49 protein-coding genes and 1 pseudogene (1 of these 50 cut by a window edge) are annotated in these 57,383 nt (G+C 68.7%); 39 read left to right on the top strand and 11 right to left on the bottom strand.

Annotated features, from left to right (window positions below):
- Both ACJMK0_RS13955 and dusA read left to right on the top strand, forming a co-directional pair.
- A partial coding sequence (locus ACJMK0_RS13955) for an AMP-binding enzyme (protein ID WP_405238532.1) occupies positions 1 to 677 on the top strand: 677 nt, incomplete at its 5' end.
- A 358-nt stretch (positions 678 to 1,035) separates the two neighbouring features.
- Positions 1,036 to 2,019: a tRNA dihydrouridine(20/20a) synthase DusA gene (dusA, locus tag ACJMK0_RS13950; RefSeq protein WP_405239036.1), complete on the top strand. Its 984-nt coding sequence runs from the start codon at positions 1,036 to 1,038 to the stop codon at positions 2,017 to 2,019.
- 9 nt (positions 2,020 to 2,028) lie between these two features.
- Here dusA and ACJMK0_RS13945 read toward each other — a convergent pair whose 3' ends face one another.
- The gene (locus ACJMK0_RS13945) at positions 2,029 to 5,295 is read right to left on the bottom strand and encodes a S41 family peptidase (RefSeq protein WP_405239035.1); all 3,267 of its coding nucleotides are present in this window, start codon (positions 5,293 to 5,295) and stop codon (positions 2,029 to 2,031) included.
- 56 nt (positions 5,296 to 5,351) lie between these two features.
- Complete coding sequence (locus ACJMK0_RS13940; RefSeq protein WP_405239033.1) at positions 5,352 to 6,803, bottom strand: M28 family peptidase; 1,452 nt, start codon at positions 6,801 to 6,803, stop codon at positions 5,352 to 5,354.
- Between the two features lie 163 nt (positions 6,804 to 6,966).
- Here ACJMK0_RS13940 and ACJMK0_RS13935 point away from each other — a divergent pair, with 163 nt between their 5' ends.
- Both ACJMK0_RS13935 and ACJMK0_RS13930 read left to right on the top strand, forming a co-directional pair.
- Positions 6,967 to 7,779, top strand: a complete 813-nt coding sequence (locus tag ACJMK0_RS13935; protein ID WP_405239031.1) for a class I SAM-dependent methyltransferase — start codon at positions 6,967 to 6,969, stop codon at positions 7,777 to 7,779.
- A 147-nt stretch (positions 7,780 to 7,926) separates the two neighbouring features.
- Positions 7,927 to 8,829 (top strand): adenylate/guanylate cyclase domain-containing protein, encoded by a 903-nt coding sequence (locus ACJMK0_RS13930; protein ID WP_405239030.1) that lies wholly within the window; start codon positions 7,927 to 7,929, stop codon positions 8,827 to 8,829.
- 24 nt (positions 8,830 to 8,853) lie between these two features.
- On the opposite strand, the gene ACJMK0_RS13925 is transcribed toward ACJMK0_RS13930, so the two are convergent.
- Entirely contained in the window at positions 8,854 to 10,605 is a 1,752-nt protein-coding gene (locus ACJMK0_RS13925; protein WP_405239028.1) for a phosphoenolpyruvate carboxykinase (GTP), read from the bottom strand.
- 186 nt (positions 10,606 to 10,791) lie between these two features.
- A complete protein-coding gene (locus ACJMK0_RS13920) occupies positions 10,792 to 11,373 on the bottom strand; it encodes a phasin family protein (protein WP_405239026.1) in 582 nt (193 codons plus the stop codon).
- Positions 11,374 to 11,692: 319 nt separating this feature from the next.
- Here ACJMK0_RS13920 and ACJMK0_RS13915 point away from each other — a divergent pair, with 319 nt between their 5' ends.
- The 6 genes from ACJMK0_RS13915 (at position 11,693) to ACJMK0_RS13890 (ending at position 17,823) form a co-directional block, all read left to right on the top strand.
- Positions 11,693 to 13,624 carry an ATP-dependent DNA helicase gene (locus ACJMK0_RS13915; RefSeq protein WP_405239024.1) on the top strand — a complete coding sequence of 644 codons (1,932 nt, stop codon included), beginning with the start codon at positions 11,693 to 11,695 and terminating at the stop codon, positions 13,622 to 13,624.
- On the top strand, positions 13,621 to 14,277 hold the full coding sequence (tsaB, locus tag ACJMK0_RS13910; protein ID WP_405239022.1) for a tRNA (adenosine(37)-N6)-threonylcarbamoyltransferase complex dimerization subunit type 1 TsaB: 657 nt from the start codon (positions 13,621 to 13,623) through the stop codon (positions 14,275 to 14,277). Before ACJMK0_RS13915 ends, tsaB begins: the two co-directional genes overlap by 4 nt.
- A 47-nt stretch (positions 14,278 to 14,324) precedes the next feature.
- Entirely contained in the window at positions 14,325 to 15,020 is a 696-nt protein-coding gene (gene phoB, locus ACJMK0_RS13905; RefSeq protein ID WP_405239020.1) for a phosphate regulon transcriptional regulator PhoB, read from the top strand.
- Complete coding sequence (phoR, locus tag ACJMK0_RS13900; protein WP_405239019.1) at positions 15,020 to 16,360, top strand: phosphate regulon sensor histidine kinase PhoR; 1,341 nt, start codon at positions 15,020 to 15,022, stop codon at positions 16,358 to 16,360. The genes phoB and phoR overlap by 1 nt, the downstream gene beginning before the upstream one ends.
- Before the next feature lie 208 nt (positions 16,361 to 16,568).
- Complete coding sequence (gene phoU / locus ACJMK0_RS13895) at positions 16,569 to 17,282, top strand: phosphate signaling complex protein PhoU (RefSeq protein WP_405239017.1); 714 nt, start codon at positions 16,569 to 16,571, stop codon at positions 17,280 to 17,282.
- A 40-nt stretch (positions 17,283 to 17,322) separates the two neighbouring features.
- The gene (locus ACJMK0_RS13890; RefSeq protein ID WP_405239015.1) at positions 17,323 to 17,823 is read left to right on the top strand and encodes a disulfide bond formation protein B; all 501 of its coding nucleotides are present in this window, start codon (positions 17,323 to 17,325) and stop codon (positions 17,821 to 17,823) included.
- Between the two features lie 4 nt (positions 17,824 to 17,827).
- On the opposite strand, the gene dapE is transcribed toward ACJMK0_RS13890, so the two are convergent.
- The gene (dapE, locus tag ACJMK0_RS13885; RefSeq protein ID WP_405239013.1) at positions 17,828 to 19,000 is read right to left on the bottom strand and encodes a succinyl-diaminopimelate desuccinylase; all 1,173 of its coding nucleotides are present in this window, start codon (positions 18,998 to 19,000) and stop codon (positions 17,828 to 17,830) included.
- 191 nt (positions 19,001 to 19,191) lie between these two features.
- Here dapE and ACJMK0_RS13880 point away from each other — a divergent pair, with 191 nt between their 5' ends.
- The 4 genes from ACJMK0_RS13880 (at position 19,192) to pstB (ending at position 23,988) form a co-directional block, all read left to right on the top strand.
- Positions 19,192 to 20,235 (top strand): substrate-binding domain-containing protein, encoded by a 1,044-nt coding sequence (locus tag ACJMK0_RS13880; protein ID WP_405239077.1) that lies wholly within the window; start codon positions 19,192 to 19,194, stop codon positions 20,233 to 20,235.
- A gap of 98 nt (positions 20,236 to 20,333) precedes the next feature.
- On the top strand, positions 20,334 to 21,722 hold the full coding sequence (gene pstC, locus ACJMK0_RS13875) for a phosphate ABC transporter permease subunit PstC (protein ID WP_405239011.1): 1,389 nt from the start codon (positions 20,334 to 20,336) through the stop codon (positions 21,720 to 21,722).
- Positions 21,719 to 23,008: a phosphate ABC transporter permease PstA gene (gene pstA, locus ACJMK0_RS13870; RefSeq protein WP_405239009.1), complete on the top strand. Its 1,290-nt coding sequence runs from the start codon at positions 21,719 to 21,721 to the stop codon at positions 23,006 to 23,008. Before pstC ends, pstA begins: the two co-directional genes overlap by 4 nt.
- Before the next feature lie 38 nt (positions 23,009 to 23,046).
- Positions 23,047 to 23,988, top strand: coding sequence for a phosphate ABC transporter ATP-binding protein PstB (pstB, locus tag ACJMK0_RS13865; protein WP_405239007.1), 942 nt, complete (start codon positions 23,047 to 23,049; stop codon positions 23,986 to 23,988).
- 21 nt (positions 23,989 to 24,009) lie between these two features.
- On the opposite strand, the gene ACJMK0_RS13860 is transcribed toward pstB, so the two are convergent.
- The 5 genes from ACJMK0_RS13860 to map are packed head-to-tail and all read right to left on the bottom strand — an operon-like array spanning position 24,010 to position 29,911.
- Positions 24,010 to 24,369 (bottom strand): arsenate reductase, encoded by a 360-nt coding sequence (locus ACJMK0_RS13860; RefSeq protein WP_405239005.1) that lies wholly within the window; start codon positions 24,367 to 24,369, stop codon positions 24,010 to 24,012.
- A 31-nt stretch (positions 24,370 to 24,400) separates the two neighbouring features.
- Positions 24,401 to 25,219 carry a 2,3,4,5-tetrahydropyridine-2,6-dicarboxylate N-succinyltransferase gene (gene dapD, locus ACJMK0_RS13855; RefSeq protein ID WP_405239003.1) on the bottom strand — a complete coding sequence of 273 codons (819 nt, stop codon included), beginning with the start codon at positions 25,217 to 25,219 and terminating at the stop codon, positions 24,401 to 24,403.
- A gap of 29 nt (positions 25,220 to 25,248) precedes the next feature.
- On the bottom strand, positions 25,249 to 26,439 hold the full coding sequence (gene dapC, locus ACJMK0_RS13850) for a succinyldiaminopimelate transaminase (RefSeq protein WP_405239001.1): 1,191 nt from the start codon (positions 26,437 to 26,439) through the stop codon (positions 25,249 to 25,251).
- A gap of 2 nt (positions 26,440 to 26,441) precedes the next feature.
- The gene (glnD, locus tag ACJMK0_RS13845; RefSeq protein ID WP_405238999.1) at positions 26,442 to 29,114 is read right to left on the bottom strand and encodes a [protein-PII] uridylyltransferase; all 2,673 of its coding nucleotides are present in this window, start codon (positions 29,112 to 29,114) and stop codon (positions 26,442 to 26,444) included.
- A gap of 11 nt (positions 29,115 to 29,125) precedes the next feature.
- Complete coding sequence (gene map / locus ACJMK0_RS13840) at positions 29,126 to 29,911, bottom strand: type I methionyl aminopeptidase (RefSeq protein ID WP_405238997.1); 786 nt, start codon at positions 29,909 to 29,911, stop codon at positions 29,126 to 29,128.
- Positions 29,912 to 30,149: 238 nt separating this feature from the next.
- Here map and rpsB point away from each other — a divergent pair.
- From rpsB to truD, 21 genes and pseudogenes are all read left to right on the top strand, one after another.
- Positions 30,150 to 31,007, top strand: a pseudogene (rpsB, locus tag ACJMK0_RS13835) (30S ribosomal protein S2); the annotation flags it as partial.
- Between the two features lie 328 nt (positions 31,008 to 31,335).
- A complete protein-coding gene (tsf, locus tag ACJMK0_RS13830) occupies positions 31,336 to 32,205 on the top strand; it encodes a translation elongation factor Ts (protein WP_405238996.1) in 870 nt (289 codons plus the stop codon).
- A 163-nt stretch (positions 32,206 to 32,368) separates the two neighbouring features.
- Complete coding sequence (gene pyrH / locus ACJMK0_RS13825; protein WP_405238994.1) at positions 32,369 to 33,097, top strand: UMP kinase; 729 nt, start codon at positions 32,369 to 32,371, stop codon at positions 33,095 to 33,097.
- Between the two features lie 19 nt (positions 33,098 to 33,116).
- Entirely contained in the window at positions 33,117 to 33,674 is a 558-nt protein-coding gene (gene frr / locus ACJMK0_RS13820; protein WP_405238992.1) for a ribosome recycling factor, read from the top strand.
- Positions 33,675 to 33,708: 34 nt separating this feature from the next.
- Positions 33,709 to 34,455 (top strand): polyprenyl diphosphate synthase, encoded by a 747-nt coding sequence (gene uppS / locus ACJMK0_RS13815; protein WP_405238990.1) that lies wholly within the window; start codon positions 33,709 to 33,711, stop codon positions 34,453 to 34,455.
- Positions 34,452 to 35,252 (top strand): phosphatidate cytidylyltransferase, encoded by an 801-nt coding sequence (locus ACJMK0_RS13810; RefSeq protein ID WP_405238989.1) that lies wholly within the window; start codon positions 34,452 to 34,454, stop codon positions 35,250 to 35,252. The genes uppS and ACJMK0_RS13810 overlap by 4 nt, the downstream gene beginning before the upstream one ends.
- 145 nt (positions 35,253 to 35,397) lie before the next feature.
- A complete protein-coding gene (rseP, locus tag ACJMK0_RS13805; RefSeq protein WP_405238988.1) occupies positions 35,398 to 36,756 on the top strand; it encodes an RIP metalloprotease RseP in 1,359 nt (452 codons plus the stop codon).
- 11 nt (positions 36,757 to 36,767) lie between these two features.
- Positions 36,768 to 39,200, top strand: a complete 2,433-nt coding sequence (gene bamA, locus ACJMK0_RS13800; protein WP_405238987.1) for an outer membrane protein assembly factor BamA — start codon at positions 36,768 to 36,770, stop codon at positions 39,198 to 39,200.
- A 26-nt stretch (positions 39,201 to 39,226) separates the two neighbouring features.
- Positions 39,227 to 39,784, top strand: a complete 558-nt coding sequence (locus ACJMK0_RS13795) for an OmpH family outer membrane protein (RefSeq protein ID WP_405238986.1) — start codon at positions 39,227 to 39,229, stop codon at positions 39,782 to 39,784.
- 34 nt (positions 39,785 to 39,818) lie between these two features.
- A complete protein-coding gene (lpxD, locus tag ACJMK0_RS13790; protein ID WP_405238985.1) occupies positions 39,819 to 40,865 on the top strand; it encodes a UDP-3-O-(3-hydroxymyristoyl)glucosamine N-acyltransferase in 1,047 nt (348 codons plus the stop codon).
- A 28-nt stretch (positions 40,866 to 40,893) separates the two neighbouring features.
- Positions 40,894 to 41,304, top strand: coding sequence for a 3-hydroxyacyl-ACP dehydratase FabZ (fabZ, locus tag ACJMK0_RS13785; protein ID WP_405239075.1), 411 nt, complete (start codon positions 40,894 to 40,896; stop codon positions 41,302 to 41,304).
- A gap of 11 nt (positions 41,305 to 41,315) precedes the next feature.
- Positions 41,316 to 42,089: an acyl-ACP--UDP-N-acetylglucosamine O-acyltransferase gene (gene lpxA, locus ACJMK0_RS13780; protein ID WP_405239073.1), complete on the top strand. Its 774-nt coding sequence runs from the start codon at positions 41,316 to 41,318 to the stop codon at positions 42,087 to 42,089.
- A 7-nt stretch (positions 42,090 to 42,096) separates the two neighbouring features.
- Positions 42,097 to 43,359, top strand: a complete 1,263-nt coding sequence (lpxB, locus tag ACJMK0_RS13775; protein ID WP_405238984.1) for a lipid-A-disaccharide synthase — start codon at positions 42,097 to 42,099, stop codon at positions 43,357 to 43,359.
- On the top strand, positions 43,356 to 46,934 hold the full coding sequence (gene dnaE, locus ACJMK0_RS13770) for a DNA polymerase III subunit alpha (RefSeq protein WP_405238983.1): 3,579 nt from the start codon (positions 43,356 to 43,358) through the stop codon (positions 46,932 to 46,934). Before lpxB ends, dnaE begins: the two co-directional genes overlap by 4 nt.
- A 65-nt stretch (positions 46,935 to 46,999) precedes the next feature.
- The gene (locus ACJMK0_RS13765) at positions 47,000 to 47,959 is read left to right on the top strand and encodes an acetyl-CoA carboxylase carboxyltransferase subunit alpha (protein WP_405238982.1); all 960 of its coding nucleotides are present in this window, start codon (positions 47,000 to 47,002) and stop codon (positions 47,957 to 47,959) included.
- On the top strand, positions 47,937 to 49,301 hold the full coding sequence (gene tilS, locus ACJMK0_RS13760) for a tRNA lysidine(34) synthetase TilS (protein WP_405238981.1): 1,365 nt from the start codon (positions 47,937 to 47,939) through the stop codon (positions 49,299 to 49,301). Before ACJMK0_RS13765 ends, tilS begins: the two co-directional genes overlap by 23 nt.
- 190 nt (positions 49,302 to 49,491) lie before the next feature.
- Positions 49,492 to 51,138, top strand: coding sequence for a CTP synthase (locus tag ACJMK0_RS13755; protein ID WP_405238980.1), 1,647 nt, complete (start codon positions 49,492 to 49,494; stop codon positions 51,136 to 51,138).
- Complete coding sequence (gene kdsA / locus ACJMK0_RS13750) at positions 51,135 to 51,983, top strand: 3-deoxy-8-phosphooctulonate synthase (RefSeq protein WP_405238979.1); 849 nt, start codon at positions 51,135 to 51,137, stop codon at positions 51,981 to 51,983. The genes ACJMK0_RS13755 and kdsA overlap by 4 nt, the downstream gene beginning before the upstream one ends.
- Before the next feature lie 35 nt (positions 51,984 to 52,018).
- Positions 52,019 to 53,308, top strand: a complete 1,290-nt coding sequence (gene eno / locus ACJMK0_RS13745; RefSeq protein WP_405238978.1) for a phosphopyruvate hydratase — start codon at positions 52,019 to 52,021, stop codon at positions 53,306 to 53,308.
- An 8-nt stretch (positions 53,309 to 53,316) separates the two neighbouring features.
- Positions 53,317 to 53,592: a septum formation initiator family protein gene (locus tag ACJMK0_RS13740; RefSeq protein ID WP_405238977.1), complete on the top strand. Its 276-nt coding sequence runs from the start codon at positions 53,317 to 53,319 to the stop codon at positions 53,590 to 53,592.
- Between the two features lie 5 nt (positions 53,593 to 53,597).
- On the top strand, positions 53,598 to 54,614 hold the full coding sequence (gene truD, locus ACJMK0_RS13735) for a tRNA pseudouridine(13) synthase TruD (protein WP_405238976.1): 1,017 nt from the start codon (positions 53,598 to 53,600) through the stop codon (positions 54,612 to 54,614).
- Positions 54,615 to 54,618: 4 nt separating this feature from the next.
- Here truD and ACJMK0_RS13730 read toward each other — a convergent pair whose 3' ends face one another.
- Positions 54,619 to 55,179 (bottom strand): Smr/MutS family protein, encoded by a 561-nt coding sequence (locus ACJMK0_RS13730; RefSeq protein WP_405238975.1) that lies wholly within the window; start codon positions 55,177 to 55,179, stop codon positions 54,619 to 54,621.
- A 132-nt stretch (positions 55,180 to 55,311) separates the two neighbouring features.
- Here ACJMK0_RS13730 and surE point away from each other — a divergent pair, with 132 nt between their 5' ends.
- The 4 genes in view from surE to ACJMK0_RS13710 are tightly spaced (each overlapping or abutting the next) and all read left to right on the top strand, a layout consistent with a single transcriptional unit that may run on beyond the window.
- Complete coding sequence (gene surE, locus ACJMK0_RS13725; RefSeq protein ID WP_405238974.1) at positions 55,312 to 56,058, top strand: 5'/3'-nucleotidase SurE; 747 nt, start codon at positions 55,312 to 55,314, stop codon at positions 56,056 to 56,058.
- Positions 56,051 to 56,719 carry a protein-L-isoaspartate(D-aspartate) O-methyltransferase gene (locus ACJMK0_RS13720; protein ID WP_405238973.1) on the top strand — a complete coding sequence of 223 codons (669 nt, stop codon included), beginning with the start codon at positions 56,051 to 56,053 and terminating at the stop codon, positions 56,717 to 56,719. The genes surE and ACJMK0_RS13720 overlap by 8 nt, the downstream gene beginning before the upstream one ends.
- The gene (locus ACJMK0_RS13715) at positions 56,716 to 57,297 is read left to right on the top strand and encodes a YqaA family protein (RefSeq protein ID WP_405238972.1); all 582 of its coding nucleotides are present in this window, start codon (positions 56,716 to 56,718) and stop codon (positions 57,295 to 57,297) included. Before ACJMK0_RS13720 ends, ACJMK0_RS13715 begins: the two co-directional genes overlap by 4 nt.
- Positions 57,297 to 57,383: the beginning of a peptidoglycan DD-metalloendopeptidase family protein gene (locus ACJMK0_RS13710; protein ID WP_405238971.1), read on the top strand. 630 nt of this gene lie beyond the right edge of the window; 87 of the gene's 717 nt are visible here — the first part of the coding sequence; it begins with the start codon at positions 57,297 to 57,299; its stop codon lies beyond the right edge, outside the window. The genes ACJMK0_RS13715 and ACJMK0_RS13710 overlap by 1 nt, the downstream gene beginning before the upstream one ends.

Below are 57,383 nucleotides of genomic sequence, written 5' to 3'. Positions count from 1 at the left end.
ACGTGACCGGCTTCAACATGACCGAGGTATCCACGCCGCTCATCAGTGACGTCAACTCCGAGGTCCAGTACGCCTGCGGCCGGCCCCGTACCGGCGTGGAATGCCGGCTGGTGGACGAGAACGACATCGAGGTGCCGCGAGGCGAGCCCGGCGAACTGATCGTCCGTTCCGACCTGCCGTGGACCATGAACGCCGGCTACATCAACATGCCGGAGGCGACGGCCCGGGCCTGGCGCAACGGCTGGTTCCACACCGGCGACGTGTTCCGCCAGGACGAGAACGGCGAGTATTTCTTCGTCGACCGGCGCAAGGACACCATCCGGCGGCGCGGCGAGAACATCTCCTCGCTCGAGGTCGAGGCCGAGGTGATCCGCCACCCCGAGGTCGACGAGGTGGTCGCCGTCGGCGTGCCGAGCGAGTACACGGAGGAGGAGGTGCTGATCGTCGTCGTGCCGAAGGCCGGCGCGAGCCTCGATCCGGTGGCGCTCACGGAGTTCCTGGTGGAGCGCCTGGCTTATTTCATGGTGCCGCGCTACGTGCGCATCGTCGACGAGATACCGAAGACGGAGACCAACAAGCCCCGCAAGGTGCTGTTCCGCGAAGCCGGCGTCACCGACGACACCTGGGACCGCGAGGCGGCGGGCATACGCCTGAAGCGCGAGCGGCTCGGCTCGTGAAGCCGGACGACGAGACTGCCGACCGACTGCGCCTCATTGCATGACGGATATTATTCAGACGGCCGGGGCTGTGACACGAGACTGCAGGTTATAGGCCAGCGCTACCGGAAACAGAACTGGGTGTGCAGATCGTGACATCCATGCCACCGATCGGCTTCTTCTTCCTCCTCCCGAGGCACGAGGGCGTGATCTCGAAAAGGTTCGGTCAGTAGGACTACCTGTCTGCCCACTAGGCAAATCAAACTGCGATATTGCCAGTGCGACTATTGCGGGTCTTGGCCTGGGACAGGCGATAAACAATATTGGCTGATAGCCCCTCGGCTACGCATCCCTATGACATTCCTGCCAAAATAGCGACGTGAATAATTGCCCACATCGCCGAGAAATCCAGGTTGCGCCGATGATGGATTGGACAGACCGTCATTGCCGCTACTTCCATCGCCTGTTGTCGCCATCAGCTCTACTATACACCGAGATGGTGACGGCCGAAGCCCTCGCCCACGGCGACTTCAACCGCCTCCTGGATTTCGATGCGGCGGAGAAACCGGTCGTTCTCCAGGTCGGCGGCTGCGATCCGATGAAGATGGCACGTGCGGCCCGCCTCGGCGCCGACGCAGGCTACGACGCCGTCAATATCAACGTGGGCTGCCCGAGCGACCGCGTACAGGACGGGCAGTTCGGCGCCTGCCTGATGGACTGTCCGGAGTTAGTGGCCGACTGTTGGCGTGCGATGTCCCAAGCGGTGGATGTGCCCGTGACGGTGAAGACCCGCCTCGGCATCGACGACAAGGACAGCGACGAATTCTTCCTGCGCTTCGTCGATACCGTGGCGGAGGCCGGTTGCACGACGTTCATCGTGCATGCGCGCATCGCGATCCTGGCCGGTCTCAGCCCGAAGGAAAACCGCACGGTACCGCCGCTGAACTACGAGCGGGTGTATCGGCTGAAGGAGCGCTACCCGGAGTTCGAGATCGTGATCAACGGCGGCATTACCTCGGTGGAAGAAGCCCGCGCACAGCTCGATCGCGTGGACGGGGTGATGCTCGGCCGCGCGGCCTACCACACGCCCTGGGTCCTGGAGGAACTCGAGCGCGCACTGGGCGACCCGGCCGCGGCACCCGCCAGCCGTCACGCCGTGGTGGAGCGGATGCTGCCTTACATCGAGGCGCATCTGGCCGCCGGCGGCCGCCTTCACCACGTGACCCGGCACATGATCGGGTTGTTCGCCGGCTGCCCCGGCGCGAAGCAGTGGCGGCGGACGCTCAGCGAGAACGCCCACCGCCACGATGCCGGCGTGGAAGTGGTGGAGGAGGCCCTGACGGCGCTGCCGCGGGCCGCCTGACCGCGCCAATCAGTCGGTACGCACCGGGTCCGCCGGGCGCTGCGGGATGCGCGGCGGATCGGCCTGGATGCGCTGCATTACCTCGGCGATACCGCGCGCGAGCTGCGGGTCGCGGCCCTCGAGCAGCGCGACCGGGTCGTTGTCCACGACGATGTCCGGGCTGACGCCCTCGCCCTCGACGTCCCACTCGCCCTGCGCGTTGGCGTAGCCGAACTGGGGCACGTAGACCTCGCCGCCATCCAGCACCGGGCCGTGGTTGGTGATGCCGATGACGCCGCCCCAGGTGCGCTTGCCGATGAGCGGGCCGAGGCCCGCCTCCCGGAACATCCAGGGGAAGATGTCGCCGTCCGATGCCGAGGTCTCGTTGATGAGGCAGACGAGGTGCCCGGGGAAGACGGTGTAGGGATAGGTGTTCGGACGCTCGTTGTGACGGCCGTACGATAGTCCCAGGATGTTGCGGCGCAGGCGTTCGATCAGCATCTGCGAGACGTTGCCGCCGCCGTTGGAGCGCACGTCTACCACGATGCCGTCCTTGCGGATCTGCGGGTAGTACCACTTGATGAACTCGCGGATGCCGTTCGCGCCCATGTCCGGGATGTGGATGTAGCCCACGCGGCCGTCGGTGGCCTCGGCCACCTTGTGCCGGTTCTCCGCCACCCAGTTCAGGTAGACGAGACTCGACTCGCTCGCGAGCGGCTCCACCAGCACCGTGCGTGCGTCCTCGAGGTCGGGCGTCGCGCCGACGGTGAGCTGCAGGGGCTGGCCGGCCGGGACGGTCAGCAGCGCGTACGGGTTCATGGCCGCCGTCAGCTCGCGGCCGTTCACGGCCAGCAGGTAGTCGCCCTCGCGCACGTCTACACCGGTCTCGGTGAGAGGTGACCGGTAACGCTCGCTGTCGTTCTCGCCAGGGAAGATGTCGGCGATGCGGTAGCGCCCGGCATCGGCATCCAGCGCGAAGCGCGCGCCGAGCAGCGCCACGTTCGGCCGGGCGGGCAGGCCCTCGTCGCCGCCGGCGATGTAGGCGTGGGAGGCGTTGAGTTCCGCGATCATCTCGCCGATGAGGTAGTTGAGATCGGAGCGGTGGGAGACGTGCTCGAGCAGCGGTTCGTATTGCTCGCGCACGGCCTGCCAGTCGAGGCCATGCATGTTCTCCACGTAGAAGTAGTCGCGGAAGCGGCGCCAGACCTCCTCGAAGATGGTGCGCCACTCGGCGCGCGGGTCGATGTCGGCCACCAGTTTGTCGGTGGCGACGGCCTTCGTCTCCTGTTCCGCGCCTTTGGCGATGTCGTAGACCTTGTAGCCGTCCTGGCCCTGCACCATCACGAAGCCGCCGTCCGGCGACAGGCTCAGGCCCTGGATGCCGGCCGCCAGTTCCTTCGCTTCCCGGTCCTCGATGCTGTAGGTCATGAGCCGCGGCTGCTGCAGCGGTTCGCGGCCGTAATAGAAGGAGTCGGTAACCACGTACAGAAGATGCTTGCCGGTGACGGCGAGACCCTGGATGTTGGTGGGGGTGACGCCGGGTACCCGGAAGTAGCGGCCGGCAAGGCCGTCGAAGTCGATGCGGACCTTCGGCGCTTCGGCCTCATTGTCCTCGTCGTCCTTCTTCTCCTCTCCTTCTTCGATGACCGGGTCGGCGTTCTCCGGCGCGAAGGGGTTGCCGGCATCGGCGGTCAGGGCGAGGCCGAGGATGCCCACCTGGTCGACCAGGGTGTAGTTGAACTCCCGGGTGCCGATCTGTGGCTGGAACATGCGGTCGCCGAGGAAGTACAGCGCCTTGCCGTCCGGCGACCAGGCGGGCGAGCGGTCGTTGAAGAACTCGTCGGTGACGCGGTGCAGCTTCTCGCGCCCGGCGTCCCAGACGTGGATGGAGCGCAGGCCCGAGGGCTCGCTCAGGCTCAGGGCGAGCCAGCGGCTGTCCGGCGACCAGGCGTAGTCCGCCGTGTCGCCCTGGGCCTCGTCGGCCGCGATCACCGGTTCGCCGCCGCCGTCGGTGCGCGCCACGAAAATGCGGCCCGTGGCGTCGTGCCAGGCCAGGCGCTCGCCGTCCGGTGAGAAGGCGGGCGCGGAGTAGCGCGTCCGGTAGCCTTCCGAGAGCTGCACCGGATCGCCGCCGGAGGAGTCCTCCACGTACACCTCTTCCTCGCCGGAGAAGTCGGAGACATAGGCGATGTGGCTGCCGTCAGGCGACCAGGCCACCTCGCGCTCGTGGGCGTTCGAGGTGCCGGTCAGGTTGATGGCCAGGCCTTTTTCCACCGGCACGCTGAACAGATCGCCACGGGCGACGAACAGCGCCCGGCGTGCCTGCGGCGACAGCGCGAAGTCCTCGATCTGGCCGGCAACGCTGACCTGGCGCGGCCGTGCCGGCAGGAGGTCGGAGGGCACGGTGATGGTGAGGCGCCGGTCTTCGCCGGTGGCCGTGTCGTAGACGTAGATGGCGCCGTTCAGCTCGTAGGCGATGCGGCCCGCGCCATCGGTGCCGGGCCAGCGCACGTCCCAGTCGGTGTAGCGAGTGAGCTGGGTGGTCTCGCCGGTGGCGGGGTCGTGGCGGTAGAGGTTGAAGCGGCCGTCCCGGTCGGAGGCGAAGTAGGCGGCGCCGTCGATCCACATGGGATCGCGGTCCGAGCGCTCGTGGGTCGTTACCGGCGTGGCCTTGCGGCCGGGGATATCCAGCAGATACAGGTCCTGGGCCCAGCCGCCCTGGTAGCGCTTCCAGGTGCGGAAGTCGCGCATCAGCGGTGAATAGAACAGCCGGTCGGCACTGCCCGCGAAGGTGGCGGCGCCGGCTCTGGGCAGCGGCAGCGGTTCCGGCAGTCCGCCCTCGCGGCTCACGGTGAACAGGCGCCCGTCGCCCAGACCCCAGGCATCGCGCAGGGAGCGGAACAGCACCCGCTGGCCGTCCGGCGTCCAGCCCTGCACCAGGTGGTCGTAGCCCCAGCGGGCGGGCAGGGGACCCTGGGACGGATACCAGGTCAGCTGGCGCGGTTCGCCGCCTTCCGCCGGGATGACGTAGACCTGCTCGGCGCCGTCGTACTGGCCGGTGAAGGCGATCTCGCTGCCGTCCGGCGAGAACTCGGCGAAGATCTCCAGCCCCGGATGGCTGGTGAGCTGGCGCGCGCGGCCGCCGTCGGCCGACACGGTCCAGAGGTTGCCGGCGTAGGTGAACACCACCCGGTCGCCGTGGATGTCCGGGTAGCGCAGCATCAGTGTCTCCGCCGCCACGCCGGTGCCGGCGAGGAAGGCGAGGGCGGTCAGGGAGAGTGTCAGTGTCTTTCTCATGGTTTCGTCCGTGATGATGACTCTGGTCGTGAGTGGGGTAAGCCGTATCGGCCCGATCAGCGGGACTCGCGGGGCTCGACGGCCAGCCGGCCGAAGTCGCGCTCGATGTTCGCTGAGATCCAGGCGAAGGCGGCGTAGGCGGCCACGTTCTGGTCGATGGCCTCGCGGTCGATGCGGTCGATCGTGTCGTTGGCCGTGTGGTGGTAGTCGAAATAGTACGTGCCATCCTGGGTCAGGGAAAACACCGGCATGCCGCCGGTGCGCAGCGGCCTCAGATCCGCGCCGCCGCCGGCGTCGTTGCCGCCGCGCTCGATGCCGAGCGGCGCCAGCACCTCGTGGATGCCGGCCACCAGGTCCATCGCTTCCGGCGCCACGTTGGAGGAGATGCGCCAGACCCGGCCGGCGCCGAAGTCGGCCTCGGTGCCCACGATGTGATTGGCGAATTCCTCGTCGCTCATCTGCCGGTATTTGCGCGCGCCGGACAGGCCGAATTCCTCGTTGGCGAACAGCACCACGCGGACGGTGCGGCGGGGCGCGGCGTCCAGCTGACCGATGAGGTGGGCTGCCGCCGTGACGATGCCGACGCCGGCGCCGTCGTCCAGCGCGCCGGTGCCGAGGTCCCAGGAGTCGAGGTGCGCGCCCAGCAGCACAATCTCCTCCGGTGCCTCGCGCCCGGGGATCTCGCCGATGACATTCGCCGAGGTGGTGGGCGGCAGCTGGCGGGCGGTGGAATGGATGCGCAGCACCGGCTCGGCGCCGGCGGCGATGCGGTAGGCCAGCAGATCGGCGTCCGGTGCGGACAGCGCGATGGCGGGGATGCGCCGGATGGAAAGATCGTAGAGCTGGGTGCCGGTGTGAGGCGCGCGGTTGTCGCTGGTGCCGACACTGCGGATGACGACGGCCTCGGCGCCGAGCTTCGCCGCCTCCCGCGCGCCGTACAGCCGGATGGGTACGGTCTCGCCATAGCCCTGGCCGTCGCGGGAGCGCTCCATGCGCTGGTCGATGAAGACGATGCGGCCGCGGATGTCCTCTGCGTCGCGGTCCCGCAGGTCCTCGAGGCCGGTCACGCGGATCACGCCCGCCTCGATGCCGGCTTCGCCGGTGCCGACGCTGCCGCCGAGCGAGGTCGCGGCCAGCGGAACCGGGTTTTCACCGAGCAGCGTCACGGAGAGCGTGCCTCGATCCCAGTGGGGCACTTCCACTTCCTGGGTGCGCACGTTCTCCAGACCGAGCGCGCGAAGCTTGTCGACCGCCCAGCGCACCGCGGCGCGGTCGCCCGGTGAGCCCGCCATGCGCGGTCCTACCTCCATGGTGAGGGACTCGACGATGTCGTAAGCCGGCGTGCCCGCGAGCGCGGCGTCGCGCAATGCGGCGGCGCTCTCCTTCAGGTCGTCGGACAGCGGCTGTGCGGCGGCTGCCGCGGCTACCGCGAACAGAGTCAGGGCGAACAGGGGAATGGCGGCGAGTGCCGGCAGGCCGGCACGCCGCGTCGGCGTGAATGGCGACATGGATGGCTCCGAGACAGTTTGCAGAAATGGTTTGCGATGCGGTTTGCGCCGGATTGTACCGAAAGCTGCCGGGCAGTACGCATAGCCGCCCACGGCGGCAGCCTATACAATTCAGCGGCGGCAGGACCGCGTCCTCTCCTTATAAGAAAGGTACAGTCACCCTATGGGCAAGGCACAGCGCAAGCAGACAATGGCCGAGCTCGCCGACAGGCACGAGCTCTACGAGGAATCCGTCCAGGACGTCGAGGTGGAAGTGGACTTCCTCCTCGATACTTTCAGCGAACTCCGCGGACGCACGCCGCAGATCTTCCGCGAGGACTTCTGCGGCACGGCCAGCGCCTGCTGCGAGTGGGTGCGGCGTGGCAGCGACTGCCGCGCGGTCGGGGTGGACCTGGATCCGGAGGTGCTCGACTGGGGACGCCGGAATCGGCTCTCCCGCCTGACCCACGACGAGCGCGACCGGGTCAATCTCATCGAGGACAACGTGCTCACCGCCAACACGGGCATCGTGGACCTGATCGGCGCGTTCAACTTCAGCTACTTCATCTTCGATACCCGGGACGAGATGCGCCGCTACTTCGAGCGCTGCCGGGAGTGCCTGGCGGACGACGGCATCCTGTTCCTGGACGCTTTCGGCGGCTCCGAGACCATGGACGTGGTGAAGGAGGAGACCGAGCACGACGACTTCACCTACGTGTGGCACCAGGCCGAGTACCACCCGGTGACGGGGTACATGAAGTGCCACATCCACTTCAAGTTCCCGGACGGCTCGAAGATGAAGAAGGCCTTCAGCTACGAGTGGCGCCTGTGGACGCTGCCCGAGATCCGCGAGCTGCTGCTGGAGGCCGGTTTCAGCAAGGCGACCGTCTACTGGGAGGGCGAGGACGAGGACGGCGAGGGCAACGGGGAGTTCACGCCGGAGTCGGAAGGCGAGCCGGACCCCGCCTGGATCGTCTACATCGTCGCCGAGAAGTAGGGCGGCGGATTGCCGGTGTCGGTGGATTGGCCGCACGGATTAGACATAATGGGTGTCAGTCGGCGCCCGGGTCTGCGTATAATCGAACGGGAAACCGGGTAAGGTTCCTCGCGTATCCCGCCGGCAGCAAAGGCTTTCGGACATCGCATGACCACAGACGCTGAAGTCGCAATACTCTTCGCCGACGTCGTCGGCAGCACCCAGCTCTACGAGACGCTGGGCGACGACCGCGCCCGCGAGACGGTGGCCGAGTGCCTCGAGATCATGAAAGCCGCCACCGAGGAGACCGGCGGCACGGTCATCAAGACCATGGGCGACGAGGTGATGGCCACCTTCCCCACGGCCAACGCCGCCATCGGCGCGGCCGCGGCCATGCAGAAGCGCATCAGCGACAACGAGGAGCTGATCGGCGAGGGCCACAAGGTCTCCATCCGCATCGGCTGTCATTACGGCCCCGTGGTGCAGGAAAACCGGGACATCTTCGGCTCCGCAGTGCACACCGCGAATCGCATGACCTCCCAGGCGAAGGCGCGCCAGATCATCACCACCGACACGATGGTGCAGCAGCTGGACGAGGACTGGCAGGCGCTGGTCCGCCAGATCGACATCGCCACCGTGAAGGGCAAGCGCGACGAGGTGGCGCTCTACGAGGTGCTGTGGCAGCCGGAGGAGGCCACCAGCATGCTGCCGACCATCGGCTTCGAGGAGCAGGGCGCCGACAAGCCGGCGAAGCTCGTCCTCTCCTACAACGGCAAGGAGGTGGAGATGGACGCGAAGCGCACCAGCATCTCCATGGGCCGCGCCGACGAGAACGACCTGGTGGTGAAGGGCAATCTGATCTCGCGCATCCACGCCCGGGTGGAGAAGCGCCGGCACCGGTATTTCCTGGTGGACGAGAGCACCAACGGCACCTTCATCCAGACCATGCAGGGCGAGGAGATCTTCGTGCGCCGTGACTCCGCCGAACTGGCCGGCGAGGGCATCATCGGCCTGGGACGGGTTGCCAAGCCAGGCAGCCCGCTGGCCATCCACTACATGCTGGTGCGCTGAGTCCGGCGGCGCGGCCGGCGCCGCTCAGGAAGCCTTCGCCAGCTTCTCCATCACGGCGCCGTGTTCGGCCAGCAGACGCTCGGGCGTGCGCTCGCCGAACGAGCGCAGATACTCGCCGACCGCCTCCATCTCCGTCTGCCACTGCGCCGGATCGACGGCGAGCAGCGCCTCCATGACGGCCGGATCGATCTCGAGTCCTTCGGTGTCGATGTCGCCTTTCTTCGGCAGCAGACCCACCGGCGTCTCGACGGCATCGGCGCGGCCCTCGCAGCGGTCGATGATCCAGCGCAGCACCCGCAGGTTCTCGCCGAAACCCGGCCACAGGAAGCGGCCATCGCCGTCGCGGCGGAACCAGTTCACGTGGAAGATGCGGGGCAGCGCGAGCGGCCGGTCGGCGAGCGACAGCCAGTGCGCCCAGTAGTCGGCGAAGTTGTAGCCGCAGAAGGGCTTCATCGCCATCGGATCCCGGCGCACCACGCCCACCTTGCCGGTGGCCGCCGCGGTGGTCTCCGACGCCACGCTCGCGCCCACCAGCACGCCGTGGGTCCAGTCCTTCGCCTCGTAGACCAGCGGCGCCAGTTCCCGGCGTCGGCCGCCGAAGACGATGGCCGAGATGGGCACGCCCTCGGGCGCCTCCGCCAGTGACGAGTAGCTCGGGTTCTGTTTCGCCGACACCGTGAAGCGGGAATTGGGGTGGGCGGCGGGACCGTGTTCAGGGTCGTAGTCGCGGCCGCGCCAGTCGACGGCGGGCTCGCCCTGCTTCTTCTCTTCCCACCACGGCTCGTTGTCGGCCGTCACCGCGACATTGGTATAGATGGTGTCGCTGCGGATCATGTCGTAGGCGTTCTTGTTGGTCTTCGCGTTGGTGCCCGGCACCACGCCGAAGTAGCCCGCCTCCGGGTTGATGGCCCGCAGCCGGCCGTCCTCGTCCGGGTGCAGCCAGGCGATGTCGTCGCCCAGGGTCCAGATCTTCCAGCCCGGCTGGGAGGCGGGCGGGATGAGCATGGCGAGGTTGGTCTTGCCGCAGGCCGACGGGAAGGCGCAGGCCAGGTAATGGACCTCGCCTTCCGGGCTCTCGACGCCGACGATGAGCATGTGCTCGGCCAGCCAGCCCTCCTGGCGCGCCTGCCAGCTGGCGATGCGCAGCGCATGGCACTTCTTGCCGAGCAGCGCGTTGCCGCCGTAACCGGAGCCGATGCTGCGGATGGCGAGCTCCTCCGGGAAATGCATGATGTAGCGGTTGTCCGGGTCCAGATCGCCGGTGGAGTGCATGCCCTTGACGAAGGTGCCATCGCGCTCGATGCGCTCGAGCGCGGCGTCGCCCATGCGGGTCATGAGCTTCATGTTGGCGACCACGTAGGGGCTGTCGGTGATCTCCACACCGCAGCGCGAGTAGGGTGAGTTCACCGGTCCCATGCAGTAGGGGATGACGTACATCGTGCGGCCCTGCATGCAGCCGTCGAACAGCGCGTCGAGCTTCGCGTGCGCCTCGGCCGGATCCATCCAGTTGTTGTTGGGGCCGGCATCGGCCTCGCGGCGGGTGCAGACGAAGGTGAGGTGTTCCACCCGCGCGACGTCCGAGGGGTCGGAGCGGTGCAGGTAGCAGTTGGGGTAGGAGTCCTGGTTCAGTTCCACGAGATCACCGGACTCCAGCATCTTCTGGATGAAGTTCTCGTATTCGCTATCGCTGCCGGTACACCAGAAAATGTCGTCCGGCCGGGTCAGACGGGCCACCTCGTCGACCCAGTCACTGAGGCTCTTCAACGTCGTACTCATCGTGCTCTCTTGCGCTGGCGGCTGGGGGAATTCCCGGAGTCCTTTCCCGGAGAGGGCCGGTATTATACCCACGAGACCGCGGAGTGCATTCCCTCTCCGTGCGCAATGCGCAACTCCCGCTGCAGAAACAAAAACGCCGCCGGATCGGTGAATCCGGCGGCGTAAGAGACTTATGTCAGACGGGGATCACGCGGCGGCTGCCGAGCTGGTCCCTCCCGTCTCGACCTGCCGTGCCTTCTTGGCAACCTTGGTTGCCGTCCGGCGGGTCTTCTTGGCGGCTTTCTTCTTGGTCTTGGCCGCTTTCTTCTTGGCCGTCTTCTTGGCGGGCTTCACTGCCTTCTGGCGGAAGTCCGTGACGGTGCTTTTCACGACCTCGCCCACGTCCTCGGCGGCGTCGCCGAAGATGGTCACGGTGCCGCGCACGTTATCGACGACGCGCGACGTGGTGGCCGGGATGAGGTTGGCCTGGGTCTTCACCAGCGCGCCCAGGCTCTCGGCACGGGCGGCGGCCTTCAGTCGGGCACCGGCGGCGTCCAGCGTGGACTCGACCGTCTTCGTCTGGTGCTTGACCAGCTTCTCGGTCGTCTTGTGAGAGATGGTGGCCAGACGCAGGGTCATGTCGGAGATCCGACGGACCGGGGTCTTGCCCTTCGTGACCCAGTCACCGGCGCGCTCGACGCCGTCCTGAGCTGCGGAAATCACGGACTCGACGCGACCACGGGCGTCTTCCGCGGCACGATTGAAAATGTTCTCGACACTGATGTTCATTGGGCACCTCCTCGGTTGCTGCGCTGCATCATTGTTGCATTGCACAATAAGCCATGTCAGCGGGCTTGTCAAGCACCCGGAAGGCCTGAAGCGAGGGCATTGGGAGGCATTTTTCCGGCTTCGTAAACCATTGAATGGCCGTGGAATAATTCCACTGTAAAGAGGCCCGGCCGCGGGTTGCCCCGGGCTCCGGTCTCGCGGCGGCCGCGCCCGGCGGGAGTTGCGCATGCGCGGCCCGGCCGTCCGGCCTATTATCGAGTCCCGCGGCTCGGAAGTGAGCAGTGCAGGCGGCGCGCGGCAGCGAGTATAGTCTGCGCCCATGCAGAGCTTCCGCGACCTCTTCGGGGACGACAGTCCGCTCGCCGCGACGGTGCCGGGCTTCCGGCCGCGCGCCGCCCAGGCGATGATGGCGGAGGCCGTGGCCGACGCGCTGGCGGCGCAGGAACCCCTGGTGGTGGAGGCCGGCACCGGCATCGGCAAGACCTTCGCCTACCTCATCCCGACGCTGGGGAGCGGCCGGCGCACGATCATCTCCACCGGCACCCGGGCGCTGCAGGATCAGCTGTTCCATCGGGACCTGCCCACGGTGACCCGGGCCATCGGCCAGCCGCTGTCCACGGCGCTCCTGAAGGGCCGGGCCAATTATCTCTGCCTGCACCGGCTGGATCAGGCGGCGGGCACGCCGGCGGCCGCGCGCTTCCGGCGCGAGCTGGCCCTCCTCGAGCGCTGGAAGCACGAGACCCGCAGCGGCGACCGCCGCGAGGTGGTGGATATAGAAGAGGAGTCGGGCGTGTGGCCGCTGGTGACGTCCACCGCCGAGAACTGCCTCGGGCAGAAGTGCCCGTTCTTCGACGACTGCTTCGTCGTGCATGCCCGCCGGGCGGCCCAGAAGGCCGACGTGGTGGTGGTGAACCATCACCTGCTGCTCGCGGACCTGGCCATGAAGGAGGAGGGCTTCGTGGATTTCCTGCCGGGGGCCGAAGCGCTCATCCTGGACGAGGCGCACCAGATACCGGACCTGGCCACCCGCTTCTTCGGCATCATGGCCGGCACCCGCCAGGTGGAGAACCTGCTGGACGACGCCGCCGCATTCACGTTCGCGCTGGGCGGGGCGGAGCTGCGCCAGGCGATCGGCGCCGTAGCGGATGCGGTGCGGGGCGTGGTGGGCGCGGCGCCGCGGGAAGGCGGCCGCTACGAGCTGGGCGGCCAGCGGGGCGCGCTGGGGCAACCGCTGGCCGCGCTGCGCGGCCGCCTCGCCGAGCTGCACGAGGCGCTGAAGGACGTGGCCGGCGAATCCGCGGAAGTGGAAGCCGTGGCCGAGCAGCTCTACGACGTACACGCCCGCCTCACGGCCGCCACCGACGAGGACGAGGAGGCCGGCCTGTACTGGTTCGACGTCAACCGCCGCTCGGTGCGTTTCCACCTGACGCCGCTGGACGTCGCCGGCCGGCTGCGGGCGCTGATCGACATGAGCGAGGCGCCGTGGGTGTTCACCTCGGCCACGCTCGCCGTGGGCGAAGACTTCAGCCATTTCCTCGGCCGGATGGGCCTGGACGACGCCCGCACGCTGCAGTTCCCCAGCCCCTACCGCCTGGCGGAACGGGCACGCATCTACCTGCCGCCGGGCCTGCCCCAGCCGTCGGCCCGGGGCTACACCGAGGCCGCCATGGAGGCCGCTGCGCCGCTGCTGGAGATGACCGCCGGCGGCCTGTTCTTCCTGTTCACTAGCTACCGCGCGCTCGGCATCGCGGCCGACTGGTGGCGGGAGCGCCGCAAGCGTCTGGACGGCCGAGAGCTGCTGGTGCAGGGCGAGGCGCCCCGGGCGGACCTGCTGGAGCGGTTCCGGGCGGCCGGCAACGCGGTGCTGCTCGGCACGGGCACGTTCTGGGAGGGGGTCGACGTGCGCGGCACGGCACTCACGGGCGTGGTGATCGACAAGCTGCCGTTCACCTCGCCGGGAGATCCCCTGCTGATGGCCCGCACCGAGTTCATCCGCCGCCAGGGCGGCAACCCGTTCATGGAGCATCAGCTGCCGGAGGCGGTGCTCACCATGAAGCAGGGCGTGGGGCGCCTGATCCGCGATCACGACGACTACGGGGCGATAGTGCTGTGCGATCCGCGCATCGGCACGCGGCGCTACGGGCCGGTCTTCCTGCAGGCGCTCGCCCCGATGGCGACCGTGACCGAGCCCGATGCCCTGGCGGAGTTCTACGCCCGCCACGAGACGGCGGGCGAGGCGGCGGTCTCGTGAAGATCCTCGCCCTCGAGACCTCGGCCGATGCCTGCTCCGCCGCCCTGTGGGTGGACGGTGAAGTGGCGGGCCGCTACGAGGAACAGCCCCGACGGCACGTGGAGCTGATCCTGCCCATGGTGCGCGGCCTCCTGGCCGAAGCGGATCTGCGCATGGGAGCACTGGACGGCATCGCCTTCGGCGCAGGGCCCGGCTCGTTCACCGGGGTGCGCATCGCCGTGTCCGCCGCCCAGGGTTTCGGCCTGGCGGCCGGGCTGCCGCTGGTGCCGGTCTCCTCGCTGGCCGCGCTGGCGTCTCGCGCACTCGCGGAGGGTGCGCGCCGGGTCTACGTCAGCCAGGACGCGCGCATGGGCGAGGTCTACGCCGGGGCCTGGGAGGAGGGCGTCGACGGGCTGCGCACGCTGGTCGCAGACCGGCTCACGGCCCCGGCGGGCGTGCAGCCCGCCGAGGGGGACTGGTGGCTGGCCGGTGGCGGCTGGGACCGTTATCCGGAGATGGTGCCCGCCGGCGGCGTGGATACCGGTCTGCGTTTTCCCCGCGCCCACGAGGTGGCGGCGCTGGCCGTGCCCCGCTTCGCCGCCGGCGACACGCTGGCGCCCCGGGATGCGGAGCCCGCGTACCTGCGCCGGACCGTTGCGCAGCAGGCGTCGTAACCGGACTGTAATGTAGAATTGCTCTAATCGCGCTCCATGGAGCCGATATGACGACAGCGCGCCGCATACTGGTAGTCGAGGACGAAGCCCCCATCCGGGAGATGATCGCGTTTCATCTGTCGCGGGCCGGTTTCGAGGTGGACGAGGCCGCCGACTGCCGTCAGGCGCGGGAGCTTCTGGCCGACCATCGGCCGGACCTGGCCATTATCGACTGGATGCTGCCGGACATGAGCGGACTCGAGCTGACGCGCTCGCTGAAACGGGATTCCACCTTCGAGGACCTGGCCGTCATCATGCTGACGGCCCGGGCGGAGGAGCAGGACAAGGTGAGCGGCCTGGAAGGCGGCGCCGACGACTACATCACCAAGCCGTTCTCCTCCCGCGAACTCATCGCCCGCATCAATGCGGTGCTGCGGCGGTCCGGCGTCTCCGGCGACGAGATCGTGAGCGTCGGCGACCTCGAGCTGGACGTGGCCGGGCACCGGGTCAGCGTCGGCGGCGCTGAGGTCCAGCTCGGCCCCACGGAATACCGGCTGCTGAAATTCCTGATGACCCATCCGGAGCGGGTGTACAGCCGCGGCCAGCTGCTGGATCGCGTCTGGGGCGCCAACGTCTACGTGGAGGAGCGCACCGTGGACGTGCACATCCGCAGGCTGCGCAAGGCGCTGTCGGCCCGCAATGCCGAACACTACATCCAGACCGTGCGCGGGGCCGGCTACCGATTCTCTTCGCGGGACGGCTGATGCCCTCGGCGTGGACGAATGCGCTGCTCAAGGCCGCCGGCGTCATCGGCCTGGGAGTCTTCATCGGCTGGCTGTACGGCTATGCCCTGCCCGGGGCTCTGATCGGCGCGCTGGCCGTGATCGCTGTCCACTTGAATATGCTGTTCCGCCTGGAGCGCTCGCTGCGGACCCGCAGCCGCATCCAGGTGCCGGACGGCACGGGCATCTGGCCGCAGGTGCTCGCCCGCATCGATTACCTGAAGCAGCGGGCCAAGAAGCACAAGCGCCGCCACCACCGCACGCTCAAGGAGATCCGCGCCTCCACCAATGCCATGCCCGACGGCGGCATCGTGCTGAACGAGGCCTCCGAGATCACCCGCTACAACTCGGCCGCGGAGTATCTGGTGGGGCTGCGGCCGCGGCGCGACCGGGGCCAGCGGGTGGACAATCTGATACGGCATCCCGCCTTCGTGAGCTATCTGCGCGACGGCGACTACTCGGGCTCGGTGACCATCCCCTCGCCGCTGCGCGACGACGGCTGGCTGACCTGCCGCATCGTGCCCTACGGCGAAGGCCAGCGGCTGCTGCTGGTGCGCGACGTCACGGAGCAGGCGCGGCTCGCGCGCATGCGTCGGGATTTCGTGGCGAACGCCTCCCACGAGCTGCGCTCGCCGCTCACCGTGATCGGCGGCTATCTGGAGGCCATGTCGGAGGACACGGAGATGCCGCCCTCCTGGCAGCGGCCGGTCGCGGAGATGCAGCGCCAGGCCGCCCGCATGAAGGAGATACTGGACTCGCTGCTGGAGCTGTCCCGGCTCGAGTCGGGCAGTGAGGCGCGCACCGACACCCGGGTGGACGTCGCGGAACTGCTCCGGGAGTCCGTGGCCGAGCTGGATCGCCCGGACGGCGGCCCGGCCGTTAAGCTGCGGCTCGAGTCGCGGGCGCAGCTGTACGGCAATCCGGTGGAGATCCGCTCGATCATCACCAATCTGCTGTCCAATGCCGTGCGTTACACCCCGGCGGACGGCAGCGTGACGCTGAGCTGGCAGTCCGACGGCGAGAGCGCCGCACTCGCGGTGGAGGATACCGGCGTCGGCATCGCGGAGCAGGACATCCCCCGGCTGACCGAGCGTTTCTTCCGCGTGAACCGGGGCCGCAGCCGCGAAGACGGCGGCGTTGGTCTGGGTCTCGCCATCGTCAAGCACGCGCTCGGGCGCCACGATGCCACCCTGGAGGTGGAGAGCCGGCCGGGGGAGGGCAGCCGCTTCGTCTGCCGGTTCCCCGCCGCGCGGCTGGTGCGTGCCGAGGCCGTGCCGATCCCGCGGGGGACGGCCGGGGGCGATCGCTCGGCGACGGGCTGATTCGTACGCAGCGGGGAGCCGATGAGCGGATTTTGGCGTATAGCAATGTATGCACAATGCATTGCCGTTGTATGAGTGAAGTAATTACAAATTATCGCCAGGAGCATGGCAGAACTGGTACACTCTGCGGCGTGAACGAGTTACGGCCGCGGACGTGGAGACGTTTCCGCCATCGTTCATGGCGCAGGCTCGAGAGAGGACGCAACGCATGCAGACGACGGATCTGACCCATCACATATCCCGCCGCTTCAACAAGGACCTGGAGGCGTTGCGCAACAACGTCCTGTCCATGGGCGGACTGGTGGAGTCCCAGCTCGAGCGCGCGGTCGAGGCCGTGGTCAGCGGCGACAGCGAACTGGGGCTGCAGGTGGCCTATGACGACTACAAGGTCAATCATCTCGAGGTGAGTATCGACGAGGAATGCAGCCGCATCCTCGCCACCCGCGCGCCCACCGCGAGCGATCTGCGCCTGATCGTCGCCATCATCAAGACCATCACCGACCTCGAGCGCATCGGCGACGAGGCCGAGAAGATCGGTTTCCTCGCCTCCAAGCTCGCCGAGATGGACCGCCCGGCCGGCTCCTACCGGGAGCTGAAGAACCTGGGCGGTCAGGTGAGCCGGATGGTGCGTCAGGCCATGGACGCCTTCGCCCGGCTGGATGTGCAGGCCTCACTGGCGGTGGTGAAGGACGACGAGATGGTGGACGAGGAATACGAGACCATCCAGCGCCAGTGCATGACCTTCATGATGGAGGACCCACGCAGCATCAAGCGGGTGATGAACGTGACCTGGGCGGCGCGGGCGCTGGAGCGCATCGGCGACCACGCCAAGAACATCTGCGAGTACGTGATCTACATGGTCCACGGCAAGGACATCCGGCACACGGATATCGACGCCCTGGACGAGCAGCAGCCCGCCTGATCGCCACACCGCCTCCGTCAGCATGACCGCCTCGGATTTCATGACGCGCCGCTATGCCAATCTCGCGGGCCTGCTCGCCTGCGTGGCGATGATGGGCTTCGCCCTGTATTCGGAGTACGTGCTCCTGCTGGAGCCGTGTCCGCTGTGCGTCTTTCAGCGGGTGGCCACGATCGGGCTGGGCGCGGTCTTCCTGCTCGCCTTCCTGCACAATCCCGCGGGCTGGGGCGCCCGGGTCTACGGCGTGCTGGTCTTCGCCGCCGCCGCCGCCGGCGCCGGCGTCGCCGGGCGCCACGTCTGGGTGCAGAATCTGCCCGCCGACGAGGTGCCTGCCTGCGGCGCCGGGCTGGATTATCTGATGAACACGGTGCCCCTGACCGAGGTGATCCGCGAGGTCCTCTCCGGCTCCGGGGAATGCGCGGAGCTGAAATGGTCGTTCCTGGGGCTCAGCATGCCGGCCTGGGTGCTGATCTGCCTGACCATCCTCGGCCTGTTCGGCCTGATCGCGAATCTCAGGCTGCCCGCGCGCCGCGGCGCCGGCTGAGGGCTCAGCCGCCCAGCAGACGCGCCAGGATGCGCTCGTAGACCGCCGTCAGGCGGACGATGTCCTCCACCCGCACGTGCTCGTCGATCTTGTGGATCGAGGCATTCACCGGGCCCAGTTCCACCACCTGCGCCCCCGCCGGCGAGATGAAGCGCCCGTCCGAGGTGCCGCCGCCGGTGGAGAGTTCCGGCGCGACGCCGAGTTCCTCCCGCACCGCGGCGGTGACGGCGTCGGTCAGCGCGCCTTCCTCGGTCAGGAAAGGCTTGCCGGACAGGTGCCAGTGCAGCTCGTAGTCCAGACCGTGGCGATCGAGTATGGACTCCACGTGGGCCGCCAGGCTCTCGTGGGTCCACTCGGTGGAATAGCGGAAGTTGAAGCGCGCATTCAGCTCGCCGGGGGTCACGTTCGGGGCGCCGATGCCGGCCTGCACGTTCACCACCTGGAAGCTGGTGGGCGGGAAGTACTCGTTGCCGTCGTCCAGCGGCGTGGCGTAGAGCTCGGCCAATGCCGGGGCGAAACGCTGGATCGGGTTGTCGGCCAGCTGGGGGTAGGCGACGTGGCCCTGGATGCCGCGGACCTTGAGGATGCCGCTCAGTGAGCCCCGTCGCCCGTTGCGTACGATGTCGCCGAGCGCGGCCTGGCTGGACGGCTCGCCCAGCACGCACCAGTCGATGTGTTCGCCGCGCTCCTGCAGCGTCTCGATCACCCGCTTCGTGCCGTCCCGCGCCGGTCCTTCCTCGTCGCTGGTGATGAGGAAGGCGATGGAGCCGCCGTGGTCCGGATGCGCCGCGAGGAAGCGTTCGGTCGCCACCAGCATGGCGGCCAGGCTCGACTTCATGTCCGCGGCGCCCCGGCCGTAGAGCAATCCGTCGCGGAAGGTCGGCTCGAAGGGATCACTGGACCATGCCTCCAGGTCGCCCGGCGGGACCACGTCCGTATGGCCGGCGAAGCAGAACACGGGATCCGACCCGCCCCGGCGGGCCCACAGATTGTCCGTGTCACCGAAGCGCAGATGCTCTATCCTGAAGCCCAGGTCGGCCAGGCGCCCGGCCATGAGAGGCTGGCAGCCGGCGTCCTCGGGTGTCACCGACCGGCGGCGGATCAGTTCGCAGGCGAGACTTACCGGTTCCTCAGCAGCGAACGCATTTTCGTCGTGGACGACGGTGATATCGGACATTAAAAATATCTTATAACTAATTGATAAGAAAATATTAGCGTTGAACCTGGTGGCGTACGAAGAGAACCACCTGCAATATTTCCGTAACATTGCAGGACTATCCTCTGCGTCCCCGAACATCGCCTGAACCGCGGGAGTAAATCGTGAGCAAGAGAAGCACAGCTCCGGGCCGAATCGCAACCATGGCCAGGATGGCAACCGTCGCCGGCATCGGCATCGGCATCGGCCTGCTCGTGGCCGGTACCGCCATCGCCCAGAGTGGCCGCAGCTACATCTACATCGTCGGTTCGTCGACGGTCTATCCGTTCACCACGGTGGTGGCCGAGCGCTTCGGCAAAACCACCCAGTTCCGCACGCCCAAGGTCGAGTCGACCGGCTCCGGCGGCGGCTTCAAGCTGTTCTGCGCCGGTGTGGGCGTGGACCATCCGGACGTCACGAATTCGTCCCGCCGGGTGAAGGCGTCCGAGCTCGACATGTGCGCGGAGAACGGGGTGACCGACGTCATCGAGGTCAAGATCGGCTACGACGGCATCGTGATGGCCAACGCCGTGGAGTCCGAGCAGTACCGGCTGAGCCGCCGCGACATCTTCCTGGCACTCGCCAAGGAAGTCCCGGATCCCGACGGCGGCGAGAAGCTGGTGCCGAATCCCTACACGGTCTGGAACGAGGTGGACCCGAACCTGCCCGAAATCGAGATCGAGGTGCTGGGACCGCCGCCCACCTCGGGTACGCGCGACGCGTTCGTGGAGCTCGCCATGGAGGGCGGCTGCCAGACGTTCGACTGGATCGCGGCCCTCGAGGACGAGGACGAGACCCGCTACAAGACGATCTGCCACTCCATCCGCGAGGACGGCGTCTACGTGGAAGCGGGCGAGAACGACAACCTCATCGTCCAGAAGCTGGAGGCCAACCCGGACGCCCTCGGTATCTTCGGCTTCAGCTTCCTGGATCAGAACATCGAGAAGGTGCACGGCTCGTTCATCGACGGCGTCGAGCCGACCTTCGAGAAGATCGCCTCGGGCGACTACCCGGTGTCCCGGCCGCTGTATTCCTACGCCAAGGTGGCCCATGTCGGCGTCATTCCCGGTATGAGAGAATTCCTGCGCGAAATGACGAGCGAGCGCGCGTGGGGCGACGACGGCTACCTGGCCGAGCGCGGTCTGATCCCCATGCCGGAGCCGGAGCGGGCCAGGGTGCTGGCCGCCGTGGAATCGCTGACCCCGATCCGACTCTGAGCCGGGGCCGGAGCGGACGACAATAACGAGAGACGAGGGACGCGCGGCGGTCCGCCGGCCGCCGCGCGAAACCCGCGCCACGATGGAAGGGTGACCGAATGCAGCCCGAGACACTGCTGCTGATCCTGCTGTTCCTCTGCGCTGCAGCCTACCGTCTCGGCCGCGGCCGTTCCCTGACCACGGCGGGCGGCGACCGGCCGATGGCACGCCTGCATTCCCTGCCGAGCTACTACGGCTACTTCACCGCCATCTGGTGCCTGCTGCCCGGGCTCGCCATCATCCTGCTGTGGATCACGCTGGAACCCAGGGTGATTACCGCGCTCATGGTCGACCGGCTGCCCGAGTCGGTGCGCGACCTGTCCTCCGGCGCGCTCGATCTCGCCGTCAACGACATCCGCAACCTCGCCGCCGGGGACGTGGTCAGCACCAACGTCGACGCGGAGATGCGGGCGGCGGCGGATTTCTACCTGGAGACGCGGGCGAGGAGCCGGCTGCTGCTCACGATTTTCGTGCTGGCGGCGGCCGTGGGCGGCGCGACCCTGGCGTGGCGGCGCATCTCGCCGGGTTTCCGCGCCCGCAATCACGTCGAGCGCGTCATCCAGAGTGCCCTGCTCGCCGCCTCGACCATCGCCGTCCTGACCACGGTCGGTATCGTCCTTTCGGTGCTGTTCGAATCCATCCTTTTCTTCCGCAAAGTCCCGATCACCGAGTTCCTGTTCGGGCTGGAGTGGAGCCCCCAGACTGCCATCCGCGCCGACCAGGTGGGCTCCTCCGGCGCCTTCGGCGCCGTGCCGCTGTTCACCGGCACGCTGCTCATCACCGCCATCGCCATGTTCGTGTCCGTGCCCATCGGACTCATGACGGCGATATTCCTGACCGAATACGCGCGCTCGAGCTTCCGCTCCACCGCCAAGCCGCTGCTCGAGGTGCTGGCGGGTATCCCCACCGTGGTGTACGGCTTCTTCGCGGCACTGACCGTGGCGCCGCTGATACGGGAGGTCGGCACCAGTATCGGCCTGGACGTGGCCTCGGAGAGCGCGCTGGCGGCCGGACTGGTCATGGGCATCATGATCATCCCGCTGGTCTCGTCCCTGTCCGACGACGCCATCACGGCGGTGCCCCGGGCCATGCGTGACGGCTCGTTCGCCCTGGGCGCGACGCGCTCCGAGACGGTGAAGCTGGTGATACTGCCGGCGGCCCTGCCCGGTATCGTCGGCGGCATCCTGCTGGCGGTCTCGCGGGCCATCGGCGAGACCATGATCGTGGTGATGGCCGCCGGTCTTGCCGCGAACCTGACCGGCAATCCCCTGGAAGCGGTGACCACCGTGACCGTGCAGATCGTGACCCTGCTGGTGGGCGACCAGGAATTCGACAGTGCCAAGACCCTGGCGGCCTTCGCCCTCGGCCTCGTGCTGTTCCTGGTGACGCTGGTGCTGAACGTGATCGGCCTCAGGGTCGTGCGCAAATACCGGGAGCAGTACGAATGAGCGACGGCAGGAAGACGGCACGGCAACTCATGGAGGCGGGGCTGCCCCGGCGCTACGGCCGCGAGCGCCGGTTCCGGGTGCTGGGCATGCTGGCGGTCTCCGTCGGGCTGACATTCCTGGTGCTGTTCTTCGCCAGCATCGTCGCGAGCGGCTACAAGGCCTTCGCGCAGTCCCAGGTGGCGCTGGACGTCTATCTGGATCCGGCCCTCATCTCGCCGACGGGGGCGACGAACCCCGAGGCGCTGGCCCTGGGTGACTATTCCGGTCTGGTGCGAGAGAGTCTCTACGACCTGTTCCCGGAGGTGAGCGGCCGGCGCGACCGCCGCGCGCTCGCGCAGCTGGTCAGCGTGGGCGCGTCCTACCAGCTGCAGAATCTGGTGGCGGCCGAGCCGGACGCGATCGGCGAGACCCGCCGGGTGTGGGTGCCGGCCAGCGCCGACGTGGACATGGTGGTGAAGGGCAGTATCGACCGCACGCTGCCCGAGGAGTCCCGGCCCGTGAAGGACCGGGAACTCGTCTGGATCGACCGGCTGACCGAGACGGGGCGGCTGCAGCTCAAGTTCAACACCGCGCTGTTCACGAACGGCGATTCCCGGGACCCGGAGCTCGCCGGCATCCGCGGCGCCCTGATGGGGTCGTTCTACATGCTGCTGGTCACCGTGGCACTGGCGTTCCCGATCGGCGTGGCGGCGGCGGTCTATCTCGAGGAGTTCGCGCCGCGCAACCGCTGGACCGACCTCATCGAGGTGAACATCAACAACCTGGCGGCCGTGCCCTCCATCGTGTTCGGGCTGCTCGGGCTCGCCGTGTTCATCAACTGGGCGTCGCTGCCGCGCTCCTCGCCGCTGGTCGGCGGGCTGGTGCTGTCGCTGATGACGCTGCCGGTGATCATCATCGCCGCGCGCGCCTCCATCAAGGCCGTGCCGCCGTCCATCAAGGAGGCCGCGCTCGGCCTGGGCGCGTCGAAGATGCAGATGGTGTTCCAGCACGTGCTGCCGCTGGCGCTGCCGGGTATCCTCACCGGCACCATCATCGGCATGGCCCGGGCGCTGGGCGAGACGGCGCCGCTGCTCATGATCGGCATGGTGGCCTTCATCGTCGACATCCCCCAGGGCCCGCTGGACCCCTCGGCCGCGCTGCCGGTGCAGGTCTATCTCTGGGCCGACAGCCCCGAGCGCGCCTTCGTGGAGCGCACCTCCGCGGCGATCATCGTGCTGCTCGGATTCCTGCTGGTGATGAACCTCACCGCCGTATTGTTGCGGCGGCGTTTCGAGCGCAGCTTTTAGACAGTCCGCCGTTGAGGCGGGCAGGGAACTGTAAGAGAATGAAGCCCGAATTCAGGACCGACATCGACCCCACGGCGGCCGCAGGCCGCGCTCAACAAGGACCGATCTCCCCAGTGGCCGACGATCAATTGACCCCGAGCGCCTCCGCGGCACCCGTCGTCGAGGAGTACCGCCGCGAGCAGGACGAGCGCGCCTACGAGACCGTCGGGAACGCCCGCGCGAAGCGGCCGTTCCTGTGCACCGAGCACGTGGACGTCTACTACGAAGACAATCACGCGATCATCGACGTCAGCCTGGAGATCGGCCAGAACGAGGTGATCGCGCTGATCGGCCCGTCCGGCTGCGGCAAGTCCACCTATCTGCGCTGCCTGAACCGCATGAACGACACCATCGAGTCGGCGCGGGTCACGGGCAAGATCACGCTGGACGGCCAGGACATCTACGATCGCAGCATGGACGTGGTGGCCCTGCGCGCCCGGGTGGGCATGGTGTTCCAGAAGCCCAACCCGTTCCCGAAGTCCATCTACGACAACGTCGCCTACGGGCCGCGCATCCACGGCCTGGCCGCGAACCGGGCGGAGCTGGACGAGATCGTGCACAACAGCCTCGAGCGCGCGGGTCTGCTGGCCGAGGTGAAGGATCGCCTGGACGAGCCGGGCACCGGCCTGTCGGGCGGTCAGCAGCAGCGGCTGTGCATCGCACGCACCATCGCGGTCAGCCCGGAGGTGATCCTGATGGACGAGCCCTGCTCGGCGCTGGACCCCATCGCCACCGCCCGCATCGAGGACCTGATCGACGAGCTGCGCGAGAACTACGCCATCGTGATCGTCACCCACTCCATGCAGCAGGCGGCGCGGGTGTCACAGCGCACGGCGTACTTCCACCTGGGCAAGCTGATCGAGGTGGACGATACCGACCGGGTCTTCACCAACCCCCAGCACAAGCTCACCGAGGACTACATCACCGGCCGCTTCGGCTGAGCGGGGCCGTCCGCGGACCCCTCAGGTGGCGAATATGCGGCCGTAGGCCTCGGCGTCGAAACCCACCACCATCCGCTTGCGGCTCTCGATCACGGGCCGCTTGATCAGCGTGGGATTCTCCAGCATCAGCGCGAGCGCGCCGGCCCGGCTGAGGTTCTGGCGGTCGAGTTCCGGTATGCGCCGCCAGGTCAGGCTGCGCTTGTTCAGCAGCGCCTCCCACTCCACCCGGTCGGCCCAGCGCTCCAGCATCTGGATGGTGACGCCGTCGTCGCGCACGTCATGGAACCGGTGTTCGATATCGTGCTCCTGCAGCCATTGCAGCGCCTTGCGGCAGCTGTCGCAGCTCTTCAGTCCGTAGATGTCGATGGTCGCCTCTCCCATGGCTATGTCCCGATGGCTATGTCACGAGGGCTCAGTCCAGATTGCGCAGCAGTTCGTTCAGGCCGACCCTGGCCTTCGTCTTCTCGTCGACCCGCTTGACGATGACGGCGGCATACAGCGAATGGCTGCCGTCTGCCGCCGGCAGATTGCCGGGTACGACGACGCTGCCCGCGGGTACGCGGCCGTAGCTTATCTCGCCGCTCTCGCGGTCGTAAATGCGCGTGCTCTGGCCGATGTACACGCCCATGGAGATCACCGCCCCGCGCTCGACGATGACGCCCTCGACGACCTCCGAGCGCGCGCCGATGAAGCAGTCGTCCTCGATGATGGTCGGCGCCGCCTGCAGCGGTTCCAGCACGCCGCCGATGCCGACGCCGCCCGACAGGTGCACGTTGGCGCCGATCTGGGCGCAGCTGCCGACGGTGGCCCAAGTGTCCACCATGGTACCCGAGCCGATCCAGGCGCCGATGTTCACGTAGGAGGGCATGAGGACGACGTCGGGTGCCACGTAGGCGCCGCGGCGCACCTGGGCGTCCGGTACCACGCGCACGCCGTCGGCGCGGAAGCGTTCCAGGTCGTAATCGGCGTACTTCAGGCCCACCTTGTCGTAGTAGCGGGTGTGGCCGCCCTCGACCACGCGGTTGTCCGAGAGGCGGAAGTAGAGCAGCACCGCCTTTTTCAGCCAGTCGTTCACCACCCAGCCGTCCGGCCCCGGCTCGGCTACCCGGGCCCGGCCGCTGTCCAGTTCGGCGAGCGCGGCCGCGACGGCATCGGCCACCGCCGTATCGCCGGGACGGAGTTCGCCGCGGCGCTCCCACGCCTGCTCGATGGTGTCGCGGATATCGCTCATCGTCGTTCCTCTTGCGTCGTTGCTGTTCGTTATTGCCGGCGGGCGAGGGCGAACTCGCGGATGCGCCGGGCGGCTTCCACGCAGTCGTCCGGCGGCGCCACCAGCGACAGCCGCAGGCGCCCGGCGCCCGGGTTCGCGCCGCCGGCCTCGCGGCCCAGGTAGGAGCCCGGCAGCGTCACCACGTTGGTGGCGGCGTAGAGTTCCCGTGCGTAGCGCTCGTCGTCGCCGTCGACGCCCACCCAGAGGTAGAACGAGGCCGCCGGCGCCTCCACGTCGAGGACGTCGGCGAGCAGGGGCGTGACCTCACGGAACTTGCGCGCATACAGGCGGCGATTCGCCTCCACGTGGGCGTCGTCCGCCCAGGCCGCGACGCTCGCGCGCTGGGTGGGTACGGGCATGGCGCAGCCGTGGTAGGTGCGGTAGCGGCGGTACTCGGCCATGATCCGAGCGTCGCCGGCGACGAAGCCGGAGCGCAGGCCGGGGATATTGGAGCGCTTCGACAGGCTGTGGAAGGCGATGCAGCGGGCGTAATCGTCGCGGCCGAGGTCGCGGCAGACCTCCAGCAGCGAGACCGGCGCCTCGTCCAGATAGATGTCGGCGTAGCACTCGTCGGCCGCGATCACGAAGTCGTGCCGGTCGGCCAGCTCGAGCAGTTCCCGGTAGAAGGCGCCGTCCAGCACCGCGCCGGTGGGATTGCCGGGCGAGCAGACGTAGACCAGGGCCGTCTGCGCCCAGACCCGTTCCGGTACGTCCGCCAGGCGGGGACGGAAGCCGGTCTCCGGCAGGGTGGGCAGGTACCAGGGCTCGGCACCGGCGAGCAGCGCCGCTCCCTCGTAGATCTGGTAGAACGGGTTCGGCATGGCCACGTAGCTGCCCGCGGCCGGATCGACCACCGCCTGGGCGAAGGAGAACAGGCCCTCCCGGGTGCCGTTCACGGGCAGGATGCCGTTGCCCGGGTCGACGCGCACACCGAAGCGCCGCTCGAGCCAGTCGGCACAGGCCTCGCGCAGCTCGTCCAGCCCCAGCGAGACGGGATAGACGCCGGCTCCCTCCGCCAGCGCCGCCTCCAGCGCCTCCAGGATGAAAGCGGGTGTCTCGTGCCGGGGCTCGCCGATGGACAGTGCTATGCGGCCGAGGCCGGCCGGCGGCTCGACGCCCGCCAGCAGCTCCGCGAGCTGTTCGAACGGGTAGGGGTGCAGGCGCCGGATCAGCGGGTTCACGGTCAGGCCGCCTCGCCGAGGCGCTGGTCGAGCGTGCGGCTGAGTGCCTCGCGCACCGTGGCGTCCAGCGGCTGCTGGTCGTGCCCGGTCAGGTAGAACACGTCCTCGGCGCGCTCGCCGATGGTGAGGATCTTCGCCGCCTTGATCTCGACGCCCAGTTCGCGGAAGACCTTGCCCACCGCCAGCAGCAGGCCCGGCCGGTCGCCGGCGACCAGCTCCATGATGGTCCGTCCCCCGGCCTTGTCGGCGGCGAAGCTGATCTGGGTGGGCGTGCGAAACATGCGCACCTGCCGCGGCGCGCGGCGGGTGACGCGGGCATCCCAGTCGTCGCCCCGGCGCACGACCTGCGTCACCCGGGTGAGGATCTCCTCCAGGCGGTCGCCGTCCGGCGCCTGCTCGGCCTGCCCGACCTCCATGACGATGTAGGTATCCATGCTGTAGCCGTTGCGGGTGGGCGTGATGCGGGCATCCAGGATGCTGAGCCCGAGCTCGTCGATCACCGCCGTGGCGTTGGCGAAGGTGTGGTAGCGCTGCGGCGTGTACAGGAACAGCGCAATGCTGCCGGTGTCCTCCAGCGCGCGCACGGCGATCAGCGGCTGCTCCAGCTCGTCCCGGTGCGCGGCCATGAACTCGGTCTGCCAGGCGATCTCGTCGGCGCCGTGGCGCAGGAAGTACTCCGGATTCTGCAGTGCCCAGACCCGGTCGATGTCCGAGTCGGCGACGCCGGCGGCCGCCAGCGCCGCGCGGGCCTCGCGCTGGGTCTCGGCGATCAGCTCGTCCTTGTCGATGGGGTTCTCGAGGCCACGGCGCAGCGCCCGTTTGGTGAGCTCGTACAGGTCCTCGAACAGGCTCGCCTTCCAGGAATTCCACAGCTTGGGGTTGGTGCCGCGCACGTCCGCCACCGTCAGCACGTACAGGTAGTCGAGGTGGGTCTGGTCGCCCACCAGCGCGGCGAATTCGTTGATGACCGCCGGGTCGCTGATGTCCTTCTTCTGCGCCGTGGTGGACAGGGCCAGGTGGTGGCGCACCAGCCAGGCGACCATGCGGGCCTCGTAGCGGGACAGGCCGTGCTCCAGGCAGAAGGCCTCGGCGTCGACCGCGCCCAGCTCGGAGTGATCGCCTCCGCGGCCCTTGGCGATGTCGTGGAACAGCCCGCCCAGGTAGGCGATCTCCGGCTTCTCCAGCGCCTGCATCACCGCGCTCGGGTGCGGGTACTCGTGGTCGAACTGGTGCAGCCGGAAGCGGCGCAGGTTGCTGACCACGAACAGGGTGTGTGCGTCGACGGTGTAGGCGTGGAACAGGTCGTACTGCATGCGCCCGACGATGCGCCCGAAGGAGGGGATGTACAGCCCGAGGACGCCGTACAGGTTCATGCGCCGCAGCTCGTGGGTGACGCCCCGGGGCGCGCGCAGGATCTCCAGGAACAGGCGGTGATTGCGGGGGCTCTGGCGGAACTCCTCGTCGATGAGGTGCAGGCTGCGCTTGATCAGCCCCACGGTCCAGGCGCTGACGCCCTTGATGTCGCTGTGCTTCTGCAGCAGCGTGAACAGCTCCAGCAGCGCGGACGGGTCGCGCTCGAAGACCTCGTCATTGGCGGTCTGCAGGAAGCCGTTACGTACCTGGAAGCGCTCGTTCAGCGGCTCCGGCTCGGCGTCCGGGTCGAGCAGGATGGCCTCCTGGAAGAGCTGCAGCAGGATCTCGTTCAGCCGCGACAGCTCCATGACGGTGCGGTAGTAGCGCTGCATCATCTGCTCGACCGCCAGCGTGTAGGAGGCGTCCTCGTAGCCCAGCATCTGCGCGAGCTTCACCTGGTGGTCGAACAGGAGGCGGTCCTCGCGGCGTCCGGTCAGCACGTGCAGGGCGAAGCGCACCTTCCACAGGAAACTGCGGCCCTCGATCAACCGGTCGAGCTGGCCCGGCGTCAGGAAGCGGTGGTCGACCAGCTCCGCCAGGCCCTCGGCGCCGAAGTGGCGCTTGGCGATCCAGCCGATCATCTGGATGTCGCGCAGCCCGCCCGGGCTGCCCTTGACGTTCGGCTCCAGGTTGTAGGCGGTGTCGTGATAGCGGTGGTGGCGCTCGATCTGCTCCGTGCGCTTGGCCTCGAAGAACTCGCGGGACGACCACATGCGGTCGGGTCCGATGCGCTCGCGCATGGCGTCGAAGTTCGCCGCGGGGCCCGCGAGCAGCCGCGCCTCCATCAGCGTGGTCATGACGGTGACGTCGGCGCGGGCCTCACGCTCGCAGTCGGCCACCGTGCGCACGCTGTGGCCGATCTCCAGGCCCACGTCCCACAGCGCGGTGAGGAAGTCGCTGAGCCAGCCGGTCTCCTGTTCCCCGTCGGGCAGCAGGACCATGACGTCGATATCGGAGCAGGGGTGCAGCTCGCCGCGCCCGTAGCCGCCGACGGCCACCAGCGCGGCCGCCGGATCGTCGGCATAGCAGTCCCAGAGGTGGTGCAGCAGGCGGTCGATGAGGGCGGCCCGGGCCACCACGAGCCGGTCCACGGCTGCGCCGGCGCGGAAACGCTCCACCAGATTCTCGTCGGCCTCCGCCAGTCCCTCCCGCAGCGACAGGGGCTCGACGTCGCGCCGGCAGGCGCCCAGATGCCCTTCCAGGACGGCGATGGCCGGGTCGGTGCCGCCTTTCTCCCGGATCCCGCCGGCGCTCGTGTTCACGCCGGTGCGCCTCAGCCGCCCGCGGCGGCGGCTTCGCGCTCCGCGGCCCCGAGGGTGAGTATCTCGTGGCCGGTCTCGGTGACCAGCACGGTGTGCTCCCACTGGGCGGACAGCGAATGGTCCTTGGTGACCACCGTCCAGCCGTCCGGAAGCAGCTTCACGTGGCGCTTGCCGGCGTTCACCATGGGCTCGACGGTGATGCTCATGCCCGGCACGAGCTCCATCCCCGTGCCCGGCCTGCCGTAGTGCAGCACCTGGGGATCCTCGTGGAAGCCCCGGCCGATGCCGTGCCCGCAGTATTCCCGCACCACCGAGCAGCGCTGGGACTCCACGTATTTCTGGATGGCGTGGCCGATATCGCCGAGATGATTGCCAGGGGCCACCTGGGCGATGCCGCGCAGCATGCCCTCGCGGGCCACCGCGGCCACCCGCTCCGCCTGCACGGAGGGCTTGCCGACGTGGAACATGCGGCTGGTGTCGCCATGGAACCCGTCCTTGATGACCGTGATGTCGATATTCAGGGCGTCGCCGGACTTCAGCTGCCTGTCCCCCGGGATGCCGTGGCAGACGACGTGGTTCACGGAGGTGCAGATCGATTTCGGGAAGCCGCGGTAGTTCAGCGGCGCGGGCACCGCATCCAGCTCCTCGACGATGTAGCGGTGACAGATGGCGTCCAGCTCGCCCGTGGTCACGCCCGGGCGCACGTGCTCGCCGATCATGTCCAGCACGGTGGCGGCCAGCCGGCCGGCCACGCGCATCTTCTCCTGCTCGTCGGGGGTCTTTATGGTCACATTCATGGCAAAGGGGGCGCCGGATGTGCGCCGGGGTTACCCGGGGGATGGCGGGCGGGGCCGCTCTCCGTCGGGTTTCGCCGCCGCTGCGTTGTTGGACAAAGCGACCTATGGTATAAAGCGCGCGCCTGACAGGCAATCCGAAAACTTAATCCACACATGCACCGACACGGTCCGCCGGGTGCCCCGCCGAAAAAGGGGTTGCGGTCCGAGGGTGTATGGAGGCTCAACCCGAGGAGACGACATGACTGACGTGAACATGCGCCAGCTGCTGGAGGCTGGTGTGCATTTCGGGCATCAGACCCGTTACTGGAACCCGAAGATGGCCCCCTACATCTTCGGCGAACGCAACAAGATCCACATCATCAATCTGGAGCGCTCGCTGCCGATGCTGCGGGAGGCGGCCGGCTACGTGAAGAACCTGGTCTCCGACGGCGGCACCGTCCTGTTCGTCGGCACCAAGCGGTCGGCCCGCGAGGCCATCCGCAGCGAGGCCGAGCGTTGCAGCATGCCCTTCGTCAGCTACCGCTGGCTCGGCGGCATGCTTACCAACTTCAAGACCATCAAGGGCTCGATCAAGCGTCTCGGCGACATCGAGGCCATGAAGGAAGACGGCACGATGGGGCAGCTCACCAAGAAGGAGGGCCTGACCATCGAGCGCGAGCGCGAGAAGCTCGAGCGCAGTCTCGGCGGCATCAAGCAGATGAACTCCCTGCCGGACGCGCTTTTCGTGATCGACGTGATGCACGAGAACATCGCGGTGGCCGAGGCGCGCAAGCTGGGCATCCCGGTGGTGGCCGTCGTGGACACCAACTGCTCGCCCGACGAGATCGACCACATCATCCCGGGCAACGACGACGCCATGCGCGCGATCCAGCTCTACACGGCGGTGATCGCCGACGCGGTGCTGGACGGCAAGGCTTCCGCCCCCGAGGCGGTCCTGGGCGACGACGAATTCGTCGAGCTGGACGAGCAGGGCCGGCCGAAGAAGACCACCCGCAAGAAGGCTCCCGCGAAGAAGAAGGCCAAGAAGAAGACGGCGAAGAAGAAGGCCGTGGCCAAGGCGGGCGACGCCGGCGACGCCGGCGATGCAGGCGAGGCACCGGACGTAGCCGAAGCCCAGCAGTCGCAGCCGGCGGAAGAGCCCGCCCCCGGTGAGGAGCCGAAGCCGGAGGCAGAGGCCGCCGCGAAGGCGGTCGCCGAGGAGCCGGGCACCGAGGCCGGCGCCGGCGCGGCGCAGCCCGAGGCAGCCGCCGAGGCGGCGGAGCCGGCCGGCGACGAAGCCGGAAAGGAAGCCGGGGAGTCGAAGAAGGAGGGCTGAGCCTTCCTGCGAGCCCGCGCCCTGGCGGGTCGGGCGGGCGATTTGACTGAAGGATCATGGGCGTGGCGCGTCATCGCGGCCCCGTCCGCAAGGACTACGAGGTAGAGAGATGGCTGTAACTGCAGCGATGGTCAAGGAACTGCGCGAACGTACCGGCGCAGGCATGATGGAGTGCAAGAAGGCACTGGTGGAGACGGACGGCGACCTGGAGGCTGCGGTCGAGCAGCTGCGCAAGTCCGGCCAGGCCAAGGCGGACAAGAAGGCCGGCCGCGTGGCCGCCGACGGCAAGATCGTCATCGCCACCGGTGACGACGCCGTGGCCGTGGTCGAGGTGAATTCCGAGACCGACTTCGTCGCCAAGGACGAGAACTTCTCCGCCTTCGCCGACAAGGTGACCGCGCTGGTGCTGGCCCGCCGCCCGTCCGGCCTCGACGAGCTGATGGCCGCCGACCTGGACGGCCAGACCGTCGAGGAGGCCCGCAAGGCACTGATCGCCAAGGTGGGCGAGAACATCGGCGTGCGCCGCTTCGTCGTGGTGCCGGCCGACGGCAATACCGGCGTCTACAGCCACGGTTCGCGCATCGGCTCCGTGGTCGTGCTCGAGGGTGGCGATGCCGAGCTGGCCCGGGATCTGGCCATGCACGTGGCCGCGTCCAATCCCGCCTGCATCAGCGAGGAGGACGTGGACCCCGAGCAGCTCGCCTCCGAGCGGCGCATCCTCACCGAGCAGGCCCGGGACAGCGGCAAGCCGGCCGAGATCATCGAGAAGATGGTGGAGGGGCGCCTGCGCAAGTGGCTGTCGGAGATCACGCTGGTGGGCCAGCCGTTCGTGAAAGACCCGGACGTCACCGTCGGCAAGCTGCTGGGCAAGGCCGGCGCCACCGTGCAGCGCTTCGTGCGCTACGAGGTCGGTGAGGGCATCGAGAAGAAGGAAGAGAACTTCGCCGAAGAGGTGATGGCCCAGATTCAGGGCAGTTGAGGCCCGCGCCGGATCCCGCCGATGGCCTCCGCGCTGCCCGGTAGGATAGAATCGAGCGGCCCCGCTCGCGCGGGGCAGTTCTTATCGTACGCCTTGTCGTACGCCGGGCCAGGGACCGTCTCTACGGTACCCGGCCGCGGCAACGCCCGGAGTCGCTCCGCCTATGTCTGAAGCCGAGCCAGGTCTGAAGCGCATCCTGCTGAAACTGAGTGGCGAGGCGCTGCTCGGCAGCCTCGACTACGGTATCGATCCCGAGATCATCAAGCGCATCGCCGGCGAGCTGCGCGACGTGCGCGACCTGGGCATCGAGGTGGGCGTGGTGATCGGCGGCGGAAACATCTTCCGCGGCGCGGGCCTGGCCCGCGCCGGCATGGACCGGGTCACCGGCGATCACATGGGCATGCTCGCCACCGTCATTAACGCGCTGGCGCTGCAGGATGCCCTGGAGCGTCTCGGCGTCTACGCCCGGGTGATGTCCGCGCTGCAGATCCACGAGGTCTGCGAGGACTACATCCGGCGCCGTGCCATCCGCCACCTGGAGAAGGGCCGGGTGGTCATCCTCGCCGCCGGCACCGGCAATCCGTTCTTCACGACCGACACCGCGGCCAGCCTGCGCGCGATCGAGGTGGGCGCGGACATACTGCTGAAGGCCACCAAGGTGGACGGCGTCTACAGCGCAGATCCGGTCACGGTTCCGGATGCCCGGCGCTACTCGACGGTGTCTTTCGACCAGGTGCTGACCGACAAGCTGAACGTCATGGATGCCACGGCGATTGTCATGTGCCGTGACAACGGCCTGCCGCTCAGGATCTTCGACCTGACGCGGCCCGGCGCTCTTCTGCGGGTGGTGCGCGGCGAGGACGTCGGCACCCTCGTCACCAACCAGGGCTAATGATCAGCGGAGACACGGAGTGATAGAGGACATCAAGAAAGACGCGGCGGAGCGCATGAAGAAGAGTGTGGTATCGCTGAAACAGGAGTTCACGAAGCTGCGCACCGGGCGCGCGCACACCAGCCTGCTGGACCACATCCACGTGGAGTACTACGGGGCGGAGGTGCCGCTGAACCAGGTGGCCAACGTCGGTGTGGAAGATTCCCGCACGCTCACGGTGGCGCCGTACGAGAAGCAGATGGTGCCGGTGGTGGAGAAGGCCATCATGAATTCCGACCTCGGTCTGAACCCGGCGACGGCCGGCACGGTCATCCGCGTGCCGCTCCCGCCGCTGACCGAGGAGCGGCGCAAGGACATGATTCGCATCGTGCGCCACGAGGCGGAGGGCGGCCGCGTCGCCATTCGCAACATCCGCCGCGACGCCATGCACGACCTCAAGGAACTCCTGAAGGAGAAGGAGATCAGCGAGGACGACGAGCGCCGCGCGGAAGAGTCCATCCAGCAGCTCACCGACAAGTACGTGGCCGAAGTGGACCAGGAACTGGCCGTGAAAGAAAAGGAACTCCTCGAGTTCTGAGAGACCCTCGTCTCACGTTACCCATGGCCCGCCGATGAGCAAAACGCCCGACAGCCCGCCCGCGACACTGCCGCGCCACGTGGCCGTCATCATGGACGGCAACGGGCGCTGGGCGCGGCGCCGCGGATTGCCACGCCAGCTCGGGCACCGCTCGGGCATCGGGCCGGTGCGGACCACCGTCGAGACCTGCGGCAAGCTGGGCATCGAGTATCTCACCCTGTTCGCGTTCTCCAGCGAGAACTGGTCGCGGCCCCGGGAGGAGGTCACCGGGCTCATGCGGCTGTTCGTCGAGTCGCTGAAGCGCGAAGTGACGGAACTGCACGAGAACCGCGTGAAACTGACCTTCGTCGGCGCGCGGGAGCGGCTGCCCGGCGGCCTGGTGCGGCAGATGGAGGAAGCCGAGCGCCGCACCGCCGACAACACCGGCCTGCGGCTGGTCATCGCGGCGGCCTACGGCGGGCGCTGGGACATCGGCCAGGCGGCCCGGTCGCTGGCCGCCGAGGTGGCGGAGGGCCGGCGCAGCGTGGAATCCGTCGACGAGGAGGCGGTGGCCTCCCGGCTGGCACTGGCCGGCTGTCCGGACCCGGACCTCCTGATCCGCACCGGCGGCGAGCGTCGCATCTCGAATTTCCTGCTCTGGAACCTGGCCTACACGGAGCTTTACTTCAGCGACACGCTGTGGCCGGATTTCGACGCCGCGGAGTTCCACGAGGCACTCGCCTATTTCGCACAGCGCAAGCGGCGCTACGGCCGTACCCAGGAACAGCTCGAGGTCGGATGATGCTGCGCCAGCGTGTCATCACCGCGGTGATCGCGGTCGTGCTGATCCTGCTCGCGCTGTTCGTGTTTCCGCCGCCGCTGACCCTCGTGCTGCTCGGCGTGCTGATCGTCGCCGGCGGCTGGGAATGGTCGGCCTTCCTGGGCGCCGAGGGGGCCGCGCGCGGGCTGTTCCCCGCGGTGCTGGCGTTGGCGATCGCCACGGTCTGGTGGGCGGTGCCCCAGTTTCTGCCGCTGCTGCCCGTACTGCTGGCCTCGCTGGGCTTCTGGCTGGTGGCGGCCGTGCTGGTGGTGCGCTATCCCATCCGCGTGCCGCGCTGGCTGATCTGGGTGGGCGGGCTCGCCACCCTGGTGCCGGCTTATCTGGCGCTGGGCACGCTGTACATGGGCGAGCCGAGGGGGCCGCAGGTGGTGCTGTTCGTGCTCGCCGTCATCTGGTCCGCGGACATCGGTGCCTATTTCGCCGGCCGGCGCTACGGCCGCGTGAAGCTCGCGCCGAAGGTCAGTCCCGGCAAGACCTGGGAAGGGGTGTTCGGCGGTCTGGCCGCCGCCACGCTGGTCTGCATCGGCGGCGCCTGGTGGTTCGGCATCTCGCTGGCGGTACTGCTGCCGCTGTCGCTGGCCGCAGCGCTGCTGTCGATCATCGGCGACCTGACCGTGAGCCTGTTCAAGCGCAGCGCCGGCGTGAAGGACAGCGGTCACCTGTTCCCGGGCCATGGCGGCGTGCTGGACCGGGTGGACAGCCTGGCGGCCGCCTCGCCCCTGTTCCTGTTGATGCTGAGACTGCTCGAGTTGTCATGAGCCGGGTCACGGGCACCGCGTGCGCCCGGCACCGGGTGGGGAACCCCCGCCACGCCGGCGCTGTCTGTCTGTGTGGGCGGGACGGCGTCCGCAGGCGCGGGGCCATCCTTTATACTGGCGGACTTTGCGCGCGGGGAACCGGTTTTTGGGCACCATACTGACATCCGTCGTGGCCTTCATCGTGGCGATCAGCCTGCTGATCGCCATTCACGAGTACGGCCATTACATCGTCGCGCGGCTGTTCGGCATCAAGGTGCTGCGCTACTCCATCGGCTTCGGCAAGCCGCTGTGGAGCATACGGCGCGGCGCGGACGACACCGAGTACTGCATCTCCGCGCTGCCGCTGGGCGGCTACGTCAAACTGCTGGACGGGCGCGAGACCGAGATCGCCCCCGAGGACCAGGGCCGCGCCTTCGACCAGAAGCCGGTACCCCAGCGCATCGCCGTCCTGTTCGCCGGCCCTGCCTTCAATTTCCTGTTCGCCATCGCCGCCTACTGGATACTGTTCGTCCAGGGTGTGGCCGTGGTGGCGCCGGTGGTCGGTGAGGTGGAGCCCGACTCCTACGCGGCCGAAGCGGGCCTGGCCTACGAAGACCGGATCCTGCAGGTCGGCGGCAGGGACGTTTCCGGCTGGGAGGATACGCTGATCACACTGCTCGGCGACATGGTCGACGACGGCCGCGTGCCGCTCACGGTGGAGCGCGCGGACGGCTCCACCGAGCGGCTGACCATCGACGTGGGCCGTGATGCGGCGCGGCTGACGGAGCCGGGGGTGCTGTTCGACGGGCTCGGATTCCGCCCGTGGTCGCCGCCGGTGGTGGTGGGCGAGGTCAACCCGGACAGTGCGGCCGAGGCGGCCGGGCTCGCATCGGGAGATCGTATCGAGGCGGTCGACGGCGAGTCCGTGGCGAGCTGGCGGGAGCTGACCGAGGCCCTGTCGCCGCGGCCGGGGGAGACGGTGGCCATCACCTACAGTCGCGACGGCGACAGCCGTACTGTGGAGACCACGCTGGGCGAGATGGAGAGCGACGGCGAGCGCCGCGGCATCCTCGGCATCAGCAACCGCATCGAGCCCTCCGAGCGGCGCATCAGCATCCAGGAATACGGACCGCTGGAGGCGGTGGCGAAGGCCACCGGCAAGATGGTGGACACCACGGTCTTCACCGTCCGCATGCTGTTCCGCATGGTGGTCGGCGACGTCTCCCTGAAGAACATAAGCGGGCCGGTGAACATCGCCCAGTACGCAGGCTCGTCCGCCAGCGCCGGCAGCGAGTATTTCATCGGCTTCCTGGCGGTGGTGAGCATCAGCCTCGGTGTGCTGAACCTGCTGCCGATCCCCATGCTGGACGGCGGCCAGATCGTCTACCAGACGGTGGAGTGGGTGAAGGGCACCCCGTTGTCCGAGCGGGCGCAGATGATCGGCCAGCAGGTTGGAATACTCGCGCTAATCGCTATCATGGGCCTCGCTTTCTACAACGACCTAACGCGTATCTTCGCGCCATAAGGAATCACGGTTTGTTCTCGTCCGATCGGCATACGACTCCTGATCGCGCCGGCCGCCCGCGGCTACGCGGCGGCTGGCTGTTACTCGCACTGGCTCTGCTGTCGACGGCGGCCCTGACGGCGCGGGCCGAGGAGTTCGTGGTGCGCGACATGCGGGTGGAAGGCCTGCAGCGCATCTCCGAGGGCACCGTGTTCAATTATCTGCCGATCAACCTCGGCGACACGCTCACGCCCCAGCGGGTGCGCGAGGCCATCCGCGCCCTGTACCGGCAGGGGCTGTTCGAGGACATCGCCTTCCGGCGCGACGGCGACACCCTGGTGATCGAGGTGCAGGAGCGGCCCTCCATCGCCGAGTTCACCATCGAGGGCAACAAGGACATCAAGACCGAGGATCTGACGCAGTCGCTGCGCGGCGTGGGGCTCGCCCGCGGCAAGACCTTCGACCGCTCGGTGCTGGAGGAGGTGACCCGCTTCCTGACCGAGCAGTACTACAGCCGCGGCAAGTACGGCGTCTCGGTGGTCGCGAACGTGGAGGACCGGCCGAACAACCAGGTGGCCATCTCCATCGACGTGAAGGAAGGCGAGCGCGCCCGTATCCGCCAGATCAACATCGTCGGCAACGAGGAGTTCCGCGACGAGGAGATCCGCGACCAGTTCGAACTGCAGACGCCCAACTGGCTCTCGTTCATCCGCCAGGACGACCGCTACGCCAAGGAATCGCTGTCCGGCGACCTGGAGAGCCTGCGCTCGTTCTACATGGACCGGGGCTTCGCCGACTTCGAGGTGGAATCCACCCAGGTGGCGATCAGCCCGGACAGAAAGGACATCTACATCACCATCAACGTGCGCGAAGGCGAGCGCTACGAGATCTCCAATATCAAGCTGGCGGGCGAGATGGTGGTGCCGCGGGAGGAGCTGGAGCGGCTGATCCTCGCGAAACCCGGCGAGACCTTCAACCTGCAGCGGCTCACCCAGACCTCGGAGCTGATCTCCTTCCGCCTGGGCGCCGACGGCTATGCCCAGGCCGAGGTCGAGCCGGTGCCCGACCTGGACCGGGAGAACAAGCTCGCCGACGTCACGATCTACATCGAGCCCAACAACCGGGTGTACGTGCGCCGCATCAACTTCAACGGCATCGACAGCGTGGCCGACGAGGTGCTGCGCCGGGAGATGCGCCAGATGGAGGGCGGCTATCTCTCCAACACGCTCGTCGACCGCTCGAAGGTCCGCCTGCAGCGCCTGCCCTACATCGAGGAAGTGCAGGTCGACACCGCGCCGGTGCCGGGCACCCCGGACCTGGTCGACGTGAACTACGACCTGAAATACGGCCTGCCCGGACAGTTCGGCGGCGGCGTCGGCTATTCCGAGGCCCAGAAGCTGATCCTGAACGGCAATTTCGTGCATTCGAATTTCCTCGGCACCGGCAACCGGGTGCAGGCCGAGATCAATTCCGGGCGATTCAGTACGGCCTACAGCCTCTCGTACACGGACCCCTACCGGACCATCGACGGCGTCCGGCGCACGCTGTCCGTCGGCTACCGCGACATCACCCAGTTCACCTCGTCCGCGTCCGACTTCTCCACCGAGACGATCACCGCCGGCATCGACTACGGCTACCCGATCACCGAGTACCAGACGCTGTCCTTCGGCCTGGCGCTGCAGGACGCCGAGCTCGTCGCCTCGACCTTCAGCACGCAGCAGGCCCAGGAATGGGTGCTGAACAACGGCAACCCGCGGATCGAGGACCTCGGTAACGGCAATTCGCTGTTCGTGACCGACTTCAAGACGCTGGAGATGGTGCTCGGCTGGACCTACGACAGCCGCAACCGGGCCATCTTCGCCGACCGGGGCACGCGCCAGCGCTTCGTCGTCTCCGCCGCCGTGCCGGGCAGCGACGTGGAGTACTACACGGCGCGCTACGACCTGCAGAAGTACTTCCCGATCACCCGCAACTGGATCGTCTCCTTCGCCTCGGAGTTCGCTTTCGGCGAGGGCATCAACGAGACCACGGCGCTGCCGCCGTACAAGCAGTTCTACGCCGGTGGTCCGGGCTCGGTGCGCGGCTTCGCGGAGTCGGACCTGGGACCGGTGGACAGCTTCGGCAATCCCTACGGCGGCAACCTTTTGGTCACGAGCCAGCTTGAGCTTATAATCCCGGTCCCCGAGGGCCTGCGCGGCCGTACGCGCTTCAGCCTGTTCTACGACATCGGCAACGTCTTCAATACGGGAGAGGTGGCCTTCACCGACCGGCTCGGTGACCCGATCACCTACGACTTCGAATCGGGTGAACTGAGACAGTCCGTCGGCATCGCCGCCGAGTGGCTGGCTCCGCTGGGCCTCTTCCGCTTCAGTTATGCATTGCCGCTGAACGAAGTCTCGGGCACGGATCGCATCTTCGGTGATCGGGTCGAGCGCTTTCAGTTCTCGATCGGAAATGCATTTTGACGCCTCTTTCAAGCACGGGAAACGGTATGAAATTCAAGACCCATCAAGGACCCCTCGGATTTTCCATCCTCGCACTGGCACTGCTGGCGCTGGCGATGCCCCTGTCGCAGGCGTGGGCGCAGTCCGGCATCAAGATCGGCGTGGTCTCGCTGCCGCGCCTCCTGAAGGAGGCACCGCAGGCGCAGGCATCCATGGCCGAGCTGCAGCAGGAGTTCGCGCCGAGGGAGCGCAGCATCCGTGCCAAGCAGGAGGAGTTCCAGAGCCGCAGCGAGCAGGTGCAGCGCGACCTCGCGGTGATGAGCGAGGAGGAGCGGCGCACGGCCGAGCGCGAGCTGCGGGAGTCCCAGCGTGACACCCAGCGTCTGCTGGAGGAGTTCCGCGAGGACTACAACCTGCGGGTGAACGAGGAACTCGGCAAACTGCAGCGCTCTCTGCTGAAGGAAGTGCAGGATTACGCCCGCGCCTCCGGCTACGATCTCATCGTCGGCGACGGCGTGCTGTATGCCAGCGACGTGGTGAACATCACCGACGAGGTCCTGCGCGAGCTGCAGGGCAACTTCGACGCCGGGTCCGCTTCCGAGTAGGCGCGGCGGCCCGCACGGTGACGGGGCCGACGGCGTGAGCCTGACGCTCGGCGAGATCGCCGCCCGGTTCGGCTGCGAACTGCACGGCGATCCGGACGTAGCGGTCAGCCGCGTGGCCACCCTCGCCAGCGCCGGGCCGGACGCCGTCTCCTTCCTCGCCAACCCCGCCTATCGTTCCGCGCTGGCCGACACGGCAGCAGGCGCCGTGCTGCTCGCCGCCGACGAGGCCGACGCCTGTCCGGTGCCGGCGCTGGTCTGCGCCGACCCCTACCTGACCTATGCCCGGGTCGCCTCGCTGCTGTATCCGCCGCGGCTGCCCGAGCCCGGCGTGAGCGAGTCGGCCACGGTCGACGGCTCGGCCGTTATACCGGCTTCCGCCGCGGTCGGGCCGGGCGCGCGCATCGGTCCCGGCGTGGTGCTCGGCGAGCACGTCGCCGTCGGGCCCAACTCGGTCGTGGAAGCGGACTGCCGGCTGGGCGAGGGCACCCGCCTCGTCGCCAACGTCACGCTTTGCCACGGCGTGCGCCTCGGCGCGCGCTGCCTGATCCACCCGGGAGCGGTGATCGGCGCCGACGGCTTCGGCATCGCCCGCGCGCCGGAGGGCTGGATCAAGGTGCCCCAGGTGGGTTCGGTCACCATCGGCGACGACGTCGAGATCGGCGCCAACAGCTGCGTGGACCGGGGCGCCATCGAGGACACCGTGATCGGCGACGGGGTCAGGATCGATAACCTGGTGCAGATAGCGCACAATGTGCGCATCGGGGATCATTCGGCGCTGGCCGCGATGGTGGGGATCGCCGGCAGCACCCGGATCGGCAAACGCTGCCTGTTCGGGGGCGCTTCCGGCGTCGTCGGGCACGTGACGATCGCCGACGACGTGATCCTGGGCGGCCGCTGCATGGTCACCAGCGATATCCGCAAGCCCGGTATGTACGGCAGTGCGATGCCCCATCAGGAGATCGCCGCATACCGCAGGAACGTGGCCCGCTTCCGCCAGATCGACCGCATGGCGCGCAGGCTGAAGCAGTTGGAGAAGGCGCTCGGGATTGGAAGAGACATTGGAAGAAAAGGATCCGACTGAATTCTCGCGGATCGATATCCGCGGCATCATGGAGCTGCTGCCCCATCGTTATCCCTTCCTGCTGGTGGACAGGGTGCTGGAGAACGAGAAGGGCAAGCGGCTCGTGGCAGTGAAGAACGTCACCATCAACGAGGAGTTCTTCGAGGGTCATTTCCACGGCCGGCCGGTCATGCCGGGCGTGCTGATCATCGAGGCGCTGGCCCAGGCCACCGGCCTGCTGACCTTCACCTCCTTCGATTCCCCGGACTCCGGCAACATGTATTTCCTGGTGGGCGTCGACAAGGCCCGCTTCCGCCGGCCGGTGGTGCCGGGGGACCAGCTGCGCCTGGAAGTGAGCCTGACGCGGCGCATCCGCAACGTGGTGCGGTTCCGGGGCACCGCCACCGTGGACGGGGAGACCGCGGCCGAGGTGGAACTCATGTGCGCGCCGGGACGCTGACGGAGGAGGGGATGGGCATCCACGAGACCGCCATCATCGACCCGTCGGCCCGCATCGACGACGACGTGGAGATCGGGCCGTACAGCATCGTCGGCCCGAACGTGGAGATCGGCGCGGGGACGCGCATCGGTCCGCACGTGGTCATCCGCGGGCCCACCCGCATCGGCCGGGACAACCGCATCTTCCAGTTCGCCTCCGTGGGCGACGACCCCCAGGACAAGAAATACGCCGGCGAGGACACGCGGCTCGAGATCGGCGACCGCAACACCATCCGCGAATACTGCAGCATCAACCGGGGCACCGCCCAGGACGTCGGCGTGACCCGCATCGGCGACGACAACTGGCTGATGGCCTACGTGCACATCGCCCACGACTGCCAGGTGGGCAACAACGTGATCATGGCCAACAACGCCACGCTGGCCGGCCACGTGCACGTGGGCGACTGGGCCATCTTCGCCGGCTTCTCCGGCGCCCACCAGTTTTGCCGCGTCGGCGCCCACTGCTTCCTCGGCATGTACGCCGGCGTCTCCAAGGACGTGCCGGCCTACGTCATGGTGATGGGTCAGCCGGGCGAGCCCCGCGGCATCAACGCGGAAGGGCTGAAGCGCCGGGGTTTCACGAAGGAGCAGATCCGCAATATCCGCGAGGCCTATCGCATCCTCTACCGCAGCGGGCAGAAGCTTGCCGAGGCGCTGGAGACACTCAGCACCCTGGCCGCGGAACAGCCGGAACTCCTGCCCATGGTGGAGTCCATCCGCTCCTCGGAGCGGAGCATCATCCGCTGACCGGGGCGTGGCGCGAGAGTCAGGCAGCCCGCTCATCGCCGTCGTCGCCGGCGAGGCTTCCGGGGATCGTCTCGGCGCCGGACTGATCGCCGCCATCCGCGAACGCCGCCCCGGCGCCCGTTTCGAGGGCGTGGCCGGGCCGGCCATGCGGGAGGCGGGCTGCGACGCCCTTTTCGATACCGATGCGCTGGCGGTGATGGGCATCGCCGAGGTCGTCGGCCATCTGCCCCGTCTGTTCTCCATCCGCCGCTCGCTGGTGCGGCGCTGGTCCGCCGCACCCCCCGATCTGCTGGTGGGCATCGACGCGCCGGACTTCAACCTGGGTCTGGAGAAGAAGCTCCGCCGCCGGGGCGTCACCACCGTGCAGTACGTCAGCCCCTCGGTCTGGGCCTGGCGGCCGCGGCGGCTGAAGAAGATCCGCAAGGCCTGCGACCGGGTGCTCTGCCTGCTGCCGTTCGAGAAACGCTTCTACGACGAGCGCGGCCTGGATGCCGTGTTCGTCGGCCATCCCCGGGCCGAGTCCATCCCGCGGGAGCCGGACGTCGCTGCGGCCCGCCGCGCGCTCGGTCTGGCGAATGGCTATCGTAATGGCGACGGCAATAGCGACGGCAATAGCGACGGCAATAGCGACGGCAATGGCGACAGCAGCCGCGGGGACGATGGTGCCGGCGAGGTGGTGGCGCTGCTGCCGGGCAGCCGGGCCGGCGAGGTGGGGCGGCTGGCGCCGCACTTCATCCGCACGGCGGAGTGGCTGGCCCGCCGGCGGCCGGGCATCCGCTTCGTGGCCGCGCTGGCCGGCGCCGGTGCCCGCTCGGCTTTCGAGGCGGCACTGGCGGAGGTCGCGCCCGACCTGCCCGTGACGCTGTGCGACAGCGGCGTGGACCTGCCGCTGGCCGCCTGCGACGTCGCTCTCGTGACCTCCGGAACGGCCACGTTGGAGACGGCGCTGTACGGCCGTCCGATGGTGGTGGCGTACCGGCTGTCGCCGACCACGCTGGCGCTGGTGCGGTCGCTGAATCTCATCCGGGTGGAGAATTTCGCCCTGCCGAACCTGCTGGCGGGGCGCACGCTGGTGCCCGAATTCCTGCAGGAAGAGGCCGTGGCGGAGCGCATGGGGCCGGCGCTGGCGGCCTGGCTCGACGAGCCGGAGCGCCGCGCCGAGGCCGAGCGCGAGTTTGCTAGAATCCATGCAGAACTCGCCCGGGGCGCCGATGGCCTGGCAGCGCAGGCGGTGCTGGAGATGTTGCCGGGCGCGGGGTGTGACCAGTGAAACCTTTCGTCCATCTGCATCTGCATACCGAGTATTCGCTGGTGGACAGCGTCGTGCGGATCGGGCCGCTGATGTCCGCCGTCGCCGACCACGGCATGCCGGCGGTCGCGCTCACCGACCAGAGCAACCTGTTCGCGCTGGTGAAGTTCTACCGGAGCGCGCTCGCCCGCGGCGTCAAGCCGCTGATCGGGCTCGACCTGCTGCTCGCCGACGAGGACGATCCCCGGCGCCCGAGTCACCTGGTGCTGCTGTGCCAGAACCGGGCCGGCTACCGCAACCTCACGCGCCTGGTGACGCGCACCTACCTGGAGGGCCAGTACCGGGGCGTGCCCATGGCGCGGCGCGAATGGCTGGACGCGGACACGACCGCCGGTCTGATCGCGCTGTCGGGCGGCATCCAGGGCGACATCGGCCGCGCCGTGATCTCCGGCCGCGAGGACCTGGTGGCCGAGCGCAGCGAGCACTGGGCGCGGCTGTTCCCGGACCGTTTCTACCTGGAGGTCACGCGCACCGGGCGGCCGGGCGAGGATGCGTGCCTGGCGGAGGCCGTGGGCCTGGGCGACCGCCTCGGGCTGCCGCTGGTGGCCACCAACGACGTGCGTTTCCTGGCGGCGGACGACTACGACGCCCACGAGGCCCGGGTGTGCATACACCAGGGCCGCACCCTCGAAGACGGCGACCGTCCCAAGGACTACAGCGACCGCCAGTACCTGCGCAGCGCGGAAGAGATGGCGGAACTGTTCGCCGACCTGCCCGAGGCGCTCGCCAACAGCGTGGAGATCGCGCGGCGCTGCAATGTGGAGATGCGCCTGGGCGAGAGCTTCCTGCCGGAATTCCCCGTGCCGGCGGGGCGAACCCCCGACGAGCACCTGCGCCTGGAGGCGGCCGCACGGCTCGAGGAAAAGCTGGCGGCCGGGGGGCTGCGCGGCGGCACCCGGGCCGACTACGAGGCGCGGCTCGAGCGCGAACTGGAAGTCATCTGCAGCATGGGCTTCCCGGGCTACTTCCTGATCGTGGCCGACTTCATCCGCTGGGCGCGGGAAAACGGCGTGCCGGTGGGGCCCGGCCGTGGCTCCGGGGCCGGCTCGCTGGTGGCCTGGGTGCTCGGCATCACCGACCTGGACCCGCTGGAGCACGACCTCCTGTTCGAGCGCTTCCTGAACCCGGAACGGGTCTCCATGCCGGATTTCGACGTGGACTTCTGCATGGAGGGCCGCGACCGGGTCATCGACTATGTGGCCGAGCGCTACGGCCGCGACCAGGTCTCCCAGATCATCACCTACGGCACCATGGCCGCGAAGGCCGTCGTGCGCGATGCGGGCCGGGTGCTCGGCCACCCCTACGGCTTCGTGGACCGCATCGCCAAGCTGATTCCGTTCGAGCTGGGCATCACCCTGGAGAAGGCGCTGGAGGGAGAGCCGGAGCTGGCCCAGCTCTGTCGCGACGACGAGGAGGTGCGCGGCGTCATCGACCTGGCGCGCAAGCTCGAGGGCCTGGTACGCAATGCCGGCAAGCATGCCGGCGGCGTAGTGATCGCCCCCACCACGCTCACCGACTTCGCCCCGCTGTACTGCGAGGAGGGCGGGCACAACGTCGTCACCCAGTTCGACAAGGACGACGTCGAGGCGGCCGGCCTGGTGAAGTTCGACTTCCTCGGACTGCGCACCCTCACCGTGATCGACCGCGCCGTGGCCAACGTGAACGCCGAACGGGCACGCCAGGGAGAGCCGGCGATCGACATCGGCGAGGTGGCGATGGACGATGCGCAGACCTTCGAGCTGCTGCGCGCCTGCCGCACCACCGCCGTTTTCCAGCTCGAATCCCGCGGCATGAAGGATCTCATCAAGCGTCTGCAGCCGGATTCCTTCGAGGATCTGGTGGCCCTGGTGGCGCTGTTCCGGCCGGGGCCCCTGCAGTCGGGCATGGTGGACGACTTCATCGCGCGCAAGCACGGCGATCAGAACGCCGTGATCGACTACCTGCATCCGGATCTCGAGCCGGTGCTGAAGCCTACCTACGGCGTGATCCTGTACCAGGAGCAGGTCATGCAGATCGCTCAGGTGCTGGCCGGCTACACGCTCGGCGGCGCCGACCTGCTGCGCCGCGCCATGGGCAAGAAGAAGCCCGAGGAGATGGCCAAGCAGCGGGAGGTGTTCGTGAGCGGCGCCGAGGCCCGCGGCGTCGAGTCCGCCACCGCCACCCACATCTTCGACCTGATGGAGAAGTTTGCGGGCTACGGTTTCAACAAGAGCCACTCCGCCGCCTACGCGGTGCTGTCTTATCAGACGGCATGGCTGAAGGCCCATTACCCGGCCGCGTTCATGGCCGCCGTGATGTCCACCGACATGGATCACACCGACAAGCTCGTCTCGCTGAAGGACGATTGCCGGGAGATGGGCATCGAGATCGAGCCGCCGGACGTCAACCGCTCGGATTTCGTCTTCGGTGTCTCCCGCGGCGAGGCCATCCGCTACGGCCTCGGCGCGATCAAGGGCGTCGGCCGCGGCGCGGTGGAGTCCATCGTGGCGGAGCGCGAGGCGAACGGCCCATACCGGGACCTGATGGACTTCTGCCGCCGGGCCGACCTGGAACGGGTGAACCGGCGCACCCTGGAGGCCCTGATCAAGGCGGGCGCCATGGACGGCATCGGCGCCAATCGCCGCACGCTGATGACCCTGCTGCCGGAGGCGGTGAAGAGCGCCGAGCAGGAGGCGCGCGCCTCGGCCGCGGGCCAGGACGACCTGTTCGGGCTGCCGACGGCCGCACCGCCGCGGCCGACGCCCCAGGCAAGCCCCCAGCTGGCGGAATGGAACGAGCAGGAGCGACTCGCGGCGGAGAAGGAGAGCCTGGGCCTGTATCTCACCGGCCACCCCTTCCACTCGGTCGCCGGCGACGCCCGCCATTTCACCTCCGGGACGCTCCGCGACATCACCTCGGCCCGGCCGCCCAGCACGGACAACGGCGAGCGGGACTATTCCCAGTCGCGTCGGGAGGTGGTCGTGGCCGGGCTGATCATCGATATCCGCAAGCGCGGCAACCGGGTCACGGTGGTGCTGGACGACGACACCGGCCGCATCGAGACCAGCCTGTTCTCCGAGGCGTTCATGGAGAACCGCCATCTGCTGGTCAAGGACCGCATCATCGTGGTCGAGGGCCGCATGCGCTACGACGAGTTCATCGACGGCTGGACCGTGGTGGCCAGGACCGTGCGCGACATCGACCGGGTGATCGAGGAGCGGGCCCGGCATCTGGTGCTCTCGCTGGACGTGAACGGCAGCGGCCGGGAGGTGCTGAACAGCCTGCACGAGATCCTGCTGCCCTATCGTTATGGCCCGGGTAATGGTCCGGGCACTGGCTCGGACAATGGTCCGGGCGGCGGTGCGGCCGGCGGCCAGGGCGGGCGGGCGCGCTGCGACGTGGCCGTGCAGTACGTGGGCAGCGACGCCACCGTGCGGCTCAATCTGGGCGAGGACTGGTGCATCCGCCCGACCCGCGACCTCAGAGACAAGCTCGAGGATCTGCTCGGCCGCGGCGGCGTGCGGCTGGTCTACGCCGCGGATCAGCCGTCTTTGTAGTAGGCTTGTCGTTCGCGTGACACGCAGGTCGTAGGCGGGGGAGGGCGCCGGCACCGGATATGGCGATGGATCTCAAGTTTCTGGATTTCGAACAGCCGATCGCCGAGCTGGAGGCGAAGATCGACGAGCTGCGCTTCGTGGGCGACGACTCCGAGGTGAACATCGGCGAGGAGATCGGGCGGCTGAAGTCGAAGAGCGAGGCGCTCACCCGCAGCATATTCTCCGACCTCAGCGCCTGGCAGATTGCCCAGCTCGCCCGTCACCCCATGCGGCCGTACACCCTGGATTACCTGCCGCTGGTGTTCGACGGCTTCCGAGAGCTGCACGGCGACCGCATGTACGCGGACGATCATGCCATCGTGGGCGGGCTGGCCCGACTGGAGGGCCGCGCGGTGATGGTGATCGGTCACCAGAAGGGCCGCGACACGAAAGAGCGCGTGCGGCGCAACTACGGCATGCCGAAGCCGGAGGGCTACCGCAAGGCGCAGCGGCTGATGCAGCTGGCCGAGAAGTTCTCGCTGCCGGTGATCACGCTGATCGACACGCCGGGGGCCTACCCGGGGGTGGGCGCGGAGGAGCGCGGACAGAGCGAGGCGATCGCGCGCAGCCTGTTCGTGATGGCGGAACTGGAGACGCCCATCATCTCGGTGGTCATCGGCGAAGGCGGGTCCGGCGGCGCGCTCGCCATCGGCGTGGGCGACCGGCTGCTGATGCTGCAGTACGCCGTCTACAGCGTGATCTCGCCGGAAGGCTGCGCCTCCATCCTGTGGAAGAGTGCCGAGAAGGCGAGGGAAGCCGCCGAGGCGATGCGTATCACGGCGAAGAGCCTGCACCAGTACAAGCTAATCGACGAGATCATCCCCGAACCCCTCGGCGGCGCCCATCGCGATCCCCGCGCCGCCGCGGAGACCCTGAAGAACGCGCTCATCAGACACCTGGACGAGCTGGAGGCGGGCGATATCGGCCAGGTGCTGGAGCAGCGCCACCGGCGGCTGGCATCCTTTGGCGAGTTCAGGGACGGCTGAACCGCCGGCCTTCGGTTCCGGCGCCCTCGAGGACACGCTGCGCGGCCGGCTCGGCCTCGCGCGCGCCGAGCCGCTACCCCCCCTGGTCGTCGCCTTCAGCGGCGGCGCGGATTCGACGGCGCTGCTGCATGCCGCCGCCTCGCTGGCGGACAGCCGGGTGCGGGCGCTGCACGTCGATCACGGCCTGCAGGCGGAATCGGCCGACTGGGCCGGGCACTGCGCGCGCGCGGCCGCCTCGCTGGGCGTGGAATGCCACGTGCTGCGGGCCGACATCACCCGGGAGGCCATCGATGCGGAGGGAGTCGAGGGCGCCGCGCGGCAGGCGCGCTACCGGCTGCTGGCCGCGGCGCTGGAACCCGGCGAGTGCCTGCTGACGGCCCAGCACCGACAGGATCAGCTGGAGACCGTCCTGCTGCAGCTCATGCGCGGCGCCGGGCTGCCGGGACTCGCCGCCATGCCGGCCGTCGCCCCTTTCGGCGCGGGCCGGCTGCTGCGTCCGCTGCTGGACCGGGACCGCGACGAGCTCTGCGACTACCTCCGCGCCCGTGGCATCGACTGGCTGGAGGATCCCGCCAACAGCGACCCGCGCTTCGACCGCAGCTATCTGCGCAGGGAGATCGTGCCGCGGCTGCTCGAGCGCTGGCCCGCGGCGGACCGCAGTGCCGCGCGCAGTGCCCGCCACCTCGCCGAGGGCGCCGGGCTGCTGCGCCAGCTGGCCGCCGCCGACCTGGACCGCTGCGATGCGGGCGAGGGCCGGCTGGACGCCGGGCGGCTGCGGCGGCTGCCACGGGCGCGGCAGGGCAATGCGCTGCGGCACTGGCTGCGCAGCGGCGGTTGCCGGGCACCCGACGCGCGCCACCTGGATCGGTTGCTCGACGAGGTGCTGGCCGGCCCGGCCGAACAACCGCGGCTGCGTCTCGGCGAGGCGGAGGTCCGCCGCTTCCGGGATCGTCTCTATCTGCTCCGTGGCGAGCCGCCCGGGATCCCTGCCGGGCCGCTCGCGCTGGCGCCCGGCGACACGCTGGAGCTGCCGGGCGGTCTCGGCCGGCTGGTGATGCGGCCCGGGGCGGCGATGGGGCTGGATCCCGCGCTGGCCGCGGGCGGCTGCGAGGTGCGCTTCCGCAGCGGCGGGGAGAGCCTGGCGCCGGCGGCCGACCGCCCCACGCGGCGGCTGAAGGAGCTGCTGCGCGAGGAGGGCATCGTGCCCTGGATGCGCGGGCGGCTGCCGCTGGTCTACTGCGGCGACGAACTCGTGGCCGTGGCCGATCTCTGGATGGCGGCGCAACGGCGCTGCGAAGGCGGCATCGCCGTGGTCTGGGAGGGCCGTCCGCCGCTGTACTGAGCGTCGCCGCGGCACTGTCCCGATTGTTTGCCCGGTCGGCTTCTGGTAGCTTTGAGTACCGTCATTCAACATCCGTCGGGCTTGAGTTGGGGGTCGGAGTAAGCATACGCCCGGGCACTGTCTTTGGGCGGTAGAACGTGTGCTTACTCCGGCCCCTTGCTATTGGCCGACATCCCCGCGGGGTTCTTCCATGACGTGCTACGTATTCATCACCGGCGGTGTGGTCTCCTCACTCGGCAAGGGCATCACCTCCGCCTGCCTCGGCGCCATCCTGGAGTCCCGCGGCCTGAAGATCAGCATGATCAAGCTGGACCCCTACATCAACGTGGACCCGGGCACGATGAGCCCCTTCCAGCACGGTGAGGTATTCGTGACCGCGGACGGTACGGAGACCGACCTGGACCTGGGCCACTACGAGCGCTTCGTGCGCACGACCACCGGGCGCAACAGCAACTTCACCACCGGGCGCATCTACGAGAGCGTCATCGCCAAGGAACGCCGCGGCGACTACCTGGGCGCCACGGTGCAGGTGATCCCGCACATCACCGACGAGATCAAGGAGAGCGTGCGCCGGGGCGCCGGCGACGCCGACGTCTGCATGGTGGAGATCGGCGGCACGGTGGGCGACATCGAGTCGCTGCCGTTCATGGAGGCTATCCGCCAGATGGGCGTGGAGGAAGGCCGCGACCGGGTGGTGTACGTGCATCTGACGCTGGTGCCCTACATCGCCACCTCCTCGGAGATCAAGACCAAGCCCACCCAGCACTCGGTGAAAGAACTGCGCTCCATCGGCATCCAGCCGGACGTGCTGGTCTGCCGTTCCGAGCATCCGCTGCCCGCCGAGCAGCGGCGCAAGATCGCGCTGTTCACCAACGTGGCCGAGAACGCGGTGATCTCCGCCATCGACGTGGACGACCTCTACAAGATCCCGATGGTGCTGCGCGACCAGGGCCTGGACCAGATCGTGGTCGACCATCTCGGCATGGAACTGCCGCCGGCCGACCTCGGCGAGTGGGAGGACGTGGTGCACGCGAAGCAGCATCCCACCGGCGAGGTCAACGTGGCGATGGTGGGCAAGTACGTGGACTTCCGCGACTCCTACATCTCGCTGTCCGAGGCGCTGCTGCACGCGGGCATCCACACGTCCACCCGGGTGAATATCCATTACTTCGAGTCCCAGGACATCGAGACGGACGGTGCGGACTGCCTGCGGGACATGGATGCCATCCTGGTGCCCGGCGGTTTCGGCGAGCGCGGGGTCGAGGGCAAGATCAGCGCCGTGCAGCTCGCGCGGGAGAACGGCATCCCTTATCTCGGCATCTGCCTCGGCCTGCAGGTGGCGGTGATCGAATTCGCCCGCCACGTGGCCGGGATGGAGGGGGCCCACAGCACGGAATTCGAGCGCAGCACGCCGCACCCGGTGATCGCGCTCATCACCGAGTGGCAGACCGAGGAAGGCCGCGTGGAGGAGCGCGACGAGGATTCCGACCTGGGCGGCTCCATGCGCCTCGGCGCGCAGCCCGTGCAGCTGGCCGAAGGCTCGCTGGCCCGCGAGACCTACGGCAAGCCGACCGTGCACGAGCGCCACCGGCACCGCTACGAGGTGAACAACAACTACCGGCCGGCGCTGGAGGAGGCGGGCATGCGCTTCTCGGGCACGTCGCTGGACGACCTGGTGGAGATGGTGGAACTGCCGGATCATCCCTGGTTCCTGGCGAGCCAGTTCCACCCCGAATTCACCTCCAACCCCCGCGACGGCCATCCGCTGTTCACCGGTTTCATCAGCGCCGCGCGCCGCTACCGGGAAGGCGAGGTGCCGGAGGCCGCGCGGGCATGAAGCTCGCCCACTTCGAGGCGGGGCTGGACCGGCCGCTGTTCCTCATCGCCGGCACCTGCGTGGTGGAGAGCGAACAGCTCGCCATCGATACCGCCGGCCGGCTGAAGGAGATCACCGACGGCCTCGGCATGCCGTTCATCTACAAGTCATCCTTCGACAAGGCCAACCGTAGCTCGGCGGGCAGCTTCCGCGGGCCGGGCATGGAGGAGGGCCTCAGGGTGCTCTCCGAAGTGCGGCGCCAGCTCGGCGTGCCGGTGCTCACGGACGTCCACGAGGACACGCCCCTGGACGAGGCCGCGGCCGTGGCGGACGTGCTGCAGACGCCGGCATTCCTCTGCCGCCAGACCAATTTCATCCTGCGTGTCTCGTCCCAGGGCCGCCCGGTCAACATCAAGAAGGGCCAGTTCCTCTCGCCCTGGGAGATGGGCAACGTGGTCGACAAGGCGCGCTCCACCGGCAACGAGCAGATCCTGGTGTGCGAGCGCGGCTTCACCTTCGGCTACAACAACCTGGTCTCCGACATGCGCAGCCTGGCGGTCATGCGCGAGACCGGCTGCCCGGTGGTGTTCGACGCCACGCACTCGGTGCAGCTGCCCGGCGGCAAGGGCAGTGCCTCCGGCGGGCAGCGCGAGTTCGTGCCGGTGCTGGCGCGGGCGGCGGTGGCGGCCGGCGTGGCCGGGGTGTTCATGGAGACCCACCCGGACCCCGAGCGCGCCCTGTCGGACGGCCCGAATGCCTGGCCGCTGGACCGGATGCAGGCTTTGCTCGAGGTGCTGCAGGCGCTGGACGGGAGCGTCAAGCAGCACGGATTCGCCGAGGCCGAGTTCGGCCTGCAGGCCCCATAACGACACAGAACGACACAGATAACCCAGGAGACAGCATGGGCCAGATCGCCGACATCCGTGGCCGCGAGATCATCGATTCGCGCGGCAACCCCACGGTCGAAGCCGACGTGATCCTGCAGAACGGGGTCATCGGCCGGGCCGCCGTGCCCTCGGGCGCCTCCACCGGGGCGCACGAGGCCGTGGAACTGCGCGACGGCAACCCGAACCGCTACGGCGGCAAGGGCGTGCGCAAGGCGGTGGGCAACGTCAACGGCGCCATCCGCGATGCGCTCGTCAGCACGGACGTCCACGACCAGACCACCATCGACCGCCGCCTCATCGAGCTCGACGGCACCGAAAACAAGTCGCGGCTCGGCGCCAATGCCATCCTCGCCGTCTCCCTGGCCTGCGCCCACGCGGCATCCCGGTCCTCCGGCGTGCCGCTGTACCGGCTGATGGGCGAGGAGTCTGTGATGCCCGTGCCCATGATGAACATCATCAACGGCGGGGCCCACGCGGACAACAACGTCGACATCCAGGAGTTCATGATCCTGCCGGTCGGCGCGCCGCGCTTCTCGGAGGCCGTGCGCGCCGGCGCCGAGATCTTCCATACGCTGCGCAAGGTGCTGCACGGTCGCGGCCTGAACACGGCGGTGGGCGACGAGGGCGGCTTCGCGCCGGACCTGCCTTCCAACCGGGCGGCGCTGGACACCATCGCCGAGGCGGTGGAGAAGGCGGGCTTCCGCCTGGGCGAGGACATCATGCTCGGGCTGGACGTGGCGAGCTCGGAGTTCTACCGCGACGGCGTGTACCGGCTGGAATCCGAGGATCGGGAGTTCGACGCCGCAGGATTCGTGGATTACCTGGCCGGCCTGGTCGACGCCTATCCCATCATCACGGTCGAGGACGGCATGGCCGAGGACGACTGGGACGGCTGGAAACTGCTGACCGAGCGCCTGGGCGGCCGCATCCAGCTGGTCGGCGACGACCTGTTCGTGACCAACACCCGCATCCTGTCGCGCGGCATCGAGGAGGGCATTGCCAACTCCATCCTGATCAAGCCGAACCAGATCGGTACGCTCACCGAGACGCTGTCCGCCATCGACATGGCGGTGGAGGCCGGCTACAGCGCCGTCGTGTCGCACCGTTCGGGCGAGACGGAGGACTCCACCATCGCCGATATCGCGGTCGGTACCCGCGCCACGCAGATCAAGACCGGCTCGATGTCGCGTTCGGACCGCATCGCGAAGTACAATCAGCTACTGCGGATCGAGGAGGCCCTGAATCATCACGCGAGCTACGCGGGTCGCGGGGCCTTCCCGCTTTCGGGGGCTGAAGAAGGCTGAAGACTGACGTGCGCTGGTTCCTCGCCCTGCTGCTGTTTCTGTTCCTGGGTCTCCAGGCGGACCTGTGGTTGTCCGAGGACGGTTACCGCAAGACCCGCGAGCTGCGTCACGCGGTGGCCGAGGCACGGGAGGAGAACGAGGCCCTGGCGGCGCGCAACGCGGCGCTGGAAGCCGAAGTGCAGAACCTGAAGACGGGATCCGAGGCCGCCGAGGAGCGTGCCCGCAGCGATCTCGGCCTGATCGGGCCCCGCGAGACTTTCTACCAGGTCGTCCCGGCCGACTGAGCCCCGTGGAAATCCCCGACTGGCCCCGGGCGGGTGGGCCCGCCGCCGGCGCGGCCCGGCTGAAGGCCACGGCCGAGGATTTCGTCGTGGAGGAGGAGCTCGGCTTCGAACCGTCCGGCGACGGCCCCCATCACTACCTGTTCGTCGAGAAGACCGGCTGCAACACGCAGTGGGTGGCGTCGCGGCTGGCTCGCCACGCCGGCGTGCGCCCGCGGGACGTGGGCTATGCGGGATTGAAGGACCGGCACGCCCGCACCCGGCAGTGGTTCAGCGTGCCGCTGCGCGACGCGGCGCCGACCGACTGGGAGGGATTCGCGGCCGAGGGGGTGCGGCTCCTGTCGTTGACGCGCAACCGCCGCAAGCTGCGGCGCGGCGCGCTGTCGGGCAACCGCTTCGAATTGCGGCTGCGCGACGTCCGGGCCGACCGGGCAATGCTGGAAGCCGGGCTGGAGCGGGTCGCGGTCGACGGCGCGCCGAATTATTTCGGCAGCCAGCGCTTCGGCCGCGAGGTCGGCAACCTGGAGCTGGCCCGCCGGCTGTTCGCCGGCGAACGCCTCGGCCGGCGCGAACGCGAGTTCGCCTTGTCCGCGGCCCGCGCCTGGCTCTTCAATCAGGTGCTGGCGCGGCGGGTCGGGGACGGCAGCTGGGACCGCGCGCTGGACGGCGAGGTGCTGATACTCGACGGCAGGGGCAGCGTCTTCCACGCGGAGGCGACCGACGACTCGCTGGCCGCCCGGGTCGTGGCGGGCGAGGTGCACCCCACCGGGCCGCTCTGGGGCCGGGACGGACCGCGGCCGGCCGCCGCCCCGGCGGCGGTGGAGCAGGCGGTGGCGGCGGAGTGGGAATGGCTGGCCGCGGGTCTGGAGGCGGCCGGCCTGGAGATGGCCCGGCGAAGCCTTCGGCTCGTGCCGCGGACGCTGGAGTCGTCCTGGGAGGGCGACGAGTGTCTGCTGCTGCGTTTCTCGCTGCCCGCCGGGGAGTACGCGACCACCCTCGTGCGCGAGCTGCTGGAGACCGGCTGAGCCGTCAGAGCGGCTTCAGCAGGACGTAGACCGCCCCGGTGCCGCCGTGGGCGGGCTTCGCCGAGGCGAAGGCGAGCACGCCGTCCCACTGCCGCAGCCAGCCGTCGACGCGCTGCTTCAGCACCGGGCCGCGATGTCCCGAGCGCTTGCCCTTGCCGTGGATCACGCGCACGCAGCGATGGCCGAGGGCGCGGCTCTCGACGAGGAACTCGTTCAGCGCCTGTTTGGCCTCGTTCACGGTCAGGCCATGCAGGTCGGTCTCGGCCTCGATGCGGTAGCCGCCGCGGACGAGTTTCTGCATGGCGCGGGCGCTGAGGCCGGGTCGATGGAAGCGCAGCTGCTCGCCGCTGAGGTGCTCCTGGTCGGCCACGCTATGGGTCAGGCTCTCGGTCAGGACCGCGGCCTCGTCGGCACGCCGGAAGCGCGCCTCCGGCGCCGGCGGGCGGCGGCGCGTCTCGATGCGATCCAGGCGGATGCGCCTGGCGTCGCCCACGCTCGCGCGGAAGAGTTCAATGTCCTCCTCGCTCAGCCCGTCGCCGTGGCCGCCCTGTCTGTCGTCCGTCATCGACCGCCTCCCTGCCCTGGTGCGCGGCGCCCCCGGGCATCCACGACACGGCCTCGTTCGCCCTAGGTACCGGTGCGAACATTGAGTATAGTTAGCGCCGTCCACCAGCACCAACGACAGGCTCACACCGGTTTGCGAATTCTTGTCAGTAACGACGACGGGCACCTGGCCGAGGGCGTACGGGTGCTCGCCGACGCACTCGAGCCGTTGGGCGAGATCACCGTGATGGCGCCGGATCGCAACCGCAGCGGCGCCAGCAACTCCCTGACCCTGGAGTCGCCGCTGCGCGTCATCCGCACCGGCGAGCGCCGCTATTGCGTGAACGGCACTCCCTCCGATTGCGTCCATCTGGGCGTGTCCGGTTTCCTGCCGGAGGAGCCCGACATGGTGGTGTCCGGTATCAACGAAGGCGCGAACCTGGGGGACGACGTCATCTATTCCGGCACGGTGGCGGCGGCGATGGAAGGGCGCTTCCTCGGCCTGCCCGCCATCGCCGTCTCCCTGGTGGGCAACAACCCCGTGCATTACCCCGCCGCCGCACGGGTGGTCGTGTCGCTGCTCGAGCGCATGCAGCGTCATCCGCTGCCCTCGGACACGATCCTGAACGTGAACGTGCCCGACCGCCCGTGGGAGGAACTGGAGGGCATAGAAGTGGCCCGGCTCGGCTTCCGCCATCGTTCGGAACCCGTGATGCGGGACCGGGACCCGAAGGACAAGCCCATCTACTGGATCGGCCCGGCCGGCGGCGGTCAGGATGCCGGGCCCGGCACCGACTTCAATGCCATCGCCCGGGGACGTGTCGCCGTGACCCCGCTGAAGGTGGACCTGACCCGCCACGAGGTCCTCGACGACATGCGCAACTGGCTCGCCGATGATTGACAGCACCGCGCACCGGGGCATCGGCATGACGTCGGCGCGCACGCGCAACCGGCTGGTCGAGCGGTTGCGGGCCGGCGGCATCCGCGACGAGCGGGTGCTCGAGCGCATCCTGGCGGTGCCGCGGCACATCTTCGTCGACGAGGCGCTGGCGAGCCGGGCCTACGAGGATACGGCGCTGCCCATCGGCCACGGCCAGACCATCAGCCAGCCGTTCATCGTGGCGCGCATGACCGAGGCACTGCTGAAGGGGCTGCCGGGCGGGCGCATCCTGGAGATCGGTACCGGCTGCGGTTACCAGACGGCCGTGCTCGCACCGCTGGTCGACGAGATCTACACCATCGAGCGCCTGATGCCGCTGATGACCCGGGCCCGCCAGCGCATCCACGAACTGGGCATCGGCAACGTGCGCTTTCGCCGCGGCGACGGCTGGGCGGGCTGGCCGAAGTACGGCCCCTACGACGGCATTCTGGTGGCGGCCGCGCCGGAGCGGGTGCCCGAAGCGCTGCTCGCCCAGCTCGCGCCGGGCGGCCGGCTGGTGCTGCCGGTGGGCTCGGCCCGGCATCAGGAGCTGATGGCCATCGTGCACCGGCACGACCGCTACGAGCAGGTCTCGCTCGGCCCGGTCAGCTTCGTGCCGCTGGTGGCAGGAGCCTCGGCGTGAGGATCTTCGGCGGACTGTACGACCGGGTCCTGTCCTGGTCCGCCCATCCCCATGCCCGCTGGTATCTGGGCGGATTGAGCTTCGCCGAGTCCTCGTTCTTCCCGATCCCGCCGGACGTGATGCTGGCGCCGATGTGCCTGGCGCGGCCGGACCGTGCCTTGTCGCTGGCGACGCTGACCACGCTGACCTCGGTCGCCGGCGGCATCGCGGGCTACGCCATCGGCTACTTCGCGCTGGAGGCCATCGAGCCGCTGCTGAAGAACGTGGGCTACTGGGACGCCTACCTCGAGGGCCGGGACTGGTTTGCCGAATGGGGCGTGCTCGCGGTGCTGATCGCGGGTTTCTCGCCGATCCCGTACAAGATCTTCACCATCTCCGCCGGTGCGGCGGCGATGGCCTTTCCGGGATTCGTCATCGCCTCGTTCTTCGGTCGGGGCGCCCGGTTTTTCCTGGTGGCCGGGCTGATCGCCCTCGGCGGCCAGCGATTCGCCGACGGGCTGCGCCGTCGCATCGATCTGCTCGGCTGGCTGTTCGTCGCGCTCTGCCTCATCGTGGTGGCCATCGTCGCGGCCAGGTGATGGTACGGCTGACGCGAGCGCTGGCGCTCTGCCTGGCCGCTGCCCTGCTCACGGCCTGCGGCGGCCGGGCGCTCAACTGGGACGCC

Source organism: Lentisalinibacter orientalis (assembly GCF_040706535.1).
GTDB classification, from domain to species: Bacteria; Pseudomonadota; Gammaproteobacteria; order Steroidobacterales; family Woeseiaceae; genus Lentisalinibacter; species Lentisalinibacter orientalis.
Note: the sequence above shows the minus strand (reverse complement) of the source record. Positions and strands in the feature narration are given on the sequence as shown.

Coding starts and splice junctions, on each gene's coding strand:
- pstA (WP_405239009.1), top strand. CDS start 21,719: ATGAGCGACGGCAGGAAGACGGCACGGCAACTCATGGAGGCGGGGCTG.
- ACJMK0_RS13945 (WP_405239035.1), bottom strand. CDS start 5,295: ATGAGAAAGACACTGACACTCTCCCTGACCGCCCTCGCCTTCCTCGCC.
- ACJMK0_RS13765 (WP_405238982.1), top strand. CDS start 47,000: ATGGATCTCAAGTTTCTGGATTTCGAACAGCCGATCGCCGAGCTGGAG.
- map (WP_405238997.1), bottom strand. CDS start 29,911: ATGAATGTGACCATAAAGACCCCCGACGAGCAGGAGAAGATGCGCGTG.
- ACJMK0_RS13935 (WP_405239031.1), top strand. CDS start 6,967: ATGGGCAAGGCACAGCGCAAGCAGACAATGGCCGAGCTCGCCGACAGG.
- ACJMK0_RS13930 (WP_405239030.1), top strand. CDS start 7,927: ATGACCACAGACGCTGAAGTCGCAATACTCTTCGCCGACGTCGTCGGC.
- ACJMK0_RS13730 (WP_405238975.1), bottom strand. CDS start 55,179: ATGACGGACGACAGACAGGGCGGCCACGGCGACGGGCTGAGCGAGGAG.
- uppS (WP_405238990.1), top strand. CDS start 33,709: ATGAGCAAAACGCCCGACAGCCCGCCCGCGACACTGCCGCGCCACGTG.
- ACJMK0_RS13915 (WP_405239024.1), top strand. CDS start 11,693: ATGCAGAGCTTCCGCGACCTCTTCGGGGACGACAGTCCGCTCGCCGCG.
- ACJMK0_RS13940 (WP_405239033.1), bottom strand. CDS start 6,803: ATGTCGCCATTCACGCCGACGCGGCGTGCCGGCCTGCCGGCACTCGCC.
- ACJMK0_RS13880 (WP_405239077.1), top strand. CDS start 19,192: ATGGCAACCGTCGCCGGCATCGGCATCGGCATCGGCCTGCTCGTGGCC.
- dapD (WP_405239003.1), bottom strand. CDS start 25,219: ATGAGCGATATCCGCGACACCATCGAGCAGGCGTGGGAGCGCCGCGGC.
- ACJMK0_RS13720 (WP_405238973.1), top strand. CDS start 56,051: ATGATTGACAGCACCGCGCACCGGGGCATCGGCATGACGTCGGCGCGC.
- pstB (WP_405239007.1), top strand. CDS start 23,047: ATGAAGCCCGAATTCAGGACCGACATCGACCCCACGGCGGCCGCAGGC.
- dapE (WP_405239013.1), bottom strand. CDS start 19,000: ATGTCCGATATCACCGTCGTCCACGACGAAAATGCGTTCGCTGCTGAG.
- ACJMK0_RS13860 (WP_405239005.1), bottom strand. CDS start 24,369: ATGGGAGAGGCGACCATCGACATCTACGGACTGAAGAGCTGCGACAGC.
- pstC (WP_405239011.1), top strand. CDS start 20,334: ATGCAGCCCGAGACACTGCTGCTGATCCTGCTGTTCCTCTGCGCTGCA.
- fabZ (WP_405239075.1), top strand. CDS start 40,894: ATGGAGCTGCTGCCCCATCGTTATCCCTTCCTGCTGGTGGACAGGGTG.
- phoU (WP_405239017.1), top strand. CDS start 16,569: ATGCAGACGACGGATCTGACCCATCACATATCCCGCCGCTTCAACAAG.
- ACJMK0_RS13810 (WP_405238989.1), top strand. CDS start 34,452: ATGATGCTGCGCCAGCGTGTCATCACCGCGGTGATCGCGGTCGTGCTG.
- phoB (WP_405239020.1), top strand. CDS start 14,325: ATGACGACAGCGCGCCGCATACTGGTAGTCGAGGACGAAGCCCCCATC.
- eno (WP_405238978.1), top strand. CDS start 52,019: ATGGGCCAGATCGCCGACATCCGTGGCCGCGAGATCATCGATTCGCGC.
- ACJMK0_RS13795 (WP_405238986.1), top strand. CDS start 39,227: ATGAAATTCAAGACCCATCAAGGACCCCTCGGATTTTCCATCCTCGCA.
- phoR (WP_405239019.1), top strand. CDS start 15,020: ATGCCCTCGGCGTGGACGAATGCGCTGCTCAAGGCCGCCGGCGTCATC.
- kdsA (WP_405238979.1), top strand. CDS start 51,135: ATGAAGCTCGCCCACTTCGAGGCGGGGCTGGACCGGCCGCTGTTCCTC.
- ACJMK0_RS13920 (WP_405239026.1), bottom strand. CDS start 11,373: ATGAACATCAGTGTCGAGAACATTTTCAATCGTGCCGCGGAAGACGCC.
- tsf (WP_405238996.1), top strand. CDS start 31,336: ATGGCTGTAACTGCAGCGATGGTCAAGGAACTGCGCGAACGTACCGGC.
- pyrH (WP_405238994.1), top strand. CDS start 32,369: ATGTCTGAAGCCGAGCCAGGTCTGAAGCGCATCCTGCTGAAACTGAGT.
- lpxA (WP_405239073.1), top strand. CDS start 41,316: ATGGGCATCCACGAGACCGCCATCATCGACCCGTCGGCCCGCATCGAC.
- ACJMK0_RS13755 (WP_405238980.1), top strand. CDS start 49,492: ATGACGTGCTACGTATTCATCACCGGCGGTGTGGTCTCCTCACTCGGC.
- ACJMK0_RS13890 (WP_405239015.1), top strand. CDS start 17,323: ATGACGCGCCGCTATGCCAATCTCGCGGGCCTGCTCGCCTGCGTGGCG.
- ACJMK0_RS13925 (WP_405239028.1), bottom strand. CDS start 10,605: ATGAGTACGACGTTGAAGAGCCTCAGTGACTGGGTCGACGAGGTGGCC.